47 protein-coding genes (1 of these 47 running past the window's edge) are annotated in these 57,671 nt (G+C 71.2%); 23 read left to right on the top strand and 24 right to left on the bottom strand.

All coding sequences use genetic code 11. The features are described 5' to 3' along the window. From DPM19_RS34255 to DPM19_RS34200, 12 genes are all read right to left on the bottom strand, one after another. On the bottom strand, nucleotides 1-406 hold the beginning of the coding sequence (locus tag DPM19_RS34255; RefSeq protein ID WP_111872270.1) for an Rne/Rng family ribonuclease. 3,221 nt of this gene lie to the left of the window's left edge; 406 of the gene's 3,627 nt are visible here — the first part of the coding sequence; the start codon lies at nucleotides 404-406; the stop codon falls past the left edge of the window. Between the two features lie 200 nt (nucleotides 407-606). Next, on the bottom strand, nucleotides 607-1,470 hold the full coding sequence (locus DPM19_RS34250; RefSeq protein WP_199485437.1) for a TIGR03936 family radical SAM-associated protein: 864 nt from the start codon (nucleotides 1,468-1,470) through the stop codon (nucleotides 607-609). A gap of 173 nt (nucleotides 1,471-1,643) precedes the next feature. Further along, nucleotides 1,644-3,575 carry a TIGR03960 family B12-binding radical SAM protein gene (locus DPM19_RS34245; RefSeq protein WP_111872269.1) on the bottom strand — a complete coding sequence of 644 codons (1,932 nt, stop codon included), beginning with the start codon at nucleotides 3,573-3,575 and terminating at the stop codon, nucleotides 1,644-1,646. Between the two features lie 74 nt (nucleotides 3,576-3,649). Beyond that, entirely contained in the window at nucleotides 3,650-4,828 is a 1,179-nt protein-coding gene (rodA, locus tag DPM19_RS34240) for a rod shape-determining protein RodA (protein WP_111872268.1), read from the bottom strand. Next, a complete protein-coding gene (mrdA, locus tag DPM19_RS34235; protein WP_111872267.1) occupies nucleotides 4,825-6,912 on the bottom strand; it encodes a penicillin-binding protein 2 in 2,088 nt (695 codons plus the stop codon). Before mrdA ends, rodA begins: the two co-directional genes overlap by 4 nt. 1 nt (nucleotide 6,913) lies before the next feature. Continuing rightward, nucleotides 6,914-7,504 (bottom strand): rod shape-determining protein MreD, encoded by a 591-nt coding sequence (gene mreD / locus DPM19_RS34230; RefSeq protein WP_111872266.1) that lies wholly within the window; start codon nucleotides 7,502-7,504, stop codon nucleotides 6,914-6,916. A 3-nt stretch (nucleotides 7,505-7,507) separates the two neighbouring features. Continuing rightward, a complete protein-coding gene (gene mreC, locus DPM19_RS34225; protein ID WP_111872265.1) occupies nucleotides 7,508-8,506 on the bottom strand; it encodes a rod shape-determining protein MreC in 999 nt (332 codons plus the stop codon). Nucleotides 8,507-8,674: 168 nt separating this feature from the next. Then, complete coding sequence (locus DPM19_RS34220) at nucleotides 8,675-9,709, bottom strand: rod shape-determining protein (protein WP_111872264.1); 1,035 nt, start codon at nucleotides 9,707-9,709, stop codon at nucleotides 8,675-8,677. 193 nt (nucleotides 9,710-9,902) lie between these two features. Then, nucleotides 9,903-10,313, bottom strand: coding sequence for a nucleoside-diphosphate kinase (ndk, locus tag DPM19_RS34215; RefSeq protein ID WP_199485436.1), 411 nt, complete (start codon nucleotides 10,311-10,313; stop codon nucleotides 9,903-9,905). A 62-nt stretch (nucleotides 10,314-10,375) separates the two neighbouring features. Further along, on the bottom strand, nucleotides 10,376-11,884 hold the full coding sequence (locus tag DPM19_RS34210) for a hypothetical protein (RefSeq protein ID WP_146779099.1): 1,509 nt from the start codon (nucleotides 11,882-11,884) through the stop codon (nucleotides 10,376-10,378). Between the two features lie 109 nt (nucleotides 11,885-11,993). After that, nucleotides 11,994-12,311 (bottom strand): DUF4233 domain-containing protein, encoded by a 318-nt coding sequence (locus DPM19_RS34205; RefSeq protein ID WP_111872262.1) that lies wholly within the window; start codon nucleotides 12,309-12,311, stop codon nucleotides 11,994-11,996. 69 nt (nucleotides 12,312-12,380) lie between these two features. After that, entirely contained in the window at nucleotides 12,381-13,781 is a 1,401-nt protein-coding gene (locus tag DPM19_RS34200) for a bifunctional folylpolyglutamate synthase/dihydrofolate synthase (protein ID WP_111872261.1), read from the bottom strand. 149 nt (nucleotides 13,782-13,930) lie between these two features. Here DPM19_RS34200 and DPM19_RS34195 point away from each other — a divergent pair, with 149 nt between their 5' ends. Continuing rightward, the gene (locus tag DPM19_RS34195) at nucleotides 13,931-15,166 is read left to right on the top strand and encodes a folylpolyglutamate synthase/dihydrofolate synthase family protein (RefSeq protein ID WP_111872260.1); all 1,236 of its coding nucleotides are present in this window, start codon (nucleotides 13,931-13,933) and stop codon (nucleotides 15,164-15,166) included. Nucleotides 15,167-15,172: 6 nt separating this feature from the next. Here the strand turns inward: DPM19_RS34195 and DPM19_RS34190 are convergent, their stop codons facing one another. Then, the gene (locus DPM19_RS34190) at nucleotides 15,173-17,803 is read right to left on the bottom strand and encodes a valine--tRNA ligase (protein WP_456049254.1); all 2,631 of its coding nucleotides are present in this window, start codon (nucleotides 17,801-17,803) and stop codon (nucleotides 15,173-15,175) included. A 117-nt stretch (nucleotides 17,804-17,920) separates the two neighbouring features. On the opposite strand from DPM19_RS34190, the gene DPM19_RS34185 reads away from it, so the two are divergent. The 3 genes from DPM19_RS34185 (at nucleotide 17,921) to DPM19_RS34175 (ending at nucleotide 21,024) form a co-directional block, all read left to right on the top strand. Next, nucleotides 17,921-18,697 (top strand): hypothetical protein, encoded by a 777-nt coding sequence (locus DPM19_RS34185; RefSeq protein ID WP_111872258.1) that lies wholly within the window; start codon nucleotides 17,921-17,923, stop codon nucleotides 18,695-18,697. 153 nt (nucleotides 18,698-18,850) lie between these two features. Next, entirely contained in the window at nucleotides 18,851-20,182 is a 1,332-nt protein-coding gene (locus tag DPM19_RS34180) for a sensor histidine kinase (protein ID WP_111872257.1), read from the top strand. Nucleotides 20,183-20,361: 179 nt separating this feature from the next. Next, nucleotides 20,362-21,024 carry a response regulator transcription factor gene (locus DPM19_RS34175; protein ID WP_111872256.1) on the top strand — a complete coding sequence of 221 codons (663 nt, stop codon included), beginning with the start codon at nucleotides 20,362-20,364 and terminating at the stop codon, nucleotides 21,022-21,024. Nucleotides 21,025-21,566: 542 nt separating this feature from the next. On the opposite strand, the gene clpX is transcribed toward DPM19_RS34175, so the two are convergent. The 5 genes from clpX to DPM19_RS34150 form a co-directional block, all read right to left on the bottom strand. Next, a complete protein-coding gene (gene clpX, locus DPM19_RS34170) occupies nucleotides 21,567-22,844 on the bottom strand; it encodes an ATP-dependent Clp protease ATP-binding subunit ClpX (RefSeq protein ID WP_111872255.1) in 1,278 nt (425 codons plus the stop codon). Between the two features lie 167 nt (nucleotides 22,845-23,011). Continuing rightward, nucleotides 23,012-23,680, bottom strand: coding sequence for an ATP-dependent Clp protease proteolytic subunit (locus DPM19_RS34165; RefSeq protein WP_111872254.1), 669 nt, complete (start codon nucleotides 23,678-23,680; stop codon nucleotides 23,012-23,014). Nucleotides 23,681-23,709: 29 nt separating this feature from the next. Then, on the bottom strand, nucleotides 23,710-24,348 hold the full coding sequence (locus tag DPM19_RS34160) for a ClpP family protease (protein ID WP_407642583.1): 639 nt from the start codon (nucleotides 24,346-24,348) through the stop codon (nucleotides 23,710-23,712). A 186-nt stretch (nucleotides 24,349-24,534) separates the two neighbouring features. Next, nucleotides 24,535-25,938: a trigger factor gene (tig, locus tag DPM19_RS34155; RefSeq protein WP_111872253.1), complete on the bottom strand. Its 1,404-nt coding sequence runs from the start codon at nucleotides 25,936-25,938 to the stop codon at nucleotides 24,535-24,537. A 229-nt stretch (nucleotides 25,939-26,167) separates the two neighbouring features. Then, on the bottom strand, nucleotides 26,168-27,940 hold the full coding sequence (locus DPM19_RS34150) for a substrate-binding and VWA domain-containing protein (RefSeq protein WP_111872252.1): 1,773 nt from the start codon (nucleotides 27,938-27,940) through the stop codon (nucleotides 26,168-26,170). 292 nt (nucleotides 27,941-28,232) lie between these two features. On the opposite strand from DPM19_RS34150, the gene DPM19_RS34145 reads away from it, so the two are divergent. Both DPM19_RS34145 and DPM19_RS34140 read left to right on the top strand, forming a co-directional pair. Continuing rightward, nucleotides 28,233-29,060: a hypothetical protein gene (locus tag DPM19_RS34145; protein WP_111872251.1), complete on the top strand. Its 828-nt coding sequence runs from the start codon at nucleotides 28,233-28,235 to the stop codon at nucleotides 29,058-29,060. A gap of 168 nt (nucleotides 29,061-29,228) precedes the next feature. Then, nucleotides 29,229-29,624, top strand: coding sequence for a hypothetical protein (locus DPM19_RS34140; RefSeq protein ID WP_111872250.1), 396 nt, complete (start codon nucleotides 29,229-29,231; stop codon nucleotides 29,622-29,624). 67 nt (nucleotides 29,625-29,691) lie between these two features. Here the strand turns inward: DPM19_RS34140 and ligA are convergent, their stop codons facing one another. Continuing rightward, nucleotides 29,692-31,761: an NAD-dependent DNA ligase LigA gene (gene ligA / locus DPM19_RS34135; RefSeq protein WP_111872249.1), complete on the bottom strand. Its 2,070-nt coding sequence runs from the start codon at nucleotides 31,759-31,761 to the stop codon at nucleotides 29,692-29,694. 109 nt (nucleotides 31,762-31,870) lie between these two features. On the opposite strand from ligA, the gene DPM19_RS34130 reads away from it, so the two are divergent. The 4 genes from DPM19_RS34130 to DPM19_RS34115 all read left to right on the top strand — a co-directional run bounded on the left by DPM19_RS34130 (nucleotide 31,871) and on the right by DPM19_RS34115 (nucleotide 35,920). Next, on the top strand, nucleotides 31,871-32,374 hold the full coding sequence (locus tag DPM19_RS34130; protein ID WP_111872285.1) for a 2Fe-2S iron-sulfur cluster-binding protein: 504 nt from the start codon (nucleotides 31,871-31,873) through the stop codon (nucleotides 32,372-32,374). Beyond that, nucleotides 32,371-33,360 carry an FAD binding domain-containing protein gene (locus DPM19_RS34125; RefSeq protein WP_111872248.1) on the top strand — a complete coding sequence of 330 codons (990 nt, stop codon included), beginning with the start codon at nucleotides 32,371-32,373 and terminating at the stop codon, nucleotides 33,358-33,360. The genes DPM19_RS34130 and DPM19_RS34125 overlap by 4 nt, the downstream gene beginning before the upstream one ends. Continuing rightward, a complete protein-coding gene (locus tag DPM19_RS34120) occupies nucleotides 33,357-35,468 on the top strand; it encodes a xanthine dehydrogenase family protein molybdopterin-binding subunit (protein ID WP_111872247.1) in 2,112 nt (703 codons plus the stop codon). The genes DPM19_RS34125 and DPM19_RS34120 overlap by 4 nt, the downstream gene beginning before the upstream one ends. A 113-nt stretch (nucleotides 35,469-35,581) precedes the next feature. After that, nucleotides 35,582-35,920, top strand: coding sequence for an MmcQ/YjbR family DNA-binding protein (locus DPM19_RS34115; protein WP_233511105.1), 339 nt, complete (start codon nucleotides 35,582-35,584; stop codon nucleotides 35,918-35,920). A gap of 16 nt (nucleotides 35,921-35,936) precedes the next feature. On the opposite strand, the gene DPM19_RS36675 is transcribed toward DPM19_RS34115, so the two are convergent. Then, nucleotides 35,937-36,446, bottom strand: coding sequence for an HU family DNA-binding protein (locus DPM19_RS36675; protein WP_111872245.1), 510 nt, complete (start codon nucleotides 36,444-36,446; stop codon nucleotides 35,937-35,939). Nucleotides 36,447-36,541: 95 nt separating this feature from the next. After that, the gene (locus DPM19_RS34105) at nucleotides 36,542-37,084 is read right to left on the bottom strand and encodes a DUF6817 domain-containing protein (protein WP_111872244.1); all 543 of its coding nucleotides are present in this window, start codon (nucleotides 37,082-37,084) and stop codon (nucleotides 36,542-36,544) included. Between the two features lie 200 nt (nucleotides 37,085-37,284). Here DPM19_RS34105 and DPM19_RS34100 point away from each other — a divergent pair, with 200 nt between their 5' ends. The 4 genes from DPM19_RS34100 to DPM19_RS34085 all read left to right on the top strand — a co-directional run bounded on the left by DPM19_RS34100 (nucleotide 37,285) and on the right by DPM19_RS34085 (nucleotide 45,092). After that, entirely contained in the window at nucleotides 37,285-38,172 is an 888-nt protein-coding gene (locus DPM19_RS34100) for a LysR family transcriptional regulator (RefSeq protein WP_111872243.1), read from the top strand. 33 nt (nucleotides 38,173-38,205) lie between these two features. Beyond that, complete coding sequence (locus DPM19_RS34095) at nucleotides 38,206-38,466, top strand: hypothetical protein (RefSeq protein WP_111872242.1); 261 nt, start codon at nucleotides 38,206-38,208, stop codon at nucleotides 38,464-38,466. A gap of 235 nt (nucleotides 38,467-38,701) precedes the next feature. Further along, nucleotides 38,702-38,953, top strand: a complete 252-nt coding sequence (locus DPM19_RS34090) for a hypothetical protein (RefSeq protein ID WP_158566989.1) — start codon at nucleotides 38,702-38,704, stop codon at nucleotides 38,951-38,953. Continuing rightward, on the top strand, nucleotides 38,943-45,092 hold the full coding sequence (locus tag DPM19_RS34085; protein WP_111872240.1) for a hypothetical protein: 6,150 nt from the start codon (nucleotides 38,943-38,945) through the stop codon (nucleotides 45,090-45,092). The genes DPM19_RS34090 and DPM19_RS34085 overlap by 11 nt, the downstream gene beginning before the upstream one ends. A 157-nt stretch (nucleotides 45,093-45,249) precedes the next feature. Here DPM19_RS34085 and DPM19_RS34080 read toward each other — a convergent pair whose 3' ends face one another. Beyond that, nucleotides 45,250-45,921 (bottom strand): TetR/AcrR family transcriptional regulator, encoded by a 672-nt coding sequence (locus DPM19_RS34080; protein ID WP_111872239.1) that lies wholly within the window; start codon nucleotides 45,919-45,921, stop codon nucleotides 45,250-45,252. A gap of 88 nt (nucleotides 45,922-46,009) precedes the next feature. Between DPM19_RS34080 and DPM19_RS34075 the strand changes: the two genes are divergently transcribed. The 9 genes from DPM19_RS34075 (at nucleotide 46,010) to DPM19_RS34035 (ending at nucleotide 56,024) form a co-directional block, all read left to right on the top strand. Further along, nucleotides 46,010-46,477, top strand: coding sequence for a DUF1772 domain-containing protein (locus DPM19_RS34075; RefSeq protein ID WP_111872238.1), 468 nt, complete (start codon nucleotides 46,010-46,012; stop codon nucleotides 46,475-46,477). Between the two features lie 276 nt (nucleotides 46,478-46,753). Beyond that, nucleotides 46,754-47,902 (top strand): hypothetical protein, encoded by a 1,149-nt coding sequence (locus DPM19_RS34070; protein WP_146779097.1) that lies wholly within the window; start codon nucleotides 46,754-46,756, stop codon nucleotides 47,900-47,902. A 111-nt stretch (nucleotides 47,903-48,013) separates the two neighbouring features. Beyond that, nucleotides 48,014-48,766, top strand: a complete 753-nt coding sequence (locus DPM19_RS34065; protein ID WP_146779096.1) for a hypothetical protein — start codon at nucleotides 48,014-48,016, stop codon at nucleotides 48,764-48,766. Between the two features lie 197 nt (nucleotides 48,767-48,963). After that, nucleotides 48,964-49,194 (top strand): hypothetical protein, encoded by a 231-nt coding sequence (locus DPM19_RS34060; protein ID WP_111872235.1) that lies wholly within the window; start codon nucleotides 48,964-48,966, stop codon nucleotides 49,192-49,194. Further along, nucleotides 49,184-50,218 carry a hypothetical protein gene (locus DPM19_RS34055; RefSeq protein ID WP_111872234.1) on the top strand — a complete coding sequence of 345 codons (1,035 nt, stop codon included), beginning with the start codon at nucleotides 49,184-49,186 and terminating at the stop codon, nucleotides 50,216-50,218. Before DPM19_RS34060 ends, DPM19_RS34055 begins: the two co-directional genes overlap by 11 nt. 498 nt (nucleotides 50,219-50,716) lie before the next feature. Then, the gene (locus DPM19_RS34050; RefSeq protein ID WP_407642584.1) at nucleotides 50,717-51,388 is read left to right on the top strand and encodes a class I SAM-dependent DNA methyltransferase; all 672 of its coding nucleotides are present in this window, start codon (nucleotides 50,717-50,719) and stop codon (nucleotides 51,386-51,388) included. A gap of 129 nt (nucleotides 51,389-51,517) precedes the next feature. After that, nucleotides 51,518-52,090: an SUKH-4 family immunity protein gene (locus DPM19_RS34045; protein WP_111872232.1), complete on the top strand. Its 573-nt coding sequence runs from the start codon at nucleotides 51,518-51,520 to the stop codon at nucleotides 52,088-52,090. A 443-nt stretch (nucleotides 52,091-52,533) separates the two neighbouring features. Then, nucleotides 52,534-53,868 carry a tyrosine-type recombinase/integrase gene (locus DPM19_RS34040; protein WP_111872231.1) on the top strand — a complete coding sequence of 445 codons (1,335 nt, stop codon included), beginning with the start codon at nucleotides 52,534-52,536 and terminating at the stop codon, nucleotides 53,866-53,868. 293 nt (nucleotides 53,869-54,161) lie between these two features. After that, entirely contained in the window at nucleotides 54,162-56,024 is a 1,863-nt protein-coding gene (locus DPM19_RS34035; protein ID WP_111872230.1) for an AAA family ATPase, read from the top strand. Between the two features lie 500 nt (nucleotides 56,025-56,524). On the opposite strand, the gene DPM19_RS34025 is transcribed toward DPM19_RS34035, so the two are convergent. Beyond that, nucleotides 56,525-57,247, bottom strand: coding sequence for a 5-formyltetrahydrofolate cyclo-ligase (locus tag DPM19_RS34025; RefSeq protein ID WP_111872228.1), 723 nt, complete (start codon nucleotides 57,245-57,247; stop codon nucleotides 56,525-56,527). Nucleotides 57,248-57,264: 17 nt separating this feature from the next. After that, entirely contained in the window at nucleotides 57,265-57,531 is a 267-nt protein-coding gene (locus DPM19_RS34020) for a tetratricopeptide repeat protein (protein WP_111872227.1), read from the bottom strand. Between the last annotated feature and the right edge of the window lie 140 nt (nucleotides 57,532-57,671).

Raw genomic sequence — 57,671 nt, 5'->3', positions numbered from 1 at the left:
CCCGCTTGGCCTGCGGCTGGACGGTGATCTCCGGCGGCTGGAAGACCACCATGGGCGGCTGGAAGGTGGCCGTGGGGACACCGGTCGGCCCGGGCTCGGGGGTCTCCTCGGGCTCGGGTTCGACGACGGCGGGCTTACGGGACCGGCTGCGGGTCCTGCGCACCGGCTCGGCGGGGGCCTTCTCGGGCTTCTCAAGCTTCTCGGGCTTCTCAGCCTTCTCGGGCTCCGGGGTCCCCTCCGGCTCGGCGGGGAGGGTGTTCTGCCGGGGCGCCGGGGGCGCCCCCGGCTCGGGCGGCGGGCCGGCGGGCCGGGCCGCCCGACGGCGCGACCGCGTCGTGCTCCGCCCCTCGGTCACACCGATCTCATCAGTACCTTCGGCCGTGGTGTCGGCCTCGTTCTCTCGCATGCGGGCAATCTCCCGTCAGGCTCCCGGGCGCTACCGCGCCGCCCGCCCGAGGCGGGTTCGCGCGGTGCGCCGCACAGGAGCGCTCCATCAGTCGTCAGCGCCACCGCGTTCCGGTCCTGCGTCCGGCAACGGCGGCAAAAGTCAGTCGGGGGCGCGCCCGGCCACCCCTGGGGCTCGGCTCCATGTGCACGGTGCCGGACCTATGGCCGAGTGCTGACGACGTCCTCGCCCGCGGTGTCCGCCGATCGCGTGAGCGCAGGGCTCACGCCCGCCAGGGCGGCAACGCCCGGCGGTACGGCATCCCGGTCGGGATCCAGGGGATCCGCGAGTTCACCGGTGTCCGCGTCGAGGGGCCCCTGCGCCAGCCGGGTCACCAGTGGAGGCGACGGCGGCGCGAGGTCGGCGACTTGACGCAGTCCGGTGAGAACGTCATCCGGTCGAACGACAGGTGTGGTATGCCGAACAACCATTCGAAGTATTGCACAAGGGACATCCGTCGCTTCCGTGGCGCGCCGGTCCAGCCCACAGGCGAACACGGCGGCGCGCACATCGAAGCGGCGGCGTCCCTTCTTGGTGAGGCGCTCGACCTCGATCTCCGGGGCGGCCATGAAGGCGGCAACGGCCGACGCGGCGGCGTCGACGGTGACGCCGTCCAGCCGGATCCGCCATTCGGACGCCTGGAGCCGTTCGGTGATCGGTTCGGGCCGGTGCTGCTCGGCCCCGCCGCGGGCCTCGGGGACCTGGACGACATCGAGGATGTCGAGGCCCGCCGGAAGCGCCGCGTCGAGGTCGGCCCGCACCTGCGCAGGGTCGCGGGTGCCGGTCAGCCCGATTTCGAGGTACTCGGCCTCGCTGGCCACTCCTGTCGCCGCCGCACCCGCGTACGAGATCTTCGGGTGCGGAGTGAATCCGGCGCTGTACGCCACAGGGATCCCGGCGCGCCGCACTGCGCGTTCCACGGCCCGGGATATGTCGCGGTGGCTCGTGAACCGCAACCTGCCGCGCTTGGCGTAGTGCACGCGCAGTCGCTGGATCACGGGGGCCGGCGCTGGACCCTCCGGCATGGGTGCCAGGGCTCTGTCCTTCCTACTCGCGCTCGAAAGTCGGAACGTCTCCCTACAGGGTAAGGGCCCTTAGGCCCCCTTGGGCCCCCACGTACCCGCGGCACCGCCGGGATACCGTGCCTATCCCCTGTTAGGGACGTCTAAGCCCACCGATAAGTTCACGCCCCGGCCGGTCAGCCCGACTGCACGACGCTGAGCGGCAGCAGCCTCTTCCCGGTGGGGCCGATCTGGATCTCGGTGCCCATGGTCGGGCATACCCCGCAGTCGTAACAAGGCGTCCATCGGCAGTCCTCGACTTCGGTCTCGTCGATCGCGTCCTGCCAGTCCTGCCAGAGCCACTCGCGGTCGAGCCCGGCATCGAGGTGGTCCCAGGGCAGCACCTCGACCTCGGCACGCTCGCGGACCGTGTACCAGTCGAGGTCGACCGGTTCGCCGGCCAGGGCCTTCTCGGCGCAGCCGGCCCAGCGCTCATAGGAGAAGTGTTCGCTCCAGCCGTCGAACCGGCCGCCGTCCTCCCACACCGCCCGGATCACCTTGCCGACCCGCCGGTCGCCGCGCGACAGCAGGCCCTCGATGATCGACGGCTTGCCGTCGTGGTAGCGCAGCCCGATCGCCTTGCCGTACTCGCGGTCGCGCCGCAGGGTGTCCTTGAGGGCCCGCAGCCTGCGGTCCACGGTCTCGTGGTCGCACTGGGCGGCCCACTGGAACGGGGTGTGCGGCTTGGGCACGAACCCGCCGATCGACACCGTGCAGCGGATGTCGCGCCGCCCGGTGGCCTCCCGGCCGGCCTGGATGACCCGGCGGGCCATGTCGGCGATGGCCAGGACGTCCTCGTCCGCCTCGGTGGGCAGCCCGCACATGAAGTAGAGCTTGACCTGCCGCCAGCCGTTCTCGTAGGCGGTGGTCACGGTGCGGATGAGGTCGTCCTCGGAGACCATCTTGTTGATGACCTTGCGCATCCGCTCGGAGCCGCCCTCGGGGGCGAACGTCAGGCCGGAGCGGCGGCCACCGCGGGAGAACTCGTTGGCGAGCGTGATGTTGAAGGCGTCGACCCGGGTGGAGGGCAGCGACAGGGAGGTGCGGGTGCCCTCGTAACGGTCGGCCAGGTCCTTGGCGACCTCGCCGATCTCGCTGTGGTCGGCGCTGGAGAGGCTGAGCAGGCCGACCTCGTTCAGGCCGCTCGCGGCCAGGCCCTGCTCGACCATCGCGCCGATGGTGGTGATGGAGCGCTCGCGCACCGGGCGGGTGATCATGCCCGCCTGGCAGAACCGGCAGCCGCGGGTGCAGCCCCGGAAGATCTCCACGCTGTACCGCTCGTGCACGGTCTCGGCCAGCGGGACGAGGGGCCGCTTGGGGTAGGGCCACTCGTCGAGGTCCATGACCGTGTGCTTGGCGACCTGGAAGGGGACGCCCGGCCGGTTCGGCGCCACCCGCTGGATCCGGCCGTCGGGCAGGTAGCTCACGTCGAAGAAGCGCGGCACGTAGACACCGCCGGACGCGGCCAGCCGCAGCAGCAGTTCGTCGCGCCCACCGGGCGAGCCCTCGGCCTTCCACTCGCGGACCACCTCGGTGATCGCGAGCACGATCTGCTCGCCGTCACCGAGGACGGCGGCGTCGAGGAAGTCGGCGATCGGCTCGGGGTTGAACGCGGCGTGCCCGCCGGCGAGCACGATCGGGTGCTCGTCGCCCCGGTCGGCGGCCTCCAGCGGGATGCCGGCCAGGTCCAGCGCGGTGAGCAGGTTGGTGTAGCCGAGTTCGGTGGAGAAACTGACGCCGAGCACGTCGAAGGCCGCCACCGGGCGGTGGGCGTCGACGGTGAACTGCGGGATGCCGTGCTCACGCATCAGCGCTTCGAGGTCGGGCCAGACCGAGTAGGTGCGCTCGGCCAGCACCCCGGGACGCTCGTTCAGGATCTCGTAAAGGATCTGGACGCCCTGGTTGGGTAGCCCCACCTCGTAGGCGTCCGGGTACATCAGCGCCCAGCGGACCTCGGCCTCGGCCCAGTCCTTGGTCTGGGAGTTGAGCTCGCCGCCGACGTACTGAATCGGCTTCTGCACACGCGGGAGCAGCGGCTCCAGGCGCGGGAAGATCGATTCGACAGGCATGGCAAGACCCTCCGGAAGAGGTCAGGGATCGAAGGTCCAACCCTACCGCCGGGCGTGGCCTCCCCCGGCCGTGATCAGTCGACCGGGCGACATCGCAGGTGCACCGCCTGCAGCAACCCGAGAGCGATCAGGTTGGCGAAGGTCGCCGACCCCCCGTAGGAGACGAAGGGCAGCGGCAGCCCGGTGATCGGCATGATGCCGAGTGTCATGCCGACGTTCTCGAAGGTCTGGAAGCCCAGCCAGCAGACCACCCCGGCCGCCACCAGGGTGCCGAACATGTCGGCGGCCTGGACGGCGATCCGCAGCCCCCGCCACAGCACCACCCCGAGCAGTCCGACGATGACGACCGAGCCGAGGAAGCCCAGTTCCTCGCCCGCCACGGTGAAGATGAAGTCGGTCTGCTGCTCGGGCACGAAGTGGCCCGCGGTCTGCTCGCCGTTGAACAGGCCCTTGCCGGAGAACCCGCCCGAGCCCACCGCGATGCGCGCCTGCTGGGCGTTGTACCCGGCCCCGCGCGGATCGGCGGACGGGTCGATGAAGGCGGTGAACCGGGCGACCTGGTACGGCTTGAGCAGCCCGAAGAAGAACACCGAGAACGCCGCGGCCAGCCCGCCGCCGACCAGCCCGAACAGCCAGCGTTTGCGCACTCCCGACACGGCGAGCATGCCGAGCAGCACGGCGATGAACACCAGCGTGGTGCCCAGGTCCGGCTGCAGCATGATCAGCGCGGCCGGGATCCCGGCCAGGACGAGCGCGAGCAGGATGTCGCGCACGCCCGGCCCGACCTCGCCATCCCGGGGCTCCTGGAGGATCATCGCCAGCAGCACCACCAGGCCGACCTTGGCGAACTCCGAGGGCTGCACCTGGAAACCGCCGCCCAGCACGATCCACGAGTGCGACCCGTTGATCGTCTCGCCCAGCGGCGACAGCACCGCCACCAGCCCCACGGAGGCCACCCCGTACAGGATCGGCGCGTACGCCCGCAGCAGCCGGTAGTCGAGCAGGGCCACCATGCAGCCCAGCGCGAACCCGATCGGCAGGTTCAGCAGTTGCCGCTTGAAGTAGCCCTCCGGGTCCTTGCCCTGCTCGATCAGCCCGTCGTAGGTCGCCGAGCGCACCAGCAGCGCGCCGACGAACGCCAGGACGAACACCGCGCCGATCAGCGTCCAGTCGAACCGCCGCAGCACCGCCGTCCGGTCCAGCCAGGACCGCCGCGTCCCGTAGCCGCGGACTCCCCCCAGCCCGGCGGTCACGGCGCCGCGGACAGGTCGACCGTCCCGTCGGGACGCACCTTGGGCAGCTTGTCGGGGAGCCGCCCGCCGGGCAGGGCCGGCTTGCCATCCTTCATCCCGTAGATCGCCTCGTAGATCTGGCGTACCGCGGGGGCGGAGATCGCACCGCCGGTGCCGGCCTCCGTCACCATCGCCACGATGGCGAAGCGGGGCTTGTCGGCGGGGGCGTAGGAGGCGAACCAGGCGGTGTCGTCCTTGCCCCACACCTCGGCGGTACCGGTCTTGCCGGCCACCGCGACCTTCTTCAGGTCGAACTCGCCGAAGGCCCCGCCGGCGGTGCCCTCGCTGGGCACCTTGGCGAGCGCGTTGCGCATGTAGGCCAGCACCTTGGGGTCGACGTCCAGTTTGCGCGGCTTCGGCGGCTCGATGCGGCGGACCACGGTGCCGTCGGGGCGGATCACGGCCAGCCCCAGCCGGGGCGTCACCAGCTTGCCGCCGTTGGCCACCGCCGCATACGCCCGGGCCAGTTGCAGCGGTGTGACCAGCACGTTGCCCTGCCCCACCGAGAGGTTGACCGACTCGGCGGCGTGCCACTTGAACCCCTCGACGCAATTCTCGTGCGCGAGTTTCTTCATGTAGTCGTTCCGCTTGGGGTCGGTGCGGGCGATCTCGGGATAGCCGGTCTTGGCCGCCTTGCAGTCGGCCTTGCGGGTGGCCTCCCAGTACGCCTGCTTCCACGCCCGGTCGGGGATCCGGCCCGGGGACTCGCCCGGCAGGTCGATGCCGGTCTGGTCACCGAAGCCGAACTTGCGGGCCGTGCGGACCATCGGGTCCTTGGGGGCCTTGCCCGGGTTGTTGCCGCCGTCGCGCAGCCACTGCTCGTAGGCGAACTTGTAGAAGATCGTGTCGCACGAGACGACCAGCGCCTTGTGCAGGTTGATCATCCCGTGGCCCACGCCGCGGAAGTTGGTGAACGCCCGGCCGCCGACGCTGTAGGAGCCGGGGCAGGGATAGATGCCGTTCAGCGGGTAGCCGTCGGCGACCGCCGCGGCCAGCGAGGAGATCTTGAACGTGGAGCCGGGGGCGAACTGGCCGGCGATGGCCCGGGAGATCAGCGGTTCGCCCTGGCTCTTGCCCAGCAGCCGCACGTACTCCTGCTGGGAGATGCCGCCGATCCAGACGGCCGGGTCGTAGGTGGGCAGGCTCGCCAGTGCGACGACCCGGCCGGTCTGCACGTCGAGCACCACCCCGGCGGCCGAGCTGCCCTTCTTGCCCTGCTTGCGGGCCTCGGCCACGGCTCCGGCGATGGCCCGCTCCACGGCGGCCTGCACCTTGGCGTCGATGCTGGTGACCAGGTGGGAGCCGGGCACCGAGGGCTCCTCGACGGCGATGCCGGTGACCCGCCCCTGGGCGTCGACCTTGACCTTGCGGACGCCCGACCTGCCGCGCAGGTCGGCGTCGTAGGCGGCCTCCAGCCCGTCCCGGCCGACCAGGTCGACCCCGCTGAAGCCGGTGACCTTCAGCCCGGTGCGCCGGTCGAGTTCCTCCTGGGTGAGCGGCTGGAGGTAGCCGAGGGTCTGCGCGGCCACGGCCCCCTCGGTCCGCGGGTAGTCCCGGACCGACTGGAGCTGTGCCGACACGCCGGGGAAGTCCTCCCGCCGCTCCATGATCTGGAGCGCGGCCTTGGGGTCGGTCTTGTCCTCGACCGGGATCGGCTGGAACGGGGAGCCCGGCCAGCAGGGCCGGGAGACGGTCGGCCCGCAGAGCCGGGTCTTCTGTTCCAGGGCCGTCCGGGTGGTGCCCAGCACCGCGGCCAGCCGGGTGAGCACCGCGCGTCCCCGGTCGCGCTGCCGCATCAGCGTGGTGCGGTCGACCGAGACCACCAGGGCGACCCGGTTGTGCACCAGCGGGCGGCCGTACACGTCGAGGATCTGCCCCCGGACGGCGGGCACCACGATGTCGCGGACCCGGTTCTCCGAGGCGATCTGCCGGTAATGTTCGCCGTTCACGACCTGGAGGTTCCACAGCCGCCCGACCAGGACGAGCATCAACGTGATCACCAGGACGTGCAGGATCACCAGCCGGGTGTGCGTGCGCGGGTTCATGTCACACCCGTTCCCGTGACATGGCCCGATAGCGCACCGCGGAGGTGGACAAACCGCCGGAAGAGGTCCGGTCGCGGCCGACGCGCCCGGTCACCCGGAGCACCGCCCAGATCACGAACGGGCTGGCGAGCACGTCGTAGAGCACCTGCACCGGCACGACCCGGAGCAGGATGACGAGGGCCGACCGGGGATCGCCGATCATCATGCCGACCCCGGCGTAGAGCAGGGTGCCGGCCAGCGCGCCGGCGGCCACCGCCACGAACGGCACCACCGCCGACCGGTCCATCTCGTCGCTGGCCTGCCCGCACAGGTAACCGATCACGCAGTACACCAGGGCGTACCGCCCGATCGTGTGGTCGGCGGGCGGGATGATGTCGGCGGCCAGCCCGGCGCAGAAGCCCGTCACCAGCCCGAGCAGCGGCCCGTTGATCAGCGCCAGCGCCACCACGGTCAGCAGCACCAGGTCGGGGATCACCGCGCCGGGCAGCGGCAGCCGGTTGGCCACCGACACCTGGAGGATCAGGGCGACCGCGATCACCATGGCCGCGGTCAGCTTCCGGCTGGCCGGAGAGGAGTCCGTACTGATCACCATGGCTCAGTCCTCCTCCCTCGGACGGGCCGACCGGCGCGGCTGACCGCTCGGGCTTGCGGTGGCCGTCGCGCCCGGCGTGGCGGTCACGCCCGGGGTGGGCGTCGGGGTGGGCGTCGGGGCGGGTTTGGGCCGGGGCGGCAGGACGGCGTCGCGCGGGTCGCTCCGCGGCGGAGCCACCACCACGCCGACCACGTCCAGCGCGGAGAAGTGCACGAAGGGGCGGAGGTGCGCGGTGCGGGTGAGCGAACCCGGGTTCTCCTCGATCCGCTCCACCGCACCGATCGGTACGCCGGGAACGTAGGGTCTCGCGCCCTGCGATCCGAGCGTGACGATGCGCTGCCCCACCCGCATGGGGGCGGCGGCGCTCAGCAGCCGGAACCGCATCGGGGAGCCCCGGCGACCCAGCCCGCGGCGGCCCACGCCCTCGACGACGCCGATCTCCTTGGAGTCCTCCAGCCGGGCGCCCACGGTGGACGCGGCGTCGGTGGCCAGCAGCACGGTGGCCGTCGCCGGGCCGACCCGGGTCACCCGGCCCACCAGGCCGTCGGCGGTCATCACGGTCATCTCGGCCCGCACTCCGCTGCCCCGGCCCACGTCGATGGTGACCGTGTCCTCCAGGCCCTGGCCAGCGGAGATCACCTGGGCTGGGACGATCTTGTAACCGCCCAGCCCGGCGGACCGCAGCAGCCCGTTGAGCTGGGCCGACCGGTCGCGGTCGAGCATTCCGGATCGGATCTGCTCGCGGAGACGCTGGTTCTCCCGTGCCAACCGGTCGGCCCGGCGCCGCTCGCCGGGAGCATCGGTGATCGCGTCGAAGGCGTTGCCGATCGGCCGCACCACCGAGGCGGAGACGCGCTCGATCGGCCCGAAGATCGCCGACCCCACTCCGCGCAGCCCACGCAGCGGGGAGCGGTCACCACCCCGGTAGTCGATCGTGATCAGCACCAAGGCCAGTACCAGCAGGGTGCCGAGCACGGCACGAGTCCGCCGGGTGTCCCTCACCGCACGCCCCCTTCAGGGGTGGCCGGCGGGGTGTCCCGCACTGACCGGCCGCCCCGTCCGGGCGTGCCCGGACGGCTGTGCCGGGGTATGCCGGAGTACGAGTTCACCAGGTGCTCCACGCTGTCGACCTGCGGCTCCGCCGGAGGACCCCGGCGGACGGAACGCTCGTCAGTGCCGCGGCTCGGGTATCAGAACCTGCCGTAGCGACTCGAAGTCCTCGACGCACTTGCCGGTGCCGAGCACGACGGAGTCGAGCGGGTTGTCGACGAGATGGATCGGCATGCCGGTCTCCTCGCGCAGCCGCTCGTCCAGGTTCTTCAACAGCGCACCGCCACCGGTGAGGGCGATGCCCCGGTCCATGATGTCGCCGGACAGTTCGGGCGGGCACTTGTCGAGCGTGGTCTTGACCGCGTCGACGATGGAGTTGACGGGCTCTTCGATCGCGCGGCGCACCTCTTCAGCAGAGATCACCACCGTCTTGGGCAGCCCACTGACCAGGTCACGACCCCGGATCTCGGCGTGCGGCTCGTCGTCGCCGCCCGGATAGGCCGAGCCGATGGCCATCTTGATCTCCTCGGCGGTGCGCTCCCCGAGCATCAGGGAGTACTCCTTCTTGGAGAAGGCAATGACGGCCTGGTCGAGCTCGTCGCCGCCGACCCGGACGGACTGGCTGGTGACGATGCCGCCGAGCGAGATGATCGCGACCTCGGTGGTGCCACCGCCGATGTCGACGACCATGTTGCCCGTGGGCTCGTGCACCGGCAGCCCCGCTCCGATCGCGGCGGCCATCGGCTCTTCGATGATGTAGACCCGGCGGGCGCCGGCCTGGTAGCCGGCCTCCTTCACCGCGCGCTGCTCGACGCCGGTGATCCCGCTGGGTACCGCGACCACTATGCGCGGTTTTGCGAAGTGTCGGCGCTTATGCACCTTTTGAATGAAGTAGCGCAGCATGCGCTCGGTGACGTCGAAGTCGGCGATCACGCCGTCCTTCAGCGGGCGCACGGCGACGATGTTGCCGGGTGTCCGGCCGATCATCCGTTTCGCCTCTATGCCCACTGCGACGATCTTGCCCGTGTTGGTATTGATGGCGACCACGGACGGCTCGTTCAGGACGATACCCCTGCCACGGACGTACACCAAAGTGTTCGCCGTGCCCAGATCGACCGCCATGTCACGGCCCAGAAACGACAGCTTGTTACCCATGAAGAAAGGGAGCCCTTCATGCCGGCGGCGGACGTGCAGAGCGGCGATCCCATCGTAACCCGTAACGCGCGTTCGGGGCAGTCACCCCCGCCCTTCGCGTTGTCCGAAAAACGGATGACGACGGGGTAAGTCCGTGGCAAAACACACACGGGCCGGAACGCGCCGGCCCGTGCATCTCGACGATATTCGGCGGTCAGCCCAGCTCGGGGAAGAACAGCTTGATCTCGCGGGCGGCGGACTCGGGCGAGTCGGAGCCGTGCACCACGTTCTCGCCGATCTCCAGCGCGTGGTCGCCGCGGATGGTGCCCGGAGCCGCCTTGACCGGGTCGGTGGCACCGGCCAGCGCACGGAACGCCTCGATCGCCCGCGGCCCCTCGGCCACCAGGGCGACCAGCGGACCACCGGTGATGAAGTCGACGAGCTCGCCGAAGAACGGCCGCTCCCGGTGCTCGGCGTAGTGGTCCTCGGCCGTCTCGCGGGAGAGCGTGCGCAGCTCCATGGCGACAACCGCCAGGCCCTTGCGCTCCAGCCGCGAGATGACGTCGCCGACGACACCGCGGCGGACACCGTCGGGCTTGACCAGGACAAGAGTGCGCTCGGACACGAGTGGATTCTCCTTGACTACCTTGATGTGACGCGGGCGGTTCCACCGGCGCCGCGCGAATGCTACCGGGCCGGACCGGCCGGGGTTCCCGGCTCGCCGCCGATACCGACCGTACAGCTCCGGGCACGGCCGGCGGTAGCCGGATCGCGCCGGTGCCGGCCGGAGGCGACCGCGGCCCCGGCCAGCACCACCGCGAGCACTCCCGCGACCGCCAGCCACATACGGTAACCGGCCGTCAGCGCGTACACCAGATCATGGCTCGCCACGGACGTGCCCAGCCACTGGATCTGGCCCGACTGCAACGACAGCACGACCAGTTGACCGATGAGCACCGCCGGCAGGCACAGCACCAACCCGAACAGCGCGGGGGCCAGGCCGGTACCGCGCAGCGCGGCGGCCAGGGCCAGCCCGATCCCCGCCCCCAGCGGCACCAGCGGAGCCGTCAGCGCCCAGGGGCCGGCCAGCGGGTCGACTCCGAGCAGCAGGCACACCCCGCCCAGGGCCAGGCCGTGCCCGGCCAGGATCGCGCGCCGGGCGCCGTCGTCGTCGATCAGGGTGGCGGCCAGGGCCCCCACCACCGCCGCCGCCGCGCCGGCCACGAAGGGTGCCGGCGGAATGCCGCGCGGCCCCACCGGCAGCGCCGCCAGGCCCGCCAGCGGGGCGACCACCGGCAGGGTGAGCGCCCCGGCGGTGAGCGCCACCACCGCGAACCCGAGGGGGCTGCCGGTCGTGGCGTCGCGGCTGCCGACGACCGCGAGCCCGAGCAGTGCCAGCAGCCCGATGACGCCGACGAGAAGCTGCGCCCCCGGCGACCATCCGTAGGTCGTCATCACCGCGAGGACCGCGAACCCGCCGACCGGCACCATCGGCAACAGCAACTGGGTGCGCTCGGTGTGCCGCAGCGCGGGCAGCGGACCGCGCGGCCGGGCCCGGGCGGGCAACAGAGCCACCGCCGCCGCCAGGACCGCTCCAAGAACCCAGTAGGACGGTTCGAGTACCGCCCGCCAGCCGTCCGCGACGTCGGGCCGGGCGGCGGGCACGGCCAGCAGCCGCAGCGGCATCGCGAGCATCAGCGCGGCGGCCAGCACCCCGGCCCACAGCGCGGTCGGCAGGCGCCGCCCGCAGGACCACGCCAGCACCAGGCTCGCGGGCAGGACGGCGCCGGCGCCGGCGCCCTGGACCGCCCGGGCCGCGGCCGCCACCGGGATCGCCCCGGCGTACCGGGCGGCCAGTCCCCCGCCGAACATCAGCGCCAGCCCGATGAGCAGGAGCAGGCCGGGCGGCATCCGGCGGGCGGCGAGGGCGGCCGGCGGGACGGCCAGCAGCAGCGCGGGCAGCGCGAGCCCGCCGGCCCGCACCAGTTCGACGGCCTGGGGCCCGGTGAGGGCCAACTCGGCCGCGGCCGCGGGAACCGCGTACGCCATCGTGTTGGGAATCGTCAGCACCGCGGCGGGAATCGCGGTGCAGGAGACCACTAGGGACACCGCGATCGCCGGGCGGCCGCACTCCGCGGGCGCACGATTGTCAGAGCCCGTGGAAATGGCGAAGATTTTACCCACACGAATGGACACGGCTTCTCCTTCCGGAGAGTCGACATCCACCGGGGCGCATTTCTTCGCATATGCCCGAATTGCACCAACTGGGGTGGCGGATGAATGGATAGACCGTCTCCCAGAGAATTTAGCGCGCCTGCGGTTCCCCCGCCTTGCGACCGAGCCAAATGGCCGTCACCCACAGCGCGCCGAAGAGCACCCCGAGGAAGAACATCGTGGGCACCAGAAAACCGGTCGCTATCACCAGCACCTGGAGCAGGTGCCCCACCGGATACGCCCACCGGAAGCGCAGCAGCCCCGCCAGCACCAGGCAGGCCACGGCCAGCCCGCCGCAGACGCCGGCCGCCGTCGCCGGCGCGGCCCCCAGGACCGTGATCGCCACCGGGATCGCCAGCGCGATCACGATCGCCTCGCACGCCAGCACCGTCGCGCAGAGCCTTCTCATGGCCTTCTCACAGCTTTCACAGCCTTCTCACACCGTTCTCCGCTCGGCCCCGCTCACCCGCACCCGCCCTCACCCGGACACCCGCAGGAGGGTGCGCGCGTCGCCGGCGGTGGTGACGGAACCGGTGATCAGGACGCCCGCGCCCTGGTACTCGCCGGTCTCCTCGGCCAGGGCGATGGCCCGGTCGATGGCGTCGTCGAGCCGTGCCGCCACGTGCACCCGCTCCGTCCCGAAGACGCCCTCGGCCAGTTCCCCCAGCTCCTGCGGCTCCAGCGAGCGGGCGCCGGAGCTGCGGGTGACCACCAGCTCGGCCAGCACCGGTTCGAGCTGCTCCAGGATGCCCGTCACGTCCTTGTCGGCGGCCACGGCGAGCACGCCGACCAGCCGGGTGAAGCCGAACTCCTCGGTCACCGCCGCCACGGTCGCCGCCATGCCGGCCGGGTTGTGCGCCGAGTCGAGCAGCACGGTGGGACCGGTCCGGGCGATCTCCAACCGGCCGGGGGACACCGCCTTGGCGAACCCCGACCGCACCAGGGCCGGATCGAGCCGCCCCTCACCACCCGCGTAGTCGTCACCCGGCGCGATCCGGGTCGCCGCCTCCAGGTTCGCCTCGCCGGGGGTCGGCGCGCCGCCCGCGAACGCCTCCACCGCGGCCAGCGCGCAGGCGGCGTTGCCCGCCTGGTGGTCACCGAACAGCGGCAGGAAGATCTCGTCGTAGGTGCCGTGCAGGCCCTGCAGCCGGACGAGCTGGCCGCCGACCGCGACGTCCCGGTGCAGCACGCCGAACTCGATGCCCTCCCGGGCCGCGACCGCGCCCGTCTCGGCCACCCGGCGCAGCAGCACCTCCGCGGCGGCCACCGGCTGCTGGGCCAGGATCGCCACGCTGCCCGGCTTGATGATCCCGGCCTTCTCGGCGGCGATCTCCTCCACCGTGTCGCCCAGGTACCGGGTGTGGTCCAACCCGATCGGCGTCACCACGGCGACCGCCGGGTCGGCCACGCTGGTGGCGTCCCAGGCGCCGCCCATCCCGACCTCGACCACCGCCACGTCCACCGGCGCGTCCGCGAACGCGGCGTACCCCATCGCGGTCAGCACCTCGAAGAACGAGAGCCGGACGCCGTGCTTGTCGTCGATCATCCGTACGTAGGGGAGGATGTCGGTGTACGTCGCGACGAACCTCTCCGGCGAGACCGGCTCGCCGTCGATCGCGATCCGCTCGCGCAGCGTCGTCAGCTCCGGGCTGGTGAACAGGCCGGTGCGCAGGCCCCGCTCGCGCAGCAGCGTCTCGATCAGCCGGGCGGTGCTCGTCTTGCCGTTCGTGCCCGCCACCTGGATCACCGGGAACGCCCGCTGAGGATCGCCGAGGAGGTGCATGAGGTCACGGATCCGGTCGAGTGTCGGATCGATGTCCCACTCGACCCCCCGGTCCGCGATCTGGCGCACCACCGCCGGATACTGCTCCGCGCTCACGGTGTCCGCCGCCTGATCGAGTCGTCGCTGAAGGTCACCCCTGAAGCCTACTGATCGCCTGGACGGCCCGGGCACGTCCCACCAGGACGCCGGACCTACGATGAGGCCGTCGTGACCACATCGCAGAGCGCCCCGGCCTGGCGGGCCGGATGAGAACGCAACCGATCTTCTTCGCGGAGTGGGCGGACCGCGCGCCCGGCGAGCGGCGCAGCGTCGAGCGGGCCGGCCTGCTCGCCGAGCGGCTGGGGCTCGGCGGCTTCGCCCTGCCCGTGCTGACCGTCGTCGGCTCCAAGGGGAAGGGCACGGCCGCCGCCTACGCCTCGGCCTGCGTGGCCGCGGGCGGGCTGCGCGTGCTGACGACCTCCAGCCCGTCCTACCGCAGCGACCGCGAGCGCGTCCGGGTGGACGGACGCGCGCTCTCCCCAGAGGAGCTCGCGGACCTGGCGGCCCTACTGGCGGAGCAGGTGCGCGCGCTGCCCGACCGGTCGCGCCACGGCGGCTACCTGTCGCCCGTGGGCCTGTTCACCCTGGCGGGGCTGGTGCACGCCGGGCGCGTCGGCGCCGACGTGGTGGTGGCCGAGGCCGGGCAGGGCGGCCGGTCGGACGAGGTGAGCCTGTTCCCGCCGATGGTCGCGGCGGTCACCCCGATCTTCGCCGAGCACCTGGGCCGGCTCGGCCGGAACGTCGCGGAGATCGCCGCCGACAAGGCCGGCGTCGTGGGCCCGGCGACCCGCGCCGCCCTGTCCCTGCCGCAGTCCCCGGAGGTGTGGCGGACGCTCGGCGCAGTGCTCGGCGCCCGTACCGGGGGGCGGCTGGCGCCCGAGCCGGCACCGGCACCGGACACCGGCCCGCTCGCCGGCGGTCTCGGCCGGGCCAACGCCTGGCTCGGCGTCGCCGCCGGGCGGCGGTTGCTGGAGGTGACCGGCCGGCCCCGTCCCGACGCGTCCCTGCTGGGCCGCACCCTGGAGTCGGTGCGGTTGCCCGGCCGGCTGTCCTGGCACCGGGTGCCGGGCTCCGGCGCCGAACTGCTGGCGGACTCCGCCATCAGCGGCGCCGGGATCGCGGCCGCCCTGGCCGCGGCGCGGGACCGGTGGGACCGGCCCGACCACGTGCTCCTGTGCCTGCCGGACCACAAGGACCTGCCCGGGGCGGTCGCTGAACTCGCGGACCTGCCGGTGACGTTCGTCCGGCTACCGGACCGGCACCTGCGCTTCGAGCGGCGGCTGCCGGACACCTGGCGGGCGGTGGACGCCACCGACCTGACGGCCGAGGGCGTCGCCGCCCTCGGCCGCCGCCTGCTCGCGCTGGGCACCGTCTACTTCGTCGGCCGGATCCTGGACCTGGTCGGTGCGGACACCGAGCAGATCTTCACCCCGGCCCGCTGAGGCCGGTCAGCCCGCGGGGAGCGCGGCGAGCCGGGTCTCCAGGAGTTCGACGTCGGCGCGGGCCTGGGCGAGGCGGTCGCGGTTCTTGGCCACGACGGCCTCGGGCGCCTTGGCCATGAAGTCGGCGTTGCCGAGCTTGCGTTCGGCCTGGTCGATCTCCTTGCGGGCCGCGGCGAGGTCCTTCTCCAGGCGCTTGCGCTCGGCCGCCACGTCGATCGCGCCGGCGGTGTCGAGCTCGACCGTCACGCCCTCGACGGGCAGCGCGGCCGTGGCGGCGAAGCTCTCATCAGGAAGCGTCAGGCGCAGCAGGGAGCGGATCGCCTCCTCGTGCGCGGCCAGCGGCGAACCGCCGAAGGACAGCGCCGCCGCGACCCGCTGGCCGGGCTTGAGGCCCTGGTCGGAGCGGAACCGGCGGACCTCGGTGACCAGGTTCTGCAGCGAGCCCACGAGCGTCTCGGCACCCGGGTCGAGCCGGGCGTCCTCGGCGGCCGGCCAGGGCGCGACCATGATCGACTCGGCTCCGGTCAGCGAGGTCCACAGCTCCTCGGTGACGAAGGGGACCACCGGGTGCAGCAGCCGCAGCAGCTTGTCGAGCACCTCGCCCAGTACCCGGCGGGTGGCGTCGGCGCGGTCGCCGGCGAGCTGGACCTTGGACAGCTCGACGTACCAGTCGCAGACCTCGTCCCAGGCGAAGTGGTAGAGGATCTCGCACGCCCGGCCGAACTCGAAGGACTCCAGCCGCTCGTCGACCTCGGTGATGACCCGCTGCAGCCGCGACAGCACCCACGCGTCGGCGGCGGAGAGCTCGGCGGGCAGGTCGCCCCGGGTGTGCGCGCCGTTCATCAGCGCGAACCGGGTGGCGTTCCACAGCTTGTTGCAGAAGTTGCGCGAGCCCTGCGCCCACTCCTCCGCGACCGGCACGTCACTACCGGGGTTGGCGCCGCGCAGCAGGGTGAAGCGGGTGGCGTCGGCACCGTAACGGTCGATCCAGTCGAGCGGGTCGATGACGTTGCCGAACGACTTCGACATCTTCTTGCCGTACTGGTCGCGGACCATGCCGTGCAGGGCGATCACCTTGAACGGCTCGACCCCGTCCATCGCGTACAGCCCGAACATCATCATCCGGGCGACCCAGAAGAACAGGATGTCGTAGCCGGTGACCAGCACGGCCGTCGGGTAGAAGCGGCGCAGCTCGGGGGTGTCGTCGGGCCAGCCGAGGGTGGAGAAGGGCCACAGTGCGCTGGAGAACCAGGTGTCGAGGACGTCGGTGTCCTGGGTCCAGCCCGCGGGCGGTTCCTCGCCTGGGCCCACGCACCGGGTCTCGCCGTCCGGCCCGTACCAGACCGGGATGCGGTGCCCCCACCACAGCTGACGGCTGATGCACCAGTCGTGCATGTTGTCGACCCAGGCGAAGTAGCGGGCGGCCATCTCCGGCGGGTGGATCTGCACCCGGCCGTCCCGGACCGCGTCGCCGGCGGCCTTGGCCAGCGGGCCGACCTTCACGAACCACTGCAGCGAGACGCGGGGCTCCACCACGGTGGAGCAGCGCTGGCAGTGGCCGACGGCGTGCTCGTAGGGGCGGACCTCCTTGACGATGCGCCCCTCCTCGCGGAGGGCGGCGACGACGGCCGGGCGCGCCTCGAACCGGTCGAGCCCCTCGAACGGGCCGGCCGCGGTGATCACCCCGCGCTCATCCATGATCGTCAGGGTGGGCAGCGCGTGCCGGCGGCCGATCTCGAAGTCGTTGGGGTCGTGCGCCGGGGTGACCTTGACCGCACCGGTGCCGAACTCGGGATCGACGTGGTCGTCGGCGACGACCGGGATGCGGCGGCCGGTCAGCGGCAGCTCGATCTCCCGGCCGACCAGGTGCCGGTACCGGTCGTCCTCGGGGTGGACCGCGATCGCGGTGTCGCCGAGCATCGTCTCGGCCCGGGTGGTGGCCACCACGATCGAGTCGTCGCCGGAGCCGTACCGGAGGGAGACCAGCTCGCCCTCGCGCTCGTCGTGCACCACCTCGATGTCCGACAGCGCGGTGAGGCAGCGCGGGCACCAGTTGATGATGCGCTCGGCCCGGTAGATCAGGCCGTCGTCGAACAGCCGCTTGAAGATCGTCCGGACCGCGCGGGCCCGATCGTCGTCCATCGTGAACGCCTCGCGGGACCAGTCGACGCTGTCGCCCAGCCGCCGCATCTGGCCGAGGATCCGCCCGCCGGACTCGGCCTTCCACTGCCAGACCCGCTCGACGAAGTCCGTCCGGCCGAGGTCGTGCCGGGACAGTCCCTCCTTGGCGAGCTCCCGTTCCACCACGTTCTGGGTGGCGATGCCCGCGTGGTCCATGCCGGGCACCCACAGCGCCTCGTACCCCTGCATGCGGCGCCGCCGGATCAGCACGTCCTGGATGGAGTGGTCCAGGGCGTGACCCATGTGCAGCGATCCGGTCACGTTCGGGGGCGGGATGACGATCGCGTACGCGGGGCGTGCGGGATCGGCGCCGGGGTCGGCCGCGAAGAGACCCGCGGCGACCCAGCGCTCGTACAGCTTGCCCTCTACGTCCGCCGGAGCGTACTGGGTGGGCAGATCGACCTCCCCGCTCGGCGGGGACGGCATGGCTCGCGTGGGTTGCATGGGCTGGGTCACGGGCGCAAAGTTTACGGACTCCCGGCAGTGGGGAACGCGCCGACCCGCAGAACGGTCGAATGCACGAGAATGTTCCCGCAGGGCATAAAGGTCATCCGGTAAGCCGAGGAGACATAAATGAGCGGTTGGAACCCCCCGCCTGGCCAGGGCGGTCCCCCGTACGGCCCGCAGGGCCCGGGCCCTCAACCGGGCTATGGGCCGCCACAGCAGCCGGGTTACGGGCCGCCGCAACCTGGTTACGGGGTGCCCCAGCCCGGCGGCTACGGTCCGCAGCCGCCCTACCCGCCCCGGCGCAGGTCCAGCGCACCGCTGGTGATCGGCCTGCTCGGCGGGGGCCTCGTCCTGGTCGTGGTGCTCGTCCTGGTGGTGGCGCTGGCCGCCGCCGGCGGCAAGGAGTACACGATGAGCACTCCCTCCGTCGCCGGCAGCCTGCGGCTGGACACCTCCAGCAGCTCCACCACCAGCGCGGCCGCGGCCCGCGGCCAGCTCCAGTCGACCTTCAACCGGGTCGACCAGGTCGTCAGCGCGGTCTACACCGACGGCACGACCCGGTTCCTGTTCCTGGGCGCGACCGGCGACATGGGCGACCCCGACGACCTGTTGAGCAACCTGCGCCGCGCCCCCAGCCCCGCGGGGTCGGGCGTCTCGATCGCCTGGTTCGAGACGTACGCGGGCGGCAACGAGGGCGAGGCCGCCTGCGGCATGGCCACCTCGACCGTCTCCAGCTCGGTGCGGGTCACGACCTGCGCCTGGCAGACCGAGAGCTCGTTCGGCCAGATCGTGACGATGCCCAGCGTGACGACGCTCAACTCGCCCCGTCCCCCCTACATCTCGACGTCCGCGCTGGGGAGCATCATGCGGCAGATGCGCCCCTACGTGGAGACCGAGAAGTAACCCGGCCTCTCTCGCGGGGCGCGGCCGGACCGGTCGCGCCCCGCCGCCATTTCCCGGCCGGCTCAGGACAGCGGTCCCTGCCGGGCAGTGATCCCGCTCCGGCATAGTCCGGTCGTACCGGAGCGCGGAACGGACACGGACGGGAGGGCCCCCATGCGGGCAGCGGGCAGGCCGGCGCCACGGCCCGCCGCGGCCGCACGCCACCGGCTCACCGGTATCGGCCTGGCCCTCGAACGCCTCCTGGTGTGCGGCCCGCCGGCCGCGGCGGGCGCGGCGGCCTGCCTGGCGCTGACCGGACGGCCGGGCGGGTGGGCGGGCCTGGCCGCGGCGTTCGCCGCCGGGGCGCTGGTCCACCCGCTGCGCGACCGGCTGCGGCGGGCGGCGGACCGGCCGCCACGCCGGCGACGCGACCCCCGACTGCTCGCCGACCGGATCAGTCGCAGCGTCCAGGAGGCACCGGGCCCCGCGGAGGCCCTGGTCACCGCGCTCGCCACCGTCCGGGAGGCACTGCGGGTGCCCGGTGCGGCGGCGGAGGTCTCCGGCGACGAGATCCGGGTCAGCGGTGAGCTGGGCGAGCAGCCGTACGATCTGCCGCTGGTCTGGCATGGCGAGCGGGTCGGGCGGATGCTCGTCGCCCGGCCCGAGGGCGGGCGGCACCTGGACGCACGGTTGCTGGGGATGCTCGCCGTCCACCTGGCGGACGTGGCGCACGCGGTCCGGCTCACCGCCGACCTGCAACGCTCGCGGGAGCGCATCCTGACGGCCCGCGAGGAGGAGCGCCGCCGGCTCCGCCGGGACCTGCACGACGGGCTGGGCCCTACCCTGGCCAGCCTGGCGATGTCGCTGGACGCGGCCCGGCTCACCCTGACCACGTCACCGGAACGGGTGGAACCACTGCTGGCCGAGCTGCGCGGGCGGATGGCCGTGGCGATCGGCGACATCCGCGAGTTGGTCTCCGAGCTGCGCCCGCCCGCGCTGGACGACCTGGGCCTGGAGGGGGCGATCAGGTCCTGGGCGGACGGCTGCTGCGAGCGGGTCGACGTCCGGATGGAGACGGGTGCCGACGGGGAGGTCGGCGACCTGCCGGCCGCGGTCGAGGTCGCCGCGTACCGCATCGTCCAGGAGGCGCTGGCCAATGTCCGGTTGCACTCCTCCTCCCCCAGCGCACAGGTGCGTCTGTCCCGGGGCGCCGACCTGCGGATCACGGTGTCGGATGCCGGGGTGGGGCTGCCCGACCGGTTGACGGGCGGGACGGGGCTGCGCGCGATGCGCGAGCACGCGGCGGAGCTGGGCGGCACCTGCACCGTCAGGCCCCGGCCCGGCGGCGGCACGGTGGTGGTGGCCCGGCTGCCGCTCGTCCCGGTCGAACCCGAGTCCCGGCGCGGCCACCCGGACGCCGACCGGCCGCCCCGCTCCGGTGGGGCCGGAGCGGCCCCGGCCCGCGGGGACGGCGACCCGCTCCGCGGCGGGGCGGTGGATCCGTAGGGCGGCCGAGGGGCGTCGTGACCCGTATGACGGCCCGGCGGGCGCCCGCCGGCAGGAGGCTCTGGGCTGCCGTGAGTGCTGTCCAACCTGGTAGGAGTTGTACCATCGCCGTTCGACCCGGCGGCGGCACGGAGGCCGCCTACCCGGTTCCCCCGCATCTCCGGCCGAGGAGTCCCCTCATGAACCCGACGTCCGACGCCGATCCGATCCGGGTACTCATCGCCGATGATCATCCGGTGTTCCGGCAGGGTCTGCACGGGTTGCTGGACGCCCTCGGCGTCGAGGTCGTGGCGGAGGCCGAGAACGGCCCCGAGGCGGTCCGGCTGGCCGCCGAGCTCCAGCCGGACGTGGTGGTGATGGACCTGCACATGCCCGGCGGCAACGGCATCGAGGCCACCCGGACGCTGACCCGGACCAGCCCGCGGATCGGGGTGCTGGTGCTCACCATGTTCCGCGATGACGACTCGGTGTTCGCCGCGATGCGCGCCGGGGCCCGGGGCTACCTGCTCAAGGAGTCCGGGGCCGACGAGATCTCCCGGGCGGTGCGGGCGGTGGCGGCCGGGGAGGCCATCTACGGCCCCGAGATCGCCCGCCGGGTGCTGACCTTCTTCGCCGACGTCCCCGACCCCAAGCAGGCCGCGTTCCCGCAGCTCACCGACCGCGAACGGGAGGTCCTGGAATTGATCGCCCAGGGCCGCAACAACCAGGAGATCGCCGGCGTCCTCTTCCTCAGCCCCAAGACGGTCCGCAACCACGTCTCCAACATCTTCATGAAGCTTCACGTGGCCGACCGCGCCCAGGCCATCGTCCTGGCCCGCGAAGCCGGCCTCGGCACCGACTGACCCGCCCGCTTCCGGCCCACTCCGCCCCGCCCGGCTCGGAGGACCACCGAAGCACACCCCGGCCCACCGCCTCCGTAACGTCAGAGCACCCAAGGCCGGGAAGCCACCCGGCGACCACCCGCAGAGCGGACTGCTCCCCCACCACCCAGCCGAGCAGAGAACGATCACGCCGTGCCCGCCAGCCTTCAAAGCGCCAGCGACGGTACCGATGATCCTTCAGCATCCAGGGCGCCACAGCGCACCGGATCCTGAAGGATCACCTGGTGAGAGCACATGCGGCCGTAATCCTTCAGCTTTGAGTGCGTTATGGCGCCTCGAAAGCTGAAGGATCACGGAAAGACCAGCCCAGCGCGCTCACAAGCCGCAGCCGACACCCGAACTCGTCGGAGCGAGAACCAGCGGAGACCGCAACCGTGCCCGTGACGGCCGCCAGGCCGTCACCCCGGGGGGTTCCGGGGGGTCGTCCCCCCGGGCAAACACAGGGAGGGGGCCGATGGCGAGCAAGCGCAGCTTGCGAGCACACCGGCCCCCGGAACCCCTCCCTACGCGGACTTTTCGCGCGGCTCTCGCTTGGTGCGTTCGCGGGGTACGAGGGTGGGGTTGACGTGTTCGAGTACCGCGGCGCGGGTGATGACGACGCGGGCGACGTCGCGGCGGCTGGGTACCTCGTACATCACGGAGAGCAGGACCTCTTCGAGGATGGCGCGGAGGCCGCGGGCGCCGGTGCCGCGCAGGATCGCCTGGTCGGCGATGGCTTCCAGGGCGTCGTCGGTGAATTCCAGGTCCACCCCGTCGAGCTCGAACAGCCGGTGGTACTGCTTGATCAGGGCGTTCTTGGGCTCGGTCAGGATGTTGATCAGCGCGTCCCGGTCGAGGTTGTGCACGCTGGTGATGATCGGGAGCCGGCCGATGAACTCGGGGATCATCCCGAACTTCAGCAGGTCCTCGGGCATGACTTCGCCCAGGCGGCTGCTGGTGTCCTCGAAGTCGGACTTGGAGCGGATCACGGCGCCGAAGCCCATGCCCTGCTTGCCGACCCGGGATTCGACGATCTTCTCCAGCCCGGCGAAGGCGCCACCGCAGATGAACAGCACGTTGGTGGTGTCGATCTGGATGAACTCCTGGTGGGGGTGCTTGCGGCCGCCCTGGGGCGGGACGCTCGCGGTGGTGCCCTCCAGGATCTTCAGCAGGGCCTGCTGGACGCCCTCACCGGAGACATCGCGGGTGATCGACGGGTTCTCGCTCTTGCGCGCGATCTTGTCGACCTCGTCGATGTAGATGATGCCGGTCTCGGCCTTCTTGACGTCGTAGTCGGCGGCCTGGATCAGCTTGAGCAGGATGTTCTCGACGTCCTCACCGACGTAACCCGCTTCGGTCAGCGCCGTCGCGTCGGCGATCGCGAACGGGACGTTGAGGAGCTTGGCGAGCGTCTGCGCGAGCAGCGTCTTACCCGAACCGGTCGGGCCGAGCAGCAGGATGTTCGACTTGGACAGCTCGACCGTGTCGTCCCTGCCGGAGGAGTCGCCGGACTGGATGCGCTTGTAGTGGTTGTAGACGGCCACCGAGAGCGCCTTCTTCGCCGTCTCCTGCCCGATGACGTAGGAGTCGAGGAACTCGTAGATCTCCCGCGGTTTGGGCAGGCTGTCCCACTTGAGGTCGGAGGTCTCGGAGAGCTCCTCCTCGATGATCTCGTTACAGAGATCGATGCACTCGTCGCAGATGTACACGCCCGGGCCCGCGATGAGCTTCTTGACCTGCTTCTGACTCTTTCCGCAGAACGAGCATTTCAGCAGATCACCACCATCGCCGATGCGTGCCACCCAACTTCTCCTTTACGTGGGGCCGCCGGTCCTCGAGGATGCGGCGCGGTTCTGCGTCCCGAAGGCTGTTCGACGTTGGCTCCGACGGTACCGTCTCCGGAGCGGTTGGTAAGCCCCCCACCCGCAACTGTCGTGTGCGGGCGGGGCCGCCCCCCAACCGCCCTCGCTTAGGACGACACTACCTCGGGTCGACGCTTCCTGCTGACGAAGACATCGTCGATCAGCCCGTAGTCCTTGGCCTCGTCGGCCGTGAGGATCTTGTCCCGCTCGATGTCCTTGCGGACGTCGTCCATGCTCCGGCCGGTGTGCCGGGCCAGGATCTCCTCCAGCAGCTCCCGGATCCGCATGATCTCGCGAGCCTGGATCTCGATGTCGCTGGACTGCCCGTAGGTGCCCTCGGTGGCGGGCTGGTGGATCAGGATCCGCGAGTTCGGCAGCGCCGCCCGCTTGCCCTGGGTGCCTGCCGCCAGGAGTACCGCGGCGGCCGAGGCCGCCTGGCCGATGCACACCGTCTGGATGTCGGGCTTGACGAACTGCATCGTGTCGTAGATCGCCGTCATCGCGGTGAACGAGCCGCCGGGCGAGTTGATGTAGATGCTGATGTCACGGTCGGGGTCGATCGACTCCAGCGTGATCAGCTGGGCCATCACATCGTTGGCGGACGCGTCGTCGATCTGCACTCCGAGGAAGATGATGCGCTCCTCGAAGAGCTTGTTGTACGGGTTCATCTCCTTGACCCCGTACGTCGTCCGCTCCACGAAGGACGGGATGATGTAGCGGCTCTCGGCGGGCCGCCCGCCGCCCGCCTGGATGCTCGGCCGGTAGAGCTCGGTCACTGGGTGCCTCCGCGAGAAAATCTGTGACGTCAGGAGACGGGGCCCTCTGAGGGCACCTGGTTGGCGCTGCGCACCACGTGGTCCACGAAGCCGTAGTCCAGGGCCTCTTCGGCGGTGAACCAGCGGTCGCGGTCGGAGTCGCGCTCGATCTGGTCCAGCGGCTGCCCGGTGTGCTGGGCGATCCGCTCGGCCAGCAGCTTCTTCACGTAGAGCATCTGCTCGGCCTGGATCTTGATGTCGGAGGCCGTGCCCCCGATGCCGCCGGACGGCTGGTGCATCATGATCCGGGCGTGCGGCAGGGCGAAGCGCTTGCCCGGCGCCCCGGCACAGAGCAGGAACTGGCCCATCGACGCGGCGAGGCCCATGCCGACCGTGGCGACGTCGTTCGGGACGTACTGCATGATGTCGTAGATCGCCATGCCGGCCGTCACCGAGCCACCGGGCGAGTTGACGTAGAGGTAGATGTCGCGCTTGCCGTCCTCGGCCGAGAGCAGCAGCAGCTCGGCGCAGATCCGGTTGGCGATGTCGTCGTCGACCTGCTGGCCCAGGAAAACGATGCGCTTGCGCAGCAGTTGCTGGAAGAGCTGGTCGCCCATCGGCATCAGTGGCGCCTCGGCCACCCGCGACTGAATCGGCTGCGACTCATCGAAAATCGGAGGCGTGCTCACCGGTGTGTTCCTCCGGTCGGTATCGGGTCAGATGATTGGACATTAACGCGCCCAGCGGACCGTTCACGCCTGTGAGGGCGGCTTTTCGCTTGGGGCGTATACGTGATCACCGCCGGACACCCCTCGGACGCGCACGGGCCGGTGCCGCCCACGCGGGGCGGCACCGGCCCGTGCGACCGGCCCGGTTCAGGAGCCGGCCTTGGTCTCCTCGGCCTCCTCGGCCTCCTCGGCGGCCTCCTCAGTGGCCTCCTCGGCGGCCGGCTCACCGTTGATCTCACGGCGGAGCGCCTCGAGGTCGAGCTCGGTACCCGACTCGTCCTTGATCTTCACGTTCTCGACCAGCAGGTTGAGCGCCTTGCTGCGCAGCACCTCCGACACCAGGGCGGGGATCTGGCCGCTGTCGGTCAGGTGCTGGGCGAGCTGCTGCGGCTGCACGCCCATCTGCATGGCCTGGGTGACGACGTACTCGCTGAGCTCCTCGTTCTCGACGCCCAGCTCCTCCTGGAGGGCGAGCTGGTCGAGCACGAACCCGCCCTTGACCGCCGTGCGGGCGGCGTCGGCCACCTCGGTCTCGAAGTCCTCGGCGGACTTCTCCTCCTGCTCGAGGTACTCCTCGCGGGACATGCCGCTCCACTGGAGCTGCTGCTCCAGCTGCTCGTTGCGCCGCGAGATCTCCTCTTCGACGACCTTCTCGGGCAGCGGGATGTCGACCTTGGCGAGCAGGGCCTCCAGCGCCTTGTCGCGCGCCTCGGCGACCTGCTGCAGGAGCTTCTGCCGCTCCAGCCGGGTGCGCACGTCGCCGCGCAGCTCCTCGAGCGTGTCGAACTCGCTCGCCAGCTGGGCGAACTCGTCGTCGAGCTCGGGGGCCTGCTTGGTCTTGACGCCCTGCACGGTGACGGTGACCTCGGCGGCCTCGCCCGCGTGCTCGCCCTCGGTGAGGTCGCTGGTGAAGGTCTTGGCGTCCTCGGCGGACATGCCGGGCAGCGCCTCGTCGAGGCCCGGCACCGAGGAGGCGCTGCCGACCTCGTAGGAGTAGCCGGTGGTCCGGATCTCCTCGACGTCCTCGCCGTCGACGGTCGCCGACAGGTCGATGGTGACGAAGTCGCCGTCCTCGACCGGGCGGTCGGCGGTGGTCAGGGTGGCGAAGCGCTCGCTGAGGTTGCCGAGCGTCTCCTCGATCTCCTCGTCGGTCACCGTGACGTCGTCGACGGTGACCTCGAGGTCGTCGTAGTCGGGCACCTCGAACTTGGGCCGGATGTCGACCTCGGCGGTGAACGCGAGCTCCTTGCCGTCGTCGAGAGTGGTGATCTCGACCTCCGGCTGACCCAGGACGAACAGCTCGCTGTCCTCGACGGCGCGGCCGTACAGTTCGGGTAGCGCGTCGTTGACCGCCTCCTGCAGCACCGCGCCCCGGCCGACGTACTGGTCGATGAGCTGCGCGGGCACCTTGCCGGGCCGGAAGCCCTTCAGGCGCACCTGCTTCGAGATCTCCTTGTACGCCTTGTCGAGGTTCGGCTTGAGCTCGTCGAACGGCACCTCGACGGTGAGCTTGACCCGGGTGGGGGTCAGCTCCTCGACATCGGTCTTCACTGGGGTAGGTCTCCTTGATCCGCGCGAACTGCGGCACGGCGGTCGCTGTATCGGCCGGGGCGCGCCGGGCGCGCTCGCCGGTCTGTCTTCGGCCCGGCGCGGGCACGCCGACGAGCGGCTCCACGCGCCTTGGCGCGCCAAGTCTATGGTGTCCGGGCGGCACGCGCGGACACTCGGGGCCGCTTCGGGGTGCCGCGCCCCGTCTGACCGGCGGTGACGGGGTCTCCGCTCAGAAGTTCGAGATCACCTCGGCGAAGACCTCCCGGATGCCGTTGGGGTCGGCGGAGTCGTAGGAGGCACCCTCGGCGGCCCGCGCGATGTCGCCCAGCACCCGCTGGTCGGCGTCCTTGCCGTACCCGATCGCGAAGACCCGGACCCGGCGTTCCTCCCCGGCCCGCAGCCGTCCCAGCAGGTCCTCCAGGCCGAGGCCGCCCTGGGTCTCGTTCTTGCCGTCGGTCAGGACCACCACGGCGTTGATCGCGCCCTCGTCGGGCGCGGCGCGCAGCTTCTCGTACGCCGCGGCGACGGTGTTGTAGAGCCCGGTGCCGCCGCCCAGCGGCAGCCCGGAGAGGCGGGCGCGCAGGGACGTGCGGCGGTTCGCGTCCATCGGGCCGAGCGTGACCAGTTCCTGCCAGTCCCGGTCGCCGTCGAGCCGGGAGGAGAACGCCCACAGCCCCACCCTGTCGTGGCCGCGGAACTCGACCAGCGACTCGATCGCAGCGGTCTTGGCGAGGTCGCCCTTGTTCTTGCCGGTGCCCGGCACGGGTTCGGTCATCGAGCCCGAGCGGTCGACGACGAGGAGGACGTTGGCGGGTTTGCGTAGTTCGCTCCAGCTCTGCAGGACCAGGTCGAGCACCCGGGGGCCGGGCAGGCTCCTGGCCTCGAACGTCGCGGGGTTCAGCCCGGGCGCCCGCTGGATCGTGGGGCCGGCCCGGCGCTGGTGGTCGCGCCAGCCGTACCGGTCGAAGAGCGCGCGGGACTGCGGCCCGTGCAGGTACCGCAGGAAGTCGTCGGCGGCCTTCCGCTTGGCCGGGGTGAGGCCGGCCAGTGGCACGTAGGGGTGGTCGGAGTAGAGCGTCCCCTCCTTGGGGTAGACGGCCACGAGCGGGACGGACGGCGGCCGGTGCCGGCCCAGGGTGGCCGGGTCCTGGGCGGGGTTGCCCTGGTTGTAGTGCCAGACGGCGCCCTCCTCCACGGTGACCGCGGAGATGTACGACAGGGCCTGCCCCCGGTCGTCGGCCTGCTGCAGGTTGCTCAGGAAGGTCAGCGTGGTCGCCCCGTAGTGGACGATCGACTTCTCCAGGTCGTGGACGAAGGCTCGGTTCTCCCGGTCGGCGATGTCGGCGGGGGTGAGGTCGCCGGTGGTCCCGGTGGTCGAGAAGTAGGCGCCGATGGTCGCGTTCAGGCCCGAGGTGGACAGGTTGGGGTTGGTCTTGCCGAGCCGGAACGCGCCCCACTCGGGGTGCCCGTACGCCGCCCAGCCCCGCGGGTCGGTGGCCAGCTTCGTCAGGTCCTCCCAGCCGAGCGGCTTGTCGGGCCAGCCGAGGGCCCGTGCCATCGGTTCGGGCATGGCGATGGTCAGCGGCGAGGTCATGATCGGTTGGACCTCGCCGTCGATCACCGGCGAGGGCCGGTCGGCCTGCTGGGCGCGCTCGCGCAGCAGGGTGACCCAGGTGGTCGAGGCGGGGCTCCAGATGTCGGGGCGGGGCCCGTCCTCGCGCTCGTTCCAGCCGCGGGCCAGGGCGAGCATGGCCGTCCCGGAGTTCTTGGAGTCGACGGTGACCCGGACGCACATGCCGTCGACGTCGGACGTCCTGGCATAGGCGTCGGCGGCGCGCTGGAGCACTCCGACCTTGTCCTGCGAGGCGGCCAGCCGCAGCCGGGTGGTGCCGGCGCAGTCACGGTCGCCGGGGCCGGGCTTGAGCGTCCACCAGGCGCCCCCCGCCAGCAGGGCGACCGCCAGCGCAGCGGCGGTCACCAGCCCTTTCGTCGAATTCCCCATGCCCACGCGCACCCTCCCGAGCGGCACCCGCCGTCACCCTAAGATGGCCACCGGAAAAATCCGGTGGTTTTGCCCGACTTGTAACGCTCTACCTTCGACTACCTGCACTTACGATCCGTTCCATCCGGTTCTACGGCATGTGTGACAAAAGCCATACTCTCCGCCATAATCCTGCGGGATGACTGGGATCACGGCGGCTTTCGGTGCAACTGGCCTCTACTACGTCGGTTTTGCAATTTTCAAGTTGTCCGCGGGACGGATGGAGGCCGTACGCAGCCATCGCATTCCGCATATGGCCTGGACGATCCTCACCAACTGGATCTTCCTCTGCGGGGTCGTCCTCGTGCTGGGCGGGCTGGCGCTGCAGATCATCGCGCTGTCCACCCTGTCGCTCGGCGTCGCCGTACCGATCTTCGTCTCGGGCCTGGTCCCGCTGTCGCTGATCGCAATCACCGTCTTCGGCGAGCGGCTGTCCGGGCGCGAATGGCTGAGCCTGCTGCTCGTCGCGGCGGCGATGCTGCTGCTCGCGCTGTCGATCGGCACCCCGCCGAAGGTCGGATCGGCCGAGATGCCCGGCTGGCAGCTGGCCCTGGTGGTGACCCCGGCACTGGCCGTTCCGCTGCTGCTGATGGTGCTCGGCGACCACCGGCCCGACGGGCGGCACGCCCGGCCGGTCGCGGGGGTGGCCTACGGGCTCAGCGCCGGGTTCCCGGTGGGCGCCGCCGAAGTGGCGGTCAAGGGCTGGAGCGAGGCGAGCGCGCCCGGGCTGACGATCCTCCAGACGCCCTACCCCTACGTCACCGTGCTGTCCGCCGTGGTGGGCTTCGCCATCCTCCAGGTCGGGTTCCAGCGCTGCCGGGTCATCATCGTGGCGACCGTGATGACCATCAGCGCCAAGATCTACCTGCTGCTGGTGGGCACGACGCTGTACGGCGAGCCCTGGCCCAAGGACGGCGGCCTGGCCGCGATGCGGGTGACGGCCCTGGCGCTCGGGCTCGTGGCGGTACTGCTGTTCCCCCGGTACGAGCGGGACCCCGAGCCCGAGGCGCCGGCCCCGGGCGAGCCGCCGCCGTGGCCCCCGCCGTGGCCGCCGCCCGGCGCGTCCCGCCGCGCGCGGTGAACTCGCCGAGAGGCTGATCGACTTTCCTTGCGGGAATGGTTTCTTGTACCGTTCGCAACACTCTGGCGCTGTGACCATTGATCACGCGCCCGGTGCAAGATCGCGAAAGGACCTCGGAGTGCCCCCCGGAAATCCCCTTCGGACCCGCCCGCGCCGAGGGCCGCAGAAATGATCTTTTCCGCCGTGCTGATCGGCCTTCTGGTGCTGCTGGCCGCCCGGGCGACCCGGCCCGCCCCGAACCGTTATCCCGAATCAATGACCGCAGTGCTCGATCCGGCCGACGAGGAGTATCTTGCCTGGTTGGCCGACTATCATTGGCCCGGCGACGAATATCTCGACCATCTCGACTCGGCACTGAACTGCCCGCGCTGCGACCGCCTGGACGACGATGTCTGGCCCTGCCGGACGTGCGGGCGCGTATTGCACGCGGAATGCGGTCTGGGAATGCGCCGCCGTCCGGTGAAACAGCGTTATCGCACCCGCGACATGCCGGGCTCCGAAGCCGTTGTCGCGGAATGGATCTGCATCGATTGTTCCTCCGTCGTCGGCCTCGACATCGACTGATCTGACCGGCCGGCAGGGCGGTGGTCGCGGCCGGCGGTCCCGCGCCTCCACCGCCGCCCCGCCGCGGTCACGGCAGGAAGCCCTCGACCATCGCCGCGAACTCCTCGGGGGTGACCACCCGGACGCCCAGGTCGGCGGCCTTGGCCTGCTTGGAGCCCGCCTTCTCGCCCGCCACCAGCAGTGACGTCCGGGCCGAGACACCGGAGGACGCCCGGCCACCGGCCCGTTCGACGAGTTCGTTCATCTGGGTGCGGGTCAGCTCGGCCAGCGGGCCGGTCATGGAGCCGGTGACCACGACGGTCATGCCCGCCAGCGGCGGCTCCTCCCCGGCGTCGGCGTCGGCGCCCGGGGCGGTGGCCGGGCCGGGCGCTCCGGGCTCGGTCATGTTGACGCCCGCCGCGACCAGCCGGTCGATCAGGGGGGCGAGCTCGGCGAGTTCCGCCACGAGCAGGGCCGCCTTCTCCGGGCCGATGCCCTCGACCTCCTGGAAGGCGTCCAGGTCCGCGCCGCGGATCGCCTCCATCGCGCCGAAGTGCCGGGCGATCCGGCGTGACATCGACCGCCCGGTGCCGCGCACGCCGAGCGCGCAGAACACCCGGTTGAGCGGCCTGGCCTTGGCCCGTTCGAGGGCGGCCAGCAGGTTGGCGGTGCTGGTCTCGCCCATCCGGTCCAGGCCCCGGATCTGCTCGGAGGTCAGCACGAACAGGTCGGCGAAGTCGGCGACGAGCCCGGCCTCGACGAGCTGCACGATGCGGGTCTCGCCGAGTCCTTCGATGTCCAGCTGGTCGCGGCCGGCCGCGTAGCCGACCGAGGCGACCGCATGGCAGGCGCGGCCCCGGACGCAGCGCCAGCGCTGCTGGGTGACGTCCAGTTCCGCTCCGCAGCGGGGGCAGCCGGTGGGGAACTCGATCTCCCGTTCCGCCCCGGTGCGCAGCTGGACCAGCGGTGCCTCCACCCGGGGGATCACGTCGCCGGCCCGGTAGACCATCACCTGGTCGCCGATCATCAGTCCGCGGCGGGTGATGTCGGCGGGGTTGTGCAGGGTCGCGTAGGTGATCACGACGCCGTCGATCTCCACCGGCTCCAGCACGGCCCGGGGGGCGATCACCCCGGTCCGGCCGACGTTCCAGGTCACGTCGATCAGCTTGGTGATCTTCTCGGTGGCGGGCAGCTTGTAGGCGACCGCCCAGCGCGGGGCCCGGGAGCCGGAACCGGCCTGCTCGCGGTCGGCGGCGAGGTCCGCCTTGATCACGATGCCGTCGGTCCCGAACGGCAGCTCGCCCCGGAGCGCGGCGATCTCCCCGATCCGGGCCTGGACCGCCTCCGCCGTGGTGCAGACGCGGGGCTCGACCGGCGTCCCCGCGGTGGTGCCCACGCCCAGTCCGGCGATCAGGTCCATGGTCGCGCCGTGCGCCAGCCCGCGCAGCCCCGCCTGGTCGTCGTCCTCCCAGGGCAGCGCGGCATAGCCGAAGAAGGTCATCTCGACCTTGTAGGGCCGTTCCCTGGCACGCAGGGTGCCCGCCGCGCCGCTGCGCGGGTGGGCGAACGGCACCCCCTCGTGCCGCACCCTGATCTCGTTCGCCGCCTCGAACTGCTCGCGGGTCATCAGGACCTCGCCCCGGATCTCCAGCGTGACCGGCGACGTCAGCGCGTCCGGCAGCCCGAGGATGGTGCCGATCGCGTGGGACACGTCCTCGCCCGCCAGGCCGTCGCCCCGGGTCACCAGCCGGGTCAGCCGGCCGTCGCGGTAGAGCGCGGACACCGCCAGGCCGTCGAGCTTGGGCTCCACGCTCCAGGCGGCGATCTCGCGGCCCAGCCGCCGCTGCAGCCCGGCCATCCAGTTCGCCAGCCCCTCGGCGGAGAACACGTTGTCCAGGCTGAGCATGGGGGTCGCGTGCGGTACGTCGCCGACCACCGCGCCGCCGGCCACCTTGCCGGTCGGGGAGTCGGGCAGCACCTCGTCCGGGTGCGCCGCCTCGTAGGCCGCGATGCCGCGGACCAGCCGGTCGTAGGCGTCGTCGTCGAGCGGGGAGTCGCCCGCGCCGTAGTAGGCGGCGGCCGCCTCGGTCGCGGTGAGGACGGCCTGCGCGTAGGCGGCCTGGTCCATCAGTTCGGTGAAGGGCGGCGTCTCGGTCATGCGGGCATCATGACGGGCGTCACCGACATTCGGACATCCGTAGGCGTAACCGGCCGATCCGCGGACAGGGGGAATCCGGAGAATTCCGCCGGAAACCGAGGTCATGGCCATGGACGAATCGATAACCCTGCACGTGGACGGCCGGAAGCGGTCGCTCACCGTCGACACCCGCACGACCCTGCTGGACGCCCTCCGCGAGCGGCTGGGGGTGACCGCGCCCAAGAAAGGCTGCGACCACGGGCAGTGCGGGTCGTGCACGGTGCTGCTGGACGGGCGGCGCGCGACCACCTGCCTCACCCTGGCCGTGGCGCACGACGGAGCCGAGGTCGTCACCGCCGACGGGCTCGCCGAGGGCGACTCCCTGCACCCGGTGCAGCGCGCGTTCCTCGACCACGACGGGCTGCAGTGCGGCTACTGCACCCCCGGGCAGGTCTGCTCGGCCGTCGGCATGCTCGCCGAGGCCGCCGCGGGCTGGCCCAGCCACGTCACCCGCGACGGCGCCGGCCGGGTCGAACTGACCGACGAGGAGATCCGGGAACGGATGAGCGGGAACCTGTGCCGCTGCGGCGCCTACCCCAACATCGTCGCCGCGATCAGGGAGGTGGCCCGGTGAACCCGTTCGAGTACCGGCGCGCCATGGACGCCACGGCGGCGGTCGCCCTGGTGACCGAGCACCCCGGGGCGGCGTTCCTGGCCGGCGGCACCAACCTCGTCGACCACCTGAAGCTGGGCGTGGCCCGGCCGGACCTGCTCGTGGACGTGTCACGGCTGCCGCTGGACACGATCTCGTCCCTGCCCGACGGCAGGGTGCGGGTCGGGGCCGCGGTGCGCAACTCCGACCTGGCCGCCGACCCGCTGATCAGGCGGCGCTACCCGATGCTGTCCGCCGCCCTGCTCGCCGGGGCGTCCGGGCAGCTCCGCAACCTGGCCACCACCGGCGGCAACCTGCTGCAGCGCACCCGCTGCGTCTACTTCCAGGACGTCACCACCCCGTGCAACAAGCGGGAGCCCGGCAGCGGGTGCTCCGCGCTGGAGGGCTACAACCGTGGGCACGCGATCCTCGGCGCGTCCGAGCAGTGCGTCGCGGTGCACCCGTCCGACCTGGCCGTGGCGCTGACCGCGCTGGAGGCCGAGGTCCAGGTGCTGGGCCCGGCCGGAGAGCGGACGATCCCGATCGGCGAGCTGTACCGGCTGCCCGGCGACGCGCCCGAGCGGGACACGGTGCTCTCCCACGGCGACCTGATCACCGCGGTGGACCTGCCGGAGCTGCCGATGGCGGCGTGCTCGGCGTACCGCAAGGTCCGCGACCGGGCGTCGTACGCGTTCGCGCTCGTCTCGGTCGCCGCGGCCGTGGATGTCGCGGACGGGGTGATCCGTGATGTGCGCATCGCCTTCGGCGGGGTGGCGCACCGGCCGTGGCGGGCCACCCGCGCCGAGCAGCTGCTGCGCGGCGAGCCCGCCACCGAAACGGCGTTCGCCGCCGCGGCCCACGCCGAACTGGCCCCCGCGCGGCCGCTGGCGCACAACGCGTTCAAGGTGCCGCTGGCGGCGTCCACGCTGGTGGCGACGCTGCGCGGGCTGACGGAGGAGGGGCGATGACCACCGAACTCGTGACGGTCGACCTGCTGCATTTCCACGCGATCGGCGTCCCGCTGGAACGAGCCGACGGGACGATCAAGGTCACCGGCCGCGCCCCCTACGCCTTCGAGCATCCGGTCACCGAACCGGTGTACCTGCATCCCGTGCAGGCCACCGTCGCCCGGGGGCGGGTCACCGGCGCCGACACCGCGGCGGCCCGGGCGCTGCCCGGCGTGATCGCCGTGCTCACCCACGAGAACGCGCCCCGGATGGTGTCCGGCGACGACCCGGAGCTGTGGGTGCTCCAGTCCACCGAGATCGCCTTCCGCGGCCAGTTCGTCGGCGCGGTGCTCGCCGAGACCCTGGAGGTCGCGCGGCACGCCGCCGACCTGGTCCGGATGGAGTACGAGAACCTCCCGCACGACGCCGAGCTGGACCCCCGCCGCGACGACCTCTACGCCCCCGACGTGCTCAACGCCGGGTACCCGACCGACACCGCCGAGGGGGACGTGGACGCGGCGCCGGCCGCGGTCACGATCGACCGGACGTACCGGACCCCGATGGAGCACAACAACCCGATGGAGCCGCACGCCGTGATCGCGCTGTGGGCGGAGCCCGGCGAGCTGCTGCTGTACGACTCGTCGCAGGGCGTGCACCGGGTCCGGGGGGCGCTGGCGACGGCGTTCGGGCTCGACCCCGGCCGGGTCAGGGTGGTCTCGCCCTACGTCGGCGGCGGCTTCGGGTCCAAGGGGTCGGCGCACGCCCACCACGCGCTCGCCGTCCTCGCCGCCCAGGCGGTGCCCGGCCGGCCGGTGAAGTTCGCGCTGACCCGGCAGCAGATGTTCTCCCAGGTGGGCTACCGCACCCCGACCGTCCAGCACGTCCGGCTGTCGGCCACCGCGGACGGTCGGCTGACGGCGATCTCCCACGAGGTCGTCGAGCAGACCGCCCGGCTCAAGGAGTTCGCGGAGCAGACCGCGGTGTGCTCGCGGATGATGTACACCGCCCCGAACCGCCGCACCTCGCACCGGCTGGCCCGGCTCGACGTCCCGGTGCCCGCCTGGATGCGCGCCCCCGGCGAGGCACCGGGGATGTTCGCGGCCGAGGTCGCGATGGACGAGCTCGCCGTCGCCTGCGGTCTCGACCCGATCGAGCTGCGGGCGCGCAACGAGCCCGGGACCGACCCGGTCACCGGCCGGCCGTGGTCCGGCGGGCGGCACCTGGTCGAGTGCCTGCGCGAGGGGGCCCGCCGGTTCGGCTGGGACCCCCGCGACCCCACGCCGGGCGTCCGCCGGGACGGCGAGTGGCTGGTGGGGACGGGGGTCGCCGCGTCGACCTACCCCCGGCACCTGCTGCCCGGCAACCGCGCCACCGTCCGCTACACCCCCGACGGCCGCTACTCGGTGCTCATCGGGGCCGTCGACATCGGCACCGGGACCTGGACCACCCTGGCCCAGATCGCCGCCGACGCGCTGGAGGTGCCGGTCGGGGCCGTCGCACTGGAGATCGGGGACAGCGACCTGCCGCAGGCCAGCGTGGCCGGCGGGTCCTCGGGGATGAGCTCGTGGGGGTCCGCGGTCGTCGCGGCCGCCCGGGCCTTCCGGGCCCGGTACGGGGAAGGCCCGCCGGTGGGCGCCGAGGCGTCGGCCGAAGCCCCGGCCGAGCCCGGCGGTGACTTCGCCGCCGACTCCTTCGGCGCCCAGTTCGCCGAAGTACGGGTGAACGCCGACACCGGCGAGGTCCGGGTACCGCGGATGCTGGGGGTGTTCTCCGCCGGGAAGATCATCAACCCGCGGACCGCGCGGTCCCAGTTCATCGGCGGAATGATCATGGGCTTGTCCGCGGCGCTGCACGAGGAGAGCGTCCTGGACCCGCGGTTCGGGCACGTCGTCAACCACGACTTCGCCGACTACCACATCGCCGCCTGCGCCGACGTGGTCGACATCGACGCGGCGTGGCTGGAGGAGGTCGACCCGCACGCCAACCCGATGGGCTCCCGGGGCATCGGCGAGATCGGCATCGTCGGCGCCCCCGCCGCCATCGCCAACGCCGTCCACCACGCCACCGGGATCCGCGTCCGCGACCTCCCGATCACCCCGGACCGGCTGCTGACCCACGGCCTGCTGTGAGGAGGTCCCGGTAGCCGCCGAACGGTTTCCCGGCGGTTTCCCGGCGGCCCCGACGGAATTGTCGGTGGTCGCTGGTAGGTCTTGTTCCTATGGGTGAGACGGGTGCGCGCGGGGTGTCCGCTGATGAGTTCCTGCAGATCGTGCTGGCGCTGCCCGAGGTCCGGCAAAAGGAGCATACGAACTGGACCGGGTTCAACGTGGCCGGGAAGGGTTTCGGGTACCTGTCCGAGGACGGCGAGACCGCGATGCTGAAGGCGACGCTGGTCGAGCAGGCCGCGATGGTGGGCGAGAACCCCGAGGCGTTCGCCCGCTCCTACACCTCCGAGCAGTACGGCTGGGTGGAGGTCCGGCTGGGCGCCGTCCCCCGGGACGAGCTGGAAGAGGTGATCACCGAGGCGTGGTACCTCACCGCCCCCCAACGCCTCACCGACGCCTACGACCTGCCCGCGTAGCCGGAGCGCGGCCGGTTCAGCGCGACTTGGCGGCCTTCGCCTTGGCCTTCTTCTTGGGCGGGGCCGGCCTGGCGGCCTTCGCCTTCTTGCCCGCTCTCTTGTCGACGGCGGCCTTTCCGGACGCCTTCTTGGCGGCGGCCTTCTCGGCCTTGCCCTGCTTGGCCTTCTTGGGCTGCTTCGGCGCCGGCTCCGCCGGGGCGTTCACCGCGGGAGGCTCCTCAGCGGCGATCTCGGCGGCGGGGGCGGGGGCGGTGCGGGCGACCCGGTCCCGGAAGGTCTGGCCCACCCGGAACCGCGGTACCTCGGTGGCCGCGACCTCGATCTGCTGGCCGGTGCGCGGGTTGCGGGCCGTGCGGGCCGGGCGGGAGAGCCGGTCGAACGTGCCGAAGCCGGTCACCACGACGCGCTCGCCTGCGGCGACGCTCTCCATGACCGCTTCGAAGACCGCGTCCACATGGCGGCGGGCCGCCGCGGGGTCGCTGCCGGCGCGGCCTGCGACCGCCTCGACGAGTTCACTTCTGTTCATGCGAAATCCTCCTCGCCGCAATGGCGATGTCTGCCGGTCAGGCTAGTCGACCCCCTACCAAAGATCCGGATAAGTCGGGAGAAGCCGGTTGTTTCTCAGGGCAGCATGATCCGGACGGCCTGCCGGGCGGGGGCGCTGAGCAGGTCGTGCCAGGCGGTGCACAGGTCCCGCAGTTCCCGCCCGTACCGGGCGCGCAGCCCCGCGTCGGCCGAGACGACGTCCAACTCGTTGGCGACCGTGAGCTCCGCGAAGTCGCGCCGCAGCCGCCGCGGCGGGCGGAACACCGCCCCGGTGAAGCGGTCCCTGAACTCCCCGCCGTCGCTGGCCAGCCGGGGATGGGAGAAGCCCCGGTCGCACCCCCCGTACAGCCGGACCAGCGTCTCGGCCTCCACGCCGATGGCCGCGCCCAGCCGACCCCGGTCCGGCAGGCCGCCGAGCGCGACCGGGAAGCCGTCGGTGCCGTAGAAGGCGTGGCAGAGCCCGGCGAGCCGGACGGCGGGCCGGGCGTCCCACGCGTCGAGCAGGTCGTGCACCCGGCGCAGATGTGCCAGCAGCGTGCCGCCCGGATGCGCGATCCCCGCCGCGCCGGCCGACGTCAGCAACGCGAGCGCGGCGGTCGTGCCCGGTCCTGCGGCCATGCGCACGCTCCCGGTGTTCCTCGGCGGGGGGTCGGCACCTGCCCGCAAGCCTCCCGGCGCCGGCGCCGTGCGGCCCGGGCCACCGGCCGCCGCCGGACGAGCCCCGCGGGCAGGTTGCCGCCGCAGCCATCCTCCGAAGGCCCCAGACCATCGTCAATTCCTGGATTTCCTTGGGCATCCCCTAGAGATAGCTTGGGTCGGTGACGCTCGACGACCTCCGCGTGTTCGTCGCGGTATGCGAGGCCGAGAACCTCAGCTCCGTCGCCCGCGCCCTGGGCCGCACCCAGCCGGCGATCAGCCAGCATGTCCGGCGGCTGGAGCGGGAGATCGGGCTGACCCTGCTGGAGCGCCGGCCCCGCGGGGTCGTCCCCACCCCGGCCGGCCGGATCCTCTACCAGGCCACCCTGGACGGCCTCGCCTCCCTGGACGCCGCGCTGGACCGGCTCGGCGAGCTGCGCAGCGGCGCGGGCGGCACCGTGCAGGTCACCACCGGCGGCGTCACCGTGCGGCACTTCATGGCCGACGCCATCACCGCCTTCCGCGACCGCCACCCCGGGGCGACGCTGGCGTTCCAGGCGGCCCACTCCACCCGGCGCTGCGTGCAGATCCTGCGGGCCGGCCGGGCGGATCTGGCATGGATCACCTTCGGCGGGCCGCTGCCGGGAGTCGAGCAGCGCCCGGTGATCGAACTGCCCTGGGTGCTGGTCGTCCACCGCGACGATCCGCTCGCCGCCCGGGACGCCATCCACCCCGAGGATCTGGCCGGTATCCGGCACATCGCCCACCCGGAGAGCTCCACCTCGCGGCTGCGGCTGGAGGAGGACTTCGTCCGGCTGGGCGTCCGGCCCGCCGCCCCCGCCGGGGTCGCCGACTGGGACACCGCCGTCCTGCTGGCCGAACTCGGGGTGGGCCACGCGGTCCTGCCCGCCCTGCCCCGGCTGGCGCTCTCCCCCGACGCCCCGGTGCGCGCGGTGCCCGTCCCCGGACTGACGCCCATCACGGTCGGCTGGGCCGCGCGGCAGTGGCGGGCGCTCAGCCCGCTGGCGACGGAGTTCGCCGACACCGTGGCCGCCGCGCTGCACCCCTAGTCATTCGAACATTTGTTCGATAGATTTCGGGGTATGCGGCGGCGACTGTCCAGACATCCGGTCCAGGTCCGGTTCCACGACGACAGGCCGGTCACCTTCCACCACGGCGAGCGCGAGTACGAGGTGGTGGCGCTCCTCAAGATGCTCGCCTGCGTCCGCCCCCTCGACGACGTCGACCTCTGGCTGTGGCAGGTGCGGGCCCAGCCGGGCGACGGCCCCGAGTCGACCTACGAACTCGAGTGCGACCACGGCGAGTGGCACCTCACGGCCACCTGGGAGCACGCCTTCCACTGAGTTCCGCACGGCCCTTGCGCGAACCCGTCGCCCGGCGCAATTGAGCACGCCCTATCCGCACCTCCGCACACCAGGCGGATTCGTTTTCCGGCACGCCATGAACCGATGGGGACAGGGTGTTAGCCTGAGGTCCGCATTCGGCGCCGGGGGCGGTGAACAATCTGTGGCGCGGTTTTCCTCATGGCGCGAAACGCACCAGGTCGCCTTCCTCACCACGTTGACCGTTCCCGTTTCGGTGGCCGTTTCCGTGCTCGTCAACGTCTGGACCAGCGCATGGGCGTGGTCCATCGGCGCCGGGGTCCTCCTGCTGACCTCGATCTGGGCCGTGCTCGCCTGGCGCGCGGCCCGCGAGCAGGCCGCCACCCCGGCCCCGCCGGCCGTCGAAGCGAGCGGCCCCGGCGCGGTGGCGATCGGCGGGGACAACCACGGACCCATCCAGACCTCGGCCCAGGCGCCCCCGGCCAGGCCCGAGGCCGATGGCGGCTAGACGGCAGGCCAGGTCGACGTGGGCCGGTGGCACGGCGTCGGTCGCGGTCGGCGGCGACGTCCACGCGCCGATCACGACGAACGTGTTCGCCGACGGCTCGATCCCGCTGGCCGACGCCGTCCAGGATCCGGCGTCGCTGCACGCGGAACTGGAACTCGACCGTTTCACCGGCCGGGAATGGCTGGTCTCCGACATTGACGACTTCCTCGGCACGGCGCCCTGCGGCTACTTCCTGCTGGAAGCCGACGCCGGGTGGGGGAAAACGGCCTTCGCGGCCTGGCTCAGCGGTGCCCGCGGTTACGCATGCCATTTCACCCGGCTTCCGGGCGGCAACGTCGAGAGCGTGGCGCGACGCAATCTCGCCGCCCAGTTGATCGCGCGGTACGAACTGCACGAATTCGCGCCCAGGGACGTCCTGCCGCCGCAGTCCGCCGACCCCGGCTGGTTCGAGGCCGTCCTCAACGCGGCCGTGACCCGTGCCCGCGACCGAGGCGAGCCCCGGCTGGTCCTGGTCGTGGACGGTCTGGACGAGGCCGAACCGTCCGAGACCGGCCCGCCGCTGGGGCTGCCCGCGCGTCCCCCGGCAGGCGTCCACGTCATCGCCACGTTCCGCACCGGGACGGCCGTGTACTCCGTGCGGGGGCCGCGCCGCACCCGCACGCTCCAGGTGACCGACCCGGTCAACCGCGCGGACATGCGGCGCTACCTGGAGGGGCTCGGTACAGAGGCCGGCATCCTCTCCCGGCTGGACGAGCACGGCGTCACCCTCGCCAACTTCACCGAAACCCTCTCCCGCCGCTGCGACGGCATCTGGGTCTACCTGCGGTACGTCCTGGAGGAGGTGCTGATCGGCACCCGCTCGCCCAGCGAGGTCGATCGCCTGCCGCAGGACCTGTGGGCGTACTACGCCGAGAACCTGCTCACGCTGCGCACGGATCTCCCGCTGTGGGACCGGGTCTACCTCCCGGTGATCGCCGCGCTGGGGGCGGCGGCGGAGCCCGTCGGCGCGGAGCTGCTGGCCGCCGTCGCGGGCTCGACCGAGCCCACCGTCGTCCGCCGGTTCCTGGACGAGCGGCTGCGCCCGTTCTGCGAGGCCCGCACACCGGGGGCGCCGGCCAGGTACCGGTTCTACCACGCCAGCCTCCGGGAGTTCATCGGCGGTTCCCTCATCCCGGACCTGCACGCGAGCGCCGACGCGCTCCGCGAGGAGCTGGCCGCGGCCACACGACGGGCGCACGCCCTGATCGCCGACCACTACCTGCTGCGCTGGGGCGGTCTGGCGGAGGGCCTGCCGCTGCTGGCCGGCCCGGGAACCCCGCTCCCGGAGGACCCTGACGACGAGCTGTACGGCCGGCGCCACCTGGTGCCGCACCTGATCACCGCCGGCCGGACCACCGAGGTGCACGCGCTGCTGGCGATCGAGTACTCCGGCGGCAACCTCTGGTACGCCGCCCGGGAGTCCACCGGTGACGCGACCGCGTACCTGCGGGACATCGCGCTGGCCCGCGCCGCCGCCCGGCGGACGGCCGACGAGATCCGCGCCGCCGGGCGCCCGGCGGCGGAGATCGGTCTGGAGATCAGGTACGCGCTGATCTCGGCGAGCCTGACGTCGATGGCGGCGAACATCCCGGCCGGGTTGCTGGCCCGGCTGCTGGTCACCGGCTGCTGGGAACCGGAGCGGACGCTCGCCCACGTCCGCCGGATCCCCGACCTGAGCGGCCGGATGGCCGGCTACCTGGCGATCAGGTCCGGGCTGGACGCCGACCTGCGGCGGGAGGTGGCCGCCGAGACCATCGACCTGCTGCGGGCGCTGGGCGACGCCGAGGTCGCCCGGGCGATCGAGCAGATCGTCCCCTGGGCGGGGGAGCTGACCGGGCCGCAGCGGGAGGCCGTCGTCTCCGCCGCCCGCGGGATCTCCGACCTCCTGCTGGGGCAGCGGGCCCTGGCGGCGGTGCTCCCCCTGGAAACCGACCCCCGGCATGCCGCGGCCGGCCTGCTCGGCGCGCTCGCGGAGCTACGCCCGGATCACCGCGCGGCCGTGCTCGTGGCGCTGCGCGGGCCCGCCGAGCCCGACCGGTGGGACGCGGAACTGGACCGGCTGGCCGAGGAGCTGATGCTCGTCCCCGCCGACTGGCAGCGGGTGACCGGCCTGGCCCTCGTGGCGCCGTACCTGCGGGAGGCCCGGCTCGCCGAGGCCGTCACCGCCGTGCTGGCGGTCGGGGCGGAACTGCCCCGGGTCGCCGGGCTGGCCGGGCTGCTCGGCGCCGGGGGCGCGGAGCACCGCGAACGCGTCCTGGCAAGCCTCCTGGACACCGCCCGGGCCATGGACGAGGGCGCGCGGGCGCGCGCTCTGGTGCCGCTGGTGTCGCGTGTCCCGGAACCCGAGCGGCACCGGATCATCGCCGAGGTCGTCGGGCTGGCGCCCAGGCTCCCGGACGCCGACCGGATCGAGGCGCTGACCGCCCTGGCCCCCCATCTCGACCCCGGCTCGCACGCGCAGTTCGCCAACGAGTTGCTGGGCCACCAGGCCGAAGAGCTGGCCGCCCTGCGGCTGAACGGCATCATCGTGCTGGCGGCGCTGCTGCCCGACGCGCATCGCGCCCGGCTGGTGCGGGCCGCCCTGGACGCGCTGCACACCGCGCTCGACGAGCGCACCCGCCTGGCGGCCCTGGCCGAGTTGGCTCCTCTCCTGTCGGCCGGGCAGGCCGTCGAGGCGCTGGGCGCCGTACGGGCGATCACCGATGTGGCGGACGCGGCCAGCATGCTCGCCGCACTGTTCCCCCACCTGCCCGCCGCGGAGCGCCCGGAGTTCGCCGGCGCCCTGCTGCCCGCGCTGGCGACCGTCCGGGTGCCGGGCGGCCGGGCCGCGGCGCTGGCTTCGATCATCGGGCAGTTCGACGAGCCGCGGCTCACCGAGGCCCTGGCGCTCCTGGCCCCGGAGGCCGAATCCACCGGCTCGCCGGCGTACCTTCCCCTGCTCCCCGGGCTCCCGGCCGGCGACCGCGCCGAGCTGGCGAGCGGGATCCTGGACTCGCTCATCGTGGCGGGGGCGCGGGAGAGCCAGTCCCCCGACCACGGCCACGACATGCCGGACCTCCAACTGGAGGGCGGGCCGAGCAACGACGACCTGCTGAAGATCATGGCCGCCATCGGCCCCCACCTGCCACCCGCGCAACTGGACGACGCGATCGCGGTGGCGCGGCGGATCCCGGTCGCCGGGCCCCGGGCCGAAGCCCTCGCCCTGCTGCTGGCCCACCTGCCCGGCCCGTTGCCGCCCGACCTCGTCCGCGAAGTGCTGGACACCGGTGCGCGGCTGGGGGCGGAGACCGTGGTCCGGCTGCTCGACCGGTTGGGTCCGCGGCTGGCACCGGACCTCGTCACCGCGATGGCCGAGCAGGTGCTGGAGGCCACGCGCCGCGTCGGCCTGCCCGAGCGGGCGCGGACGCTGAGCGCGCTGGCCAGGTCGGTGCCGGAGGAGAGCAGGCCCGCCTTCGCCGAGGCGGCGGCCGGGTACCTGGGGCGGCTCGCGCCGGACGAGTACCCGTCGAGCCGGTTCTACGGCGTGCTCGCGCCGTACCTGACCCCGGCCCGTGTCACGGAGGCCGTCACCGCCGCCCGCGGCATGGCCGGCGGGCGTGATCGCGCCCTCGCCCTGGGCGCGCTGCTCCCCCGGCTGTCCGGCGAGCCGTGGCGGGAGGTCGCGGCGGAATCCGTGGCCGCGGCGACCCTGCCCGACCCCGAGCACCGGACGGCGGCGCTGGCCGCCGTCCTCCCGCACCTGCCGGAACCGCGGCGCAAGGCCGTGGTCGCCGCCGCCCTCGACGACATCCAGTCCTTCCCGTACCGCTCCAACCTCGAGATCGCGCTGGACCGGCTGGCCCCGGACCTCCCGCCGGAGCGGCTGGAGCAGTTGCTCATCGGGTACGGCACCACGGCCGCCGAGCTGGACTGGTTCCTCGGGATCGTCGTCGCCCTCGCGCCGGCGCTGCCCGGCCCGGCGCTGGCCCGGGCGGTGTCGGACGCGCTGGTGTGGGCGTACCGGCTCACCGACTCCGACGCCTCGGCGGAGGCCGTCTCCCGCCTGCTGCCCCTGCTCGGGGAGCCCGCTCGGACCGCCGTCCTCGACCGCGTCGTCGTCGCCGCGCTCGCCTCGCTCGACTTCGGCCGGCGGGCCGTCGTCCTGGGCCGGGCCCTGCCCTACGCGGCGCCGGAACGCCGGGGGGCGCTGCTGGACCGGGCGCTCGCCGGGGTCCGGCTCGCCCGGGACGTCCCCGCGGCCTACCGGGGGCTGGGGGCCCTGGCCGCCCACCTGCCGCCCTCGATGCTGGACCGGCTGCTGCCGGCCGCCGAGCGGCAGGTCGCCCCCGACGAGTACCTCGCGCTGGCCGCGGAGATCCTGCCCCACCTGCCCGACGCCTCGCGCGCCCGGCACGTCCGGGCGATCGGGCCGGTCACCACCCGCCGGGACGCGCTCGGCCGTGCGCTCGCCCTCGCCGCCACGGCCGCCTTCCTCCCGCCGGGCGACCTGGAGCGCGGGACGGCACGGCTGCTCGACGCGCTCCGGACCGCGGGCCACGGCGTCCGCGACCGCGCGGCCCTGAGTGGGGCGGTGACGTCGCTGCGCCCGCACGTCGGCGCCCCGCTGTGGGCGGCCCTGGTCACGGCGCTCCAGGACGTCGCGGCGCGGTCGAGCGCCCCGGGGAGGCTCGTGGTCGACGCCGCCCTCGCCCGGCACCTGCCCGGATCCGACCCCGCCGGCCTGCTGGCGGAGGCGCGGAACGCGGCGGGCATCGGCAACATGGGCCAGCTCATGGCCGCGCTGGGCGAGGGGTTCGAGGAGACTCCCGATCCCACCGCGATGGGGAACGTGACCACCACGCTCGGTCCCGCGGTGGAGAGCGTGAGCGCCGTCTTCCGGGTCATACCGCCGGACGGTGGCCGGCCCTGGGTCCAGGACGCCCTCAAGCTCGCCCGGTCGCAGGAGTCGCAGTGGTACCGCGCCGCCCTGTACGAGGCGCTCGCCCCGCACCTCGACGCGGACCTGGCGCTGGAGGTGCTGGCGGAGGCCGAGTCCTTCCCGGCGGAACCGCGGGGCCGCACCCTCCTCGCCCTCATCGAGGCCGCGGCGCCGGACGCGCGCGAGGCCGTCGTCCGGCGGGCGCTGCCGGCGCTGCGCGAGAACGACAACATCCTCTTGGAGGGGCACTACTTCCGGCTGCTGCCGTTCCTCGCCGAGGAGGACCGGCTCTCGCTGCTGGACGATGTGGCGAGGTTGAGCGCTCCGTCCGGCCGCTGCGCCCGGATCACCGCGCTGCTGCCGTACCTGCCGGACGGACCGCGCGCCGCCGCCGTCGCGACCGCCCGGGCCGCGCTGTCCCGGGTCACCGACCTGGCGGAGCGCGCGCGGCTGCTGGGCGGCCTGGCACCCTACCTGGCGGACGCCGACACTCTGATCGGCGAACTGGTCGAGCGGGCGGACGCCCAGCACCGGGTGCCCAGGCTGCACGCGATGTCCTCCGCCCTGCCCCACCTGCCGCGGGAACGCGGAGCGGAGGTCGTCGCCGAAATCGTGGCGGAGTCGGCGGATCTGCCTCCCGACGACCGGGCGCCCCTGCTGCTCGGCTGCCTCGCGTACGCGCCCGACCCGCTGCGCACCGAACTCGTGGGCATGGTGCTCGCCGGCGTTCCCGGGCTCGGTCCCCGGAACCGGGTGATCGCGCTGGCCGTGCTCATGCCGTACCTCGGCGATCCGGCGCTGCCCGCCGCCCTGCGGGACGCCGTCGACGCGCTGGCGGAGGTGCAGGACCACGGTGAGCGCCCGGAGGCCCTGTACGACCTGGCCCTCCAGGTCCCGCCGCGGGAGTTGGGGACGCTGTTCCGGCTCGCCCGGGCGGAGCCCGACCCGGACTTGCGCGGCCGGTGCCTGCACGCCGTGCTCGCCGGAGCGCGCGGAGCCTCCTGGGCGTCCGCGCCGGCGGAGGGCTGCGGGCCGGTCCGGGACGTCACGGACGGTCTGCCCCGCGCCCGGCTGCTCCCGATCCTCGGCGAGGCGGCCGAGGCGATCGCCGCCGAGGGCGGCCCGGACGCGGTCTGGAACGCCGCCGTCGCCGTCCTCGACGTGCTGCGCTGGTGGCCCTGACCGTCGTCCTGGTGCCCGTGCCCGGCGGCAGCACGGATGTCCCTGCCGGTGAGTGGGCCGGCAGCGGGAAGGATCGCCAGGCTGCGGCGCCCTGCCGGTGCTCACGGCCAGACCGCTCGGCCGGACCCCACTGGCGGCCGCGTACCCGGCCGGGTGGTCACCCCGCCGGCGGCACCGGTTCGCCGAGCAGGGCCGCCACGAGCACACCGGTGAGCCAGGTCTCGCACTCGGCTTCGCTCCACCCGCAGACCTCGGTGAGCCTTTCGTAGATCTCGATCGAGGTGAGGACGTAGATCTGCTCGGCGGCCCTGGCGGGGGTCAGCCCGTCCCGCAGGGCTCCGATGGAGTGGAGGTGCTCGGCCGGGCCGCGCGAACCCACCAGCCGCTGCCGTTCGATGTCGGCCAGCAGGTCGCGCAGGGCGGCGTCGGCCGTGGCCGCGGCCGCCGACCGGAGGACGCGGTGCACCGGAGCGGTCCGCCGGAAGATCCCCAGCGCCATGGCCGCGTACCGGGCCAGCTTCCGCGCCGGGTCGGGCTCCTCGATGATCGCCTGCACCTCGGGCCGGGCGCGCTGCGGCACGGGCCGGGCGTCCCCGGCGAGCGTGACGTCGTAGACGAGCTTCGCCAGCCCGGGCTTGCCGCCGGGGCACGCCGTGTACAGGGTCTGGACGGCCACTCCGGCGAGCCGGGCGACGTCGGCCATGGTCGTGTCGGCGTATCCCTGGCGCAGCATGAGGTCCCGGGCCGCTTCGACGATCTTCAGCCGGGTCGCCTCGGCGTTGTCTCGCCGCAGCCGGCTGGAGTAGGGGCGCTTCGTCCGCTCGCTCATCAGGAACCCATGCTGCCAGAATATTGACTAGATACAAGTCTAATGAAATTATTCGGTTCTATCCAATTGACTCTGCAGAGGCGGTCCGATGTCCCTGGCCCTCACCCTGTCCAGGACGGTGGCGTCGCTGCTGCTGGGCCTGTACGCCGGCGGCGTCTTCTTCGTCGTCATCGCCCCCTCCCTGCTCGATCTCCCCGGGCCGGCGTACGCGCGGTACTGGCAGGCGCTCAACCTCGACTACGGGCGCGCCATGCCACCGCTCCTGCTGACCGCCCTGGCGGCGCTCGCCGCCACCGTCTTCCTGTCACGGCACCATGGCGGGCTCGTCCTCGGCCTCGGCGTGACCGCCCTGGTCCTGGTCGTCCTCACCGTGGTCGTCACGCTGGCCTTCATGGAGCCCCTCAACCAGACCGCGAACTCCTGGAACCTCGACCAGTTGCCCGCAGACTGGCGCGACGTCCAGCGGCAGTGGAGCAACTGGCACCTCGTCCGCACGGTGGCCGCCGTGGCCGCGTTCGGCTGCCTGCTCGCCGCCCACGCCCTCGACCGGCGGTAACGGACCGGCGCCTCCACATGGTCTTCCGAACCTGACCATCGCGAACACGCCTGATTTATTCACACAACAGATCGGAAATCCCATGGCCTGCGAGTAGAACTGCACAGAGGGCGAACCGGGCGGTCAGAAGCGCGTCCAATTCCGGGAAGCGTCACGCCCTATCCCCCGAGGTCGCGCATGAGTACACCAGCGGGTTCCACACAGAGATTCCGGGACATCGCGGGGTTCGGTGTCGGAGCCATCCCGTTCGTCATCCTCATCGGTGCCGTCTTCCTCATGGCGACCCTTCCGGTGCTGTTCACAACGATCAACGGCGTCGGCGGGAAGTACGACGGAGCGAGCGCGGTGACCGACTGGTTGAAGTCGGCCTCCGAATGGCTCGCCCAGCACGTGGGCAGTCCCGAGCGCACACCGCAGGACCGGCTCATGATGATGGCCGCGCTGCTGAGCGTGCCGTCACTGGTCGCGGCGGCGCTCGTCCGCTCCATGATCGTTCGTAATGCGCGGCCGGCCGCCCTCACGCTGCTGGCCGGCGGGCTCGGCATCGTCTCGATCCCGGTGATCGGCTGGTTGGCCGGAGCCGGGGCGCTGGCCGTACGGTTCAGCATCTGGCTGGCCGGGGCGATCCGCGCGCTGGTCGAGACGCTCGCCCCGGTGCTCGCCGTAGTGATCGTGGCCGCCGTGGCCGTCGCGCTTCTCCTCGCGCTCATCGCCCTCCTCAAAACGGAAGGCGGCCCGCAGTTGGCCGGGGTCGCGATCGTGGTGGTCGTAGTGGTCGCAGGGATCCTGTGGGCCCTCGGCCTGATCGGTCTCTTCGCATGGCTGGGCGACGTCATCGCGGCCGTAGAACGCTTCCTCGTCCGCTATGTCGCACCGGCCATCGGGTGGATCGTGCAGGTGTTCCTGCTGCTGATGGCGATCCTGATCGCCGTGGGCCTCACCGGCGGTGCCACCGGGCAGATCGGCCGCACCGTCTACCTGCCGATCGTCTCCGCTCCCGCAGCTGGCCGTGACCAGGGCAAGTGCATCGATCTCGCAGCCGGGGTCGGGGTGTCGCTCTCCCTGCTCCTGTGCGCCGCCGTGCTGAACCGGGGTTTCGGCCACTGGATGGCCGACGTCTGGCGGGCGACTCCGCTCGTCGGCAGGTCGCCCGATCCGATCAGTGCCTACGACCTGATCCTGCCCGCCCCCACGGAACGTTTCCTCGCCCCGGCGTTCGAGAACTACTCCCCCACGCTCGGTCTGGGGATCCTCCTGCTCGTGTCGGCCCTCGGCGTGCTCGGCCTGCTGTTCAACGCCCGGACGTGGGAAAACGAGAGCGGGTCGCGCATCCTGTTCCCGGTGATGATCGGGGTGGGAGTGGCCGTCGCCATGGCCCTCCCGCTGCTGCTGATCACGCTCTGGCTCAACTCCCAACAGGAATGACCGGCAAGAACGCCTGACGCGCATCCGGTGGCCTGAACAGGCCGGAGTCTGGGCGAAATCCGAATTTTCTGTGACCATTGGCATCCGTACGACGACGTGCCGAGGACGGGAGTGGCCGTGATTCGATTCGCCGTTGTAGCCGGAGTGATTCTGGGCACCGGGTTGGTGGCGCCGAGCGCTTCCGCGCGGGAAATCCAGGACATCCATGTCAAAGAGAGCAAGGGACGCATCGCGGCGGTCGGGCCGGGTTTCAGGCTCAAGCTGACCAGGCACGGGATCACCACGAGCGTGGTGGACGAGGAGTTCGGCGATCCCGGCACCGGCAACGAGATCGTGCGGCAGGTCATCGATCTGGCCGGGCGCACGTTCCGCCCGTTCGTCTGCAAGAACGGTACGTACACCATCCGGTCGGGCACGTTCAAGCGCGCCTGGCGGTTCTCCCTGCTGGAACGGCGGCCCGCGCCGTATCCGGAGCAGTTCCACGCGGGATTCCCCGGCTTCGTGACACCGTTCCTCGGCGAGTTCGACGCCACCGTGACCGACGAGGCGGGCGAGACGCTGCGCGTACTGATCTCGGACCTGGCCTACGAGGCCCGGACCGGGGACGGCGGGTTCCGGTCCACGGCCCCCATCCACGGGTTCGTGGTGGACCGCAGAGGCAGGATCCGGGACCGCATCTCGCTCTTCGGCCATTTCCGCTCCGGGCCAGCCGGCGCGAACGCCACCTACCGGATCGAAGACCGCGGCACCTGCCACCAGACGGCCGACCTCGGCTGGGGCGTGCCCGGCACCGACCGCGTGGTGGTGACAGGGCCGCTGCTGGTCTTCCCGTTCAACGCCCCCGTCATCACGCCCCAACGGTAGGAGTTCGCCCGCGGGTCCCGCGACGCCCTCTCCCCCAGCCGGGCAGGCACAACGCGCGGAGCACCATCTCCCTTGTCCACGAACCGTGTATGCGCGTCCTCGACGGAGGGGGATCCATACTGCCCGTTTCGTGTGTTTTGCGGTGAACCGCGCCCTGGCCCCGCACGTCTAACGGAGCGATCGACCCAGGAGGAACGATGACGCAGGCGACCGATCACCCGGTCCAGACGGCCGACCAGGCGATTCAGGCGGACACCTACCAGCAGTGGACGGCCTGGGGGCAGCCGGCGAAGCCCGAGAACAGGGGCCGCAAGGCCGCGGCCATCGCGATCCCGGTGGCCGTGCTGGTCTTCCTGATGCTCGCCGCCGCCGCGTTCGTGCTGCTCGCCGCCCCGGCAGGCGCAGCCGCCGGCTGCGGTGGCGGCTGATCCGGCCGGCGCACTGACCGCGCCGACCCACGCCCCTCCGCTGGGCACGTTCCGCACCCTGCGGCGCACCTGGCTGGCGGGCACGATCCTGCTGTCGCTCGGGGCGTTCGCCGCCGCGATCCTGCTGGCGCCGTCCGGGTCCGCCGAACCCGGACGGGCGCTGGCGGCGCTGCTGTTCCTGGGCTCGTCGGTGCACGTGGCCTCCACCGGCTGGTTCTACACGCTGCCGGAGATCCGCGCGCACGCCCTCGCCCACCGCGGCCGGTATGTGGTCGCCCCGCTCGCGCTGATCGCCGGAACCGCGCTCGCCGCCGTCCTGGTCCCCTACGAGCAACTCCAGTGGGCGCTCCTGGCCTACTTCGCCTGGCAGTTCTTCCACTTCCAGAAACAGAACCTCGGCATGGCCGCACTGGCCGGGGTGTCGCAGCGGGCCGGGTCGGTGCTCAAACCGGAACGCCTGGGCATCGTCGTGGCCGGGTGCGGCGGCATCGCCGGGCTGGTCCTGCACCCCGAACTGCTCCAACTCGGGGTGCGGGCGCCACTGCGGTCACTGTTCCCCGCCGCATTCGCGGTGTTCGCGGCCGGAGTGGCGCTCGGCCTGTACGCGCTGGCCAGGCGCCCCACCCGGCCGGCCGGGTTCGTCATCGTCTACCTGATCTCGCTGCTGTTCTTCACCCCGGTGTTCGTCTTCACCTCGCCGTACGCCGCCGTCGCCGGGCTGACCGTCGCACACGGCTTCCAGTACCTGCTCATCATGGGCCTGATCTCGGGCGCACCACGACCCCACCGCAGCGGGCTCACCGGCCTCACCGTCATGCTGACGATCGCCGTCACCGGCGGCGCGGCCCTCAGCTACGCCTCGCACCTGCACGGCTCACCGATGGCCCTGGAACGCGCGCTCTACGGCGCCTACCTCGGCGCGGTCATGGCCCACTTCGTGATCGACGCGGGTCTGTGGCGGCTGCGCGAGGAGTTCCCACGCCGGTTCCTCACCGCGAGCGTCCCCTACCTCCTGCGCCCCTGAACGGCCAGGCACAGCAGGCTCCGCGGTCCTTGAGATCCTTACCGGCCGACGACGCTGCCCTCGCGTCCCCGGAACGACCTGCCAGCGCTGCTCCGTTCACAGGAGCACCGCAGATGCCGGCGGGTACGCTGGAGCCCGCCCGGAGTTCCGCCCCCCCGCGAGCAGCGGTCAACGTGGCCAGCCGGTCGGGTTCGAGAACGACTCGCGTGAGATTCCAGCTTCGCCGACGGGAACCGCGGGCTTTCCGCACCCTCAGTCACCGGCGGATCCTAGCCCGGGCACCTCAGGAACTCGCCGCTGAGAGTCGCTTCGATCTCGGCGCCGGCTTCCCTCTGTCATGGTGTTCGACGTGGCGGGACGAACGACCCCGAATCGCGCGGGGCCTGCAGAAAAGCGCTGGCATGGCGGGATCTGCGGCGGTACGGTCCGGCGGTGAGCGATCCTGACGGCTACTTCGGGGAACGTGTCGCGGCGAGGTACGACCAGTCGTCGGCGGAGATGTTCGAGCCGAACGTCGTGGACCCGGCGGTCGACGTCCTGGCGGAGTTGGCCGGCGAGGGCCGGGCCCTGGAACTGGGTGTGGGCACGGGACGCATCGCGCTGCCTCTGGCACGCCGTGGAGTGACGGTCCACGGCATCGACCTGTCACGGGCGATGGTCGCCCGGCTGCGCGCCGAACCGGACGGCGACGCGATCGGCGTGACGATCGGCGATTTCGCGACCACGCGGGTGGACGGGACATTCTCGGTCGTCTATCTGGTCTTCAACACGATCATGAATTTGACGACCCAGGCGGAACAGGTGGCCTGCTTCCGCAACGCCGCGGCCCACCTGGAACCCGGCGGCTGCTTCGTCGTCGAGACCATGATCCCCGAGCTGCGCCGGCTCCCGCCCGGGCAGGACGTCGTGCCGTTCCGCACAAGCCGCACCCGGTGGGGTTTCGACGTCTACGACGTCGCCGCTCAGGCGATGACCTCGCACCACATCGAGGTGGTCGACGGGCGCGGTGACCACACCTCGATCCCCTTCCGGTACGTGTGGCCGGCGGAACTGGACCTGATGGCCCAGCTCGCGGGGCTGCGACTGCGCGAGCGCTGGAGCGGGTGGGCGCGCCGACCCTTCACCAGCGAGAGCCGCGGTCATGTCTCGCTCTGGGAGAAGCCCGCCTGACGACCTCCAGTACGGTGCCCACCTAGGTTCACCAGGTCCGGTGACGCGCCGGTCGGCGTCCGGGACGCCGTGCCGCCCATCGCCCGGCTGGTCGCCGCGAACCACCGTTCAGCGCGAGGATGCGGATCCATGAGCCCCTTGATCGACCGGACCATGATGGAGTCCGTCTTTCCCGCCGATGAACTGGTCACCTTGGATGACCGCGCGCTCGCCGCGATCGCGCACGAGCCGACCCGGACCTTCCTGCGGGAGGTCGGCCTGCCGGACCAGGTCGGCTGGTTCGAGGCCGACCAGCTCCTTCTCGATGGCGACCTGCGGATCGGCGGCGACGCATGGCAGGCGGTCACGCAGAGGCATCCGAGCTGCCCGTTCGACATGTCGGCCTGGCTGACCCTGGGCGGGATCGCCCTGGACGACGTCATCGTGGACACGACCACAGGGGTGGTGTACTCCATCCCGGAGAACGGTCCTCCGCACCTGCTCAACACAAACGTCGACAGGCTGGCGTACTTCCTCCACGCGTTGGAAGAGGAGAGGCCCGAGTACGACGTCGAGGCCGGCACCGACGAAGGCGCCGACCCTCAGGGCGCCGAGCGGAGGCTGCTGCACCGAATGCGCCAAGTAGACGCCCTCGCCATGGAGCATCCCGAATCGACCTGGTTCTTGGTCCTACGGTACGTGCGCAATCTCCTGCAGGACTAGCGAAGCCGCGCGGACCTCCGTAGCCCCGACATCACAGACACCGACCGGCGTGTCACCAGATCCGGTGAAGGAACCGGTATCCAGCGTTCGAGCGCGTTCAACGCCACCTCTCACGGAATCCTGCCAGGTCCCACCCTCGTCACGGGCGGGACCCTGATCACGTTCAGCCCTAATGGCAAACGATCAAGAGGCTCGATCACCGGAGTGGCGACCGAGCCTCTGAACTGGGACTTCGTGTCGGGGTGGCGGGATTCGAACCCACGGCCTCGTGCACCCAAAGCCCTGATTACGTTCAATACTCTCCGTAGCCAATCGCTTCAATTCGCGTTAAGCTGCAGGTCAGCGGCTTGGGCTGGTGTTGAACAGTTCTTGTGCGTGTCACTGGATCACACAAGATCCAGTGACAAACGAGTGACAAGCGATCAAGCTCTCGGGGGGGTCGGGTGGGCTTCACGCGCAAGCGGATCGGCCGCAACGGCACGGTCCGGTTCCAGGCGCTGTACGACGACGTGAAGGGCGTCCGCCAGTCGGCCGGGACGTACGCCACCGAGAAGGAGGCGAACAAGGCCTGGCAGCGGGCCGAGGCCAAGCTCGCCGAGGGCAGGCTCGGCGACCCGCGCCGCGGCCGGCAGACGTTCAAGACCTACGTCGAGGAGAAGTGGCTTCCCAACCACTCAATGGAGCCCTCGACCCGCGAGAGCTACACCCGACACATCAACCTGCACCTCATGTCGGAGTTCGGGCCGATGAAGATGCGCGACATCCTCCCCGAGTACGTGCGCGAGTGGGTCGTGAAGATGCAGAGGAAGGGCGCCTCGCCCCGCACGATCCAGTACTGCAAGGCTTCGATCCTCAACGCCACCTTCACCACGGCCTTCGACGACCAGGTGATCTTCCTGCACCCCTCAAAGGGCGTGAAGACCCCGACCGTCCCCAGGAAACCCCGCAAGATCATCACAGCCGAGCAGTTCGACAGGCTCTACCGCGCACTGCCCACCGCCGACGCCCAACTGCTGATCGAAATGTCGATCGAGAGCGGCCTGCGCTGGGGCGAGCTGACCGAGCTGCGCGTCAAGGACATCGACCTCGACACCCGCATCCTGACCGTCAGCCGCACCGTGATGGAACTCAGCCGGGACTACCACCCCACCGGCGGACGCTTCCTGGTCAAGGAGTATCCCAAGGACAAGGAGTACCGCCGCCTCAAGCTCAGCACTCAGATCACCGAGAAGCTCCGCACCCACGTCGAGGCCGAACGCCTCGCCGACGGCGACCTCCTCTTCGTCTACCGCAACGACGACGGCCCCAAATCCCGCCCGCGACAACCCGTCGACCCGGACGAACTCGGCCTCACCGAACCCAACGAAGCCGGCCGCCGCTACAAGCACGGCACCATGACCGCCTACAACCTGGCCAAATGCCGCTGCGGCCACTGCAAGAACTCCTACGCCGTCTACCGCGCCAAACGCCGCGCTGACGGCAGGGACAATCCCCGCCCGCCGCGCCTCCGCGACACCGACGGCCACATCCCCCGCGACTGGTTCCGCCGCCAGATCTGGGACCCCGCCCGCACCGTGGCTGACCTCGGCTTCAAGCCCCGCGTCCACGACCTCCGCCACGCCCACGCCTCCTGGTTACTGGCTGGCGGCGCCGACCTCCAGGTCGTCAAAGAACGCCTCGGCCACAGCACCATCGCCACCACCGAGAAGTACCTCCACACCCTCCCTGACGCCGACGAAACCGCCCTCAAAGCCTTGTCCAAGATCCGTCGAGGTTGACCAACGAGCCCCATAGAGAGCACCGCTCAAGCACCACGGCGTCACGTACACGTCGGCTGACGAGGGCGTATCACCCGAGGCCTCGCTAGATGACCTTGAAATTCAGTCTCAGTCTGATGTTGGCGCAGCACCATCTACCGGAAGTACTGGATGAGCAGGTACACAGGGCTTCGTTGTTATAGGATGCTGCGCAAGTTATTTCTGGGGCTTCTGCAGCGCACAGGACGCGAGTGACGACACCGGGGCTTCTCCTCGCGACAGCCTCTACTCTCAGAACGGAGTGGCTAGATACCGTGCACCTCAAGAACTACACGGTCATGGGATTCCGCTCTCTGCAGAATGTGAGAGACATACCTGTCGGAAGTCCCACCATCCTCGCAGGGCATAATGACGGCGGAAAGAGTGCAGCTCTGTCTGCACTACAGTTCCTGGTAGCTGACTACAAACTCTCTGAAGTTGACCGGACTTACGAGTCCCCCGCTGAAGGCTCTAAAGAGCAGTCTCAACCAAGGCGGTGCGAGCTTACAGCGGTCGAAGGTATTTTCACGCTAGACCCGTGGGAGCAGTCGCATTTCGGCTTGCCAGAAACCGTACTCATCCGCCGACAAGCAGGCGAAGAACTAATCGGGCGACTTGAATACTGGGCGCGACTGCCCGACGACGAACGACTGCAAGACCTGAGCCGCTTCTTGGTGCCCGAGCTTAAGACGATCGTCAAAGAACTGGGAGTCTCAACCGCTTCCTCAAAACGCGCCGACCTTGAAGCCGCCCTGCGCACTTATGGAATTGAGCATTCCAGCAGCATGGGCTGGGTTCAGATTCCAAGTGAACTTGAAAAGCGAATGCCACGCGTTCTTCCCTTCGACGGCAAAGCAGCGAAGCCAGACCAAGCCGTCAAAGTTGCACTTAAGGAACGCTTCGAATCCCATGTTGATGACAACCAAATCAGCGGACAACTACAGGAACTGGAAAGCGAAGTAAAAGAGCGCCTTCGGATCGATGCAAAATCATTGTGCGATCACATCCACGCCCGCTGCCCAGATCTAACCGAAGTTTTTGTTGAGCCTGACGTAGCCTTCGACTATGGCTTTCGAGGCGCCCCGCTCAAAATTGCCCGTAATTCAGGCGAGGCGGTAGGACTGGACCGTTCAGGCCTCGGCAGCAACCGGCGAATCTCTCTCGCAATCTGGGAGTGGATGAGCGAGTTGCTGGAGCAGGAAAGCAGAACCGCACCCGAGACCACCGATGACAATGCGACCAACGAAGGGCCGCCGCCGCTTCAGACCATCATCCTGTACGACGAGCCGGACACTCACCTCGACTACAAGCACCAGCGCACGATCATGCAACTGATCCGTGATCAAGCAGCACTCCCTAACGTAAACGTCGTTGTCGCCACACATTCGATGAACCTGATCGATGGTGTCGACATCTCTGATGTTGTACACCTCAAGCTAGAAAATGGCCGCACAACGATCGAACGCTTGGGCTCAGACACTCATCACTCCATCGACCTGCACCTCAAGCAAATCGCCGCTTCTCTCGGACTTCGCAATTCCGTTCTACTCCACGAACGATGCTTCCTAGCAGTTGAGGGAGATACTGAGCAGCAAGCCATTCCAATCCTCTTCCGCCTTTCTGAGGGCATGTCGTTGCAGGCAGCAGGAATCGCGCTGTGGGCCTGCTTCAACAATGAGGGTGCACTGCACTTGGCCAGCTACCTCGTGAAGCACGGCCGCTCTGTCATGCTTATGGTCGACGCCGATAGTCGCACTGCCGCCAAAGGACTGTTCAAGGTTGACCGCCTCATCAGATTCTTCGGAAGCAGGGAGGCGGTGAACAAGATGGTGAAGTTTGTTGGCGAGCCACAACAGTTTAACGAGCTTGAAGAACTCTTCAGCAATGAACTCTGGGCCAAGATCGCCAACGAAATCTGGCCCAAGAGCGACCCGTGGCTCCCCTCGGACTTTGCCGAGCTGCGGAACAGCAGGAAGTTCAGCACCAGTGTTCAGTTGACGCTTCGCGACAAGAGTGATGTTGGCCCAGGTGGCAAGCCGGAGATGATGTACCAGTTGGCTTGTGCGCTAAAGCGTCCCGAAGACGTTCCTACGCAGTTGCGGGAAGTATTCGCCGAGCTACGGCAAGCGGCTGAGTAAACGAAGATGCCAGGTTACCGGTTCCTCGCTTAGCACGCCGACGACGTTCCAGCATTCGCTTCTTACGCTGCTCAACAGTCGGCTCTTCCCACTGGTGCCATCCTACCGGCGGCTTCCAGCGCTGCAGATGTTCATAGGCTTCGATACCGCACCACCGGCATCCATTCGGCGGGGATAGATCCTGGTCGGCTTCGTGATCGTTCTTAGCCATGACCTCTCCTCCTTCACCATGATTCTTACCCAGCCCACCGACAAAATTCCTCACTACAAGCTCCTGAGGCGCAGAAGCAAAGATCGTTTCTATCGATCCTCGCCCCGGGCTTGAGCATGCTCGGTGACGGGCATCAGCACTGCTCACGTTCTGGCCAGCTTCCCACCTCACCCTGGCCGTATCACCTATCCCTGGTCCAGCTCAGGTGTGGCGGTCGTCCGAGGGGTTGCCGCTCGATCCCCCACCGGAGACAGGTAGGACCAGCGCAGAGGAGAACGATCAAGCAAGATCACCGGCTGTGAGGACGCCGGGAGCTCAGCACTGGGATGTTCGTGATCTTTTCCTCGTTCAGCTGGTCCCAAACCAGCCCACTCGGACGTGGGTGGCGGTCACAAGCGATGATCTCGTTGGGCGTGACGATGAAGTCGACGCGAAAGTCGTGCCTAGCCTCGGGCAAAAGTTCGTCGACCACTTGAAGCGGGTGGACAGTCGTAACGATGACTGTCTTCGGATCGATCAAGCCAGACTCCTGGGCTAGCGCGAATTCGATGTCGGAGTAGCCGGCGCCCTTGCCGAGACGGACGCCGTACCGGTTGACAGCTACCGTGCCGCAGATGACGAGGCCGATCGGACGCATCCGGTCGAGACCGACCTTGGGAACCAGAGTCTCGGCGACCTTGCTTCTGGCCGCCTCGATGCCAGGCGCGGTCAGAGCAGCCGGGTTGAGCTCGTAGAAAGGCTTCTCGTCGGCCAGTCGAGGGACGGCCATGTAGACGAGCTTGCCCTCGTCGAGCGCCCGGGCGCGGACCGGGAGCTGGGCCCGGTCAGGGTTGGACTTGACGACCCGGGCCGACTGCCAGGCCGGCAGGGTGGTGAGCAGTTCGGCGGCCTGCTCGGACCCAACAAAGTCGGGGATGTGGCCGTGGACGCCGAGCTCGTGGACCACCTTCTCCCGTTCCAGGAGAGCCCACATCCGTTCCCGCGCTTCCTGCTTGGCCTGGTCGACGTCCATGCCTGATTCGTATGCTGCTATGCGGCCGACATCAAGCCGAGCAGCCGGTCGTTGATCTCCTGGACGGTCCGTTCGCGTTGCCAGGGGCGGAGTTCGCGGCCAGCGGCGAAGGCCAGGTTGAGCCCTCCCCCACCTCGGGTGGCTTCCAAAACGTCGATGGCTTCGTGCAAACTTCCCACTGCTTCATCGAGTTTGCGCTGCCGGATGTAGGCGAGGCCGAGGTTGGCGAGCACGATCGCGTCGGACTTCTTCCTCTCCCGCGTGATGCCCTCGAAGCGGGTCACGGCGCGGGCTAGTTGTACTGCTCATGGACGTTGGTGACGGCGACACGGGCCGGATGTTGTTGAAATAGGGAGGACCTCCCAGGTGTGGTGTGGAGCTACCACACAGCCACTCCGCACCCGTAGGAGGTCCTCGTGCCCCA

The sequence above is a fragment of the Actinomadura craniellae genome (assembly GCF_003289645.1).
In the GTDB taxonomy this organism is placed as follows: domain Bacteria; phylum Actinomycetota; class Actinomycetes; order Streptosporangiales; family Streptosporangiaceae; genus Actinomadura_D; species Actinomadura_D craniellae.
Note: the sequence above shows the minus strand (reverse complement) of the source record. Positions and strands in the feature narration are given on the sequence as shown.

What these genes read in the sequence shown, in the direction of transcription:
- DPM19_RS34150 (WP_111872252.1), bottom strand. Translation starts at nt 27,940, where the DNA reads ATGGGGAATTCGACGAAAGGGCTGGTGACCGCCGCTGCGCTGGCGGTC.
- mreD (WP_111872266.1), bottom strand. Translation starts at nt 7,504, where the DNA reads ATGGTGATCAGTACGGACTCCTCTCCGGCCAGCCGGAAGCTGACCGCG.
- DPM19_RS34120 (WP_111872247.1), top strand. Translation starts at nt 33,357, where the DNA reads ATGACCACCGAACTCGTGACGGTCGACCTGCTGCATTTCCACGCGATC.
- DPM19_RS34050 (WP_407642584.1), top strand. Translation starts at nt 50,717, where the DNA reads ATGTTCGAGCCGAACGTCGTGGACCCGGCGGTCGACGTCCTGGCGGAG.
- DPM19_RS34025 (WP_111872228.1), bottom strand. Translation starts at nt 57,247, where the DNA reads ATGGACGTCGACCAGGCCAAGCAGGAAGCGCGGGAACGGATGTGGGCT.
- ligA (WP_111872249.1), bottom strand. Translation starts at nt 31,761, where the DNA reads ATGACCGAGACGCCGCCCTTCACCGAACTGATGGACCAGGCCGCCTAC.
- DPM19_RS34250 (WP_199485437.1), bottom strand. Translation starts at nt 1,470, where the DNA reads ATGCCGGAGGGTCCAGCGCCGGCCCCCGTGATCCAGCGACTGCGCGTG.
- DPM19_RS34075 (WP_111872238.1), top strand. Translation starts at nt 46,010, where the DNA reads ATGTCCCTGGCCCTCACCCTGTCCAGGACGGTGGCGTCGCTGCTGCTG.
- DPM19_RS34175 (WP_111872256.1), top strand. Translation starts at nt 20,362, where the DNA reads ATGAACCCGACGTCCGACGCCGATCCGATCCGGGTACTCATCGCCGAT.
- DPM19_RS36675 (WP_111872245.1), bottom strand. Translation starts at nt 36,446, where the DNA reads ATGAACAGAAGTGAACTCGTCGAGGCGGTCGCAGGCCGCGCCGGCAGC.
- DPM19_RS34070 (WP_146779097.1), top strand. Translation starts at nt 46,754, where the DNA reads ATGGCGACCCTTCCGGTGCTGTTCACAACGATCAACGGCGTCGGCGGG.
- DPM19_RS34220 (WP_111872264.1), bottom strand. Translation starts at nt 9,709, where the DNA reads ATGGGTAACAAGCTGTCGTTTCTGGGCCGTGACATGGCGGTCGATCTG.
- DPM19_RS34195 (WP_111872260.1), top strand. Translation starts at nt 13,931, where the DNA reads ATGAGAACGCAACCGATCTTCTTCGCGGAGTGGGCGGACCGCGCGCCC.
- DPM19_RS34130 (WP_111872285.1), top strand. Translation starts at nt 31,871, where the DNA reads ATGGACGAATCGATAACCCTGCACGTGGACGGCCGGAAGCGGTCGCTC.
- DPM19_RS34095 (WP_111872242.1), top strand. Translation starts at nt 38,206, where the DNA reads ATGCGGCGGCGACTGTCCAGACATCCGGTCCAGGTCCGGTTCCACGAC.
- DPM19_RS34045 (WP_111872232.1), top strand. Translation starts at nt 51,518, where the DNA reads ATGAGCCCCTTGATCGACCGGACCATGATGGAGTCCGTCTTTCCCGCC.
- DPM19_RS34080 (WP_111872239.1), bottom strand. Translation starts at nt 45,921, where the DNA reads ATGAGCGAGCGGACGAAGCGCCCCTACTCCAGCCGGCTGCGGCGAGAC.
- DPM19_RS34245 (WP_111872269.1), bottom strand. Translation starts at nt 3,575, where the DNA reads ATGCCTGTCGAATCGATCTTCCCGCGCCTGGAGCCGCTGCTCCCGCGT.
- DPM19_RS34180 (WP_111872257.1), top strand. Translation starts at nt 18,851, where the DNA reads ATGCGGGCAGCGGGCAGGCCGGCGCCACGGCCCGCCGCGGCCGCACGC.
- DPM19_RS34185 (WP_111872258.1), top strand. Translation starts at nt 17,921, where the DNA reads ATGAGCGGTTGGAACCCCCCGCCTGGCCAGGGCGGTCCCCCGTACGGC.
- DPM19_RS34205 (WP_111872262.1), bottom strand. Translation starts at nt 12,311, where the DNA reads ATGAGAAGGCTCTGCGCGACGGTGCTGGCGTGCGAGGCGATCGTGATC.
- DPM19_RS34140 (WP_111872250.1), top strand. Translation starts at nt 29,229, where the DNA reads ATGATCTTTTCCGCCGTGCTGATCGGCCTTCTGGTGCTGCTGGCCGCC.
- mrdA (WP_111872267.1), bottom strand. Translation starts at nt 6,912, where the DNA reads ATGAACCCGCGCACGCACACCCGGCTGGTGATCCTGCACGTCCTGGTG.
- DPM19_RS34105 (WP_111872244.1), bottom strand. Translation starts at nt 37,084, where the DNA reads ATGGCCGCAGGACCGGGCACGACCGCCGCGCTCGCGTTGCTGACGTCG.
- DPM19_RS34060 (WP_111872235.1), top strand. Translation starts at nt 48,964, where the DNA reads ATGACGCAGGCGACCGATCACCCGGTCCAGACGGCCGACCAGGCGATT.
- DPM19_RS34145 (WP_111872251.1), top strand. Translation starts at nt 28,233, where the DNA reads ATGGCCTGGACGATCCTCACCAACTGGATCTTCCTCTGCGGGGTCGTC.
- DPM19_RS34085 (WP_111872240.1), top strand. Translation starts at nt 38,943, where the DNA reads ATGGCGGCTAGACGGCAGGCCAGGTCGACGTGGGCCGGTGGCACGGCG.